55 protein-coding genes (1 of these 55 only partly in view) are annotated in these 54,319 nt (G+C 72.7%); 24 read left to right on the forward strand and 31 right to left on the reverse strand.

Going from position 1 to position 54,319, the window contains the following annotated elements; genetic code table 11:
* Positions 1 to 139: 139 nt before the first annotated feature.
* The 5 genes from ACZ6H8_RS09045 (at position 140) to ACZ6H8_RS09065 (ending at position 4,078) form a co-directional block, all read left to right on the forward strand.
* Positions 140 to 262: a hypothetical protein gene (locus ACZ6H8_RS09045; protein ID WP_464146442.1), complete on the forward strand. Its 123-nt coding sequence runs from the start codon at positions 140 to 142 to the stop codon at positions 260 to 262.
* Positions 255 to 707, forward strand: a complete 453-nt coding sequence (locus ACZ6H8_RS09050) for a phage holin family protein (protein WP_464146443.1) — start codon at positions 255 to 257, stop codon at positions 705 to 707. The genes ACZ6H8_RS09045 and ACZ6H8_RS09050 overlap by 8 nt, the downstream gene beginning before the upstream one ends.
* 78 nt (positions 708 to 785) lie before the next feature.
* Complete coding sequence (locus ACZ6H8_RS09055) at positions 786 to 2,186, forward strand: MFS transporter (RefSeq protein ID WP_464146651.1); 1,401 nt, start codon at positions 786 to 788, stop codon at positions 2,184 to 2,186.
* Positions 2,187 to 2,248: 62 nt separating this feature from the next.
* A complete protein-coding gene (locus ACZ6H8_RS09060) occupies positions 2,249 to 3,544 on the forward strand; it encodes an SLC13 family permease (protein WP_464146444.1) in 1,296 nt (431 codons plus the stop codon).
* An 84-nt stretch (positions 3,545 to 3,628) separates the two neighbouring features.
* Positions 3,629 to 4,078: a YbhB/YbcL family Raf kinase inhibitor-like protein gene (locus ACZ6H8_RS09065; protein WP_464146445.1), complete on the forward strand. Its 450-nt coding sequence runs from the start codon at positions 3,629 to 3,631 to the stop codon at positions 4,076 to 4,078.
* A gap of 42 nt (positions 4,079 to 4,120) precedes the next feature.
* On the opposite strand, the gene ACZ6H8_RS09070 is transcribed toward ACZ6H8_RS09065, so the two are convergent.
* The 4 genes from ACZ6H8_RS09070 to ACZ6H8_RS09085 all read right to left on the reverse strand — a co-directional run bounded on the left by ACZ6H8_RS09070 (position 4,121) and on the right by ACZ6H8_RS09085 (position 10,492).
* Complete coding sequence (locus ACZ6H8_RS09070; RefSeq protein WP_464146446.1) at positions 4,121 to 6,244, reverse strand: DUF11 domain-containing protein; 2,124 nt, start codon at positions 6,242 to 6,244, stop codon at positions 4,121 to 4,123.
* 161 nt (positions 6,245 to 6,405) lie between these two features.
* On the reverse strand, positions 6,406 to 7,380 hold the full coding sequence (locus tag ACZ6H8_RS09075; RefSeq protein WP_464146447.1) for a carbohydrate ABC transporter permease: 975 nt from the start codon (positions 7,378 to 7,380) through the stop codon (positions 6,406 to 6,408).
* Entirely contained in the window at positions 7,377 to 8,282 is a 906-nt protein-coding gene (locus ACZ6H8_RS09080; protein ID WP_464146652.1) for a carbohydrate ABC transporter permease, read from the reverse strand. Before ACZ6H8_RS09080 ends, ACZ6H8_RS09075 begins: the two co-directional genes overlap by 4 nt.
* 839 nt (positions 8,283 to 9,121) lie before the next feature.
* The gene (locus tag ACZ6H8_RS09085) at positions 9,122 to 10,492 is read right to left on the reverse strand and encodes an ABC transporter substrate-binding protein (protein WP_464146448.1); all 1,371 of its coding nucleotides are present in this window, start codon (positions 10,490 to 10,492) and stop codon (positions 9,122 to 9,124) included.
* 242 nt (positions 10,493 to 10,734) lie between these two features.
* On the opposite strand from ACZ6H8_RS09085, the gene ACZ6H8_RS09090 reads away from it, so the two are divergent.
* Positions 10,735 to 11,733, forward strand: coding sequence for a LacI family DNA-binding transcriptional regulator (locus ACZ6H8_RS09090; RefSeq protein ID WP_464146449.1), 999 nt, complete (start codon positions 10,735 to 10,737; stop codon positions 11,731 to 11,733).
* A gap of 112 nt (positions 11,734 to 11,845) precedes the next feature.
* Here ACZ6H8_RS09090 and ACZ6H8_RS09095 read toward each other — a convergent pair whose 3' ends face one another.
* Positions 11,846 to 12,619, reverse strand: a complete 774-nt coding sequence (locus ACZ6H8_RS09095) for a DeoR/GlpR family DNA-binding transcription regulator (protein ID WP_464146450.1) — start codon at positions 12,617 to 12,619, stop codon at positions 11,846 to 11,848.
* A gap of 29 nt (positions 12,620 to 12,648) precedes the next feature.
* Here ACZ6H8_RS09095 and ACZ6H8_RS09100 point away from each other — a divergent pair, with 29 nt between their 5' ends.
* Positions 12,649 to 13,833, forward strand: a complete 1,185-nt coding sequence (locus ACZ6H8_RS09100; protein ID WP_464146451.1) for an MFS transporter — start codon at positions 12,649 to 12,651, stop codon at positions 13,831 to 13,833.
* Between the two features lie 204 nt (positions 13,834 to 14,037).
* Positions 14,038 to 15,762: a maltose alpha-D-glucosyltransferase gene (gene treS / locus ACZ6H8_RS09105; protein WP_464146452.1), complete on the forward strand. Its 1,725-nt coding sequence runs from the start codon at positions 14,038 to 14,040 to the stop codon at positions 15,760 to 15,762.
* Between the two features lie 40 nt (positions 15,763 to 15,802).
* Here the strand turns inward: treS and ACZ6H8_RS09110 are convergent, their stop codons facing one another.
* From ACZ6H8_RS09110 to ACZ6H8_RS09120, 3 genes are read right to left on the reverse strand one after another with little or no spacing between them, the layout of a single operon-like run.
* Positions 15,803 to 16,534 (reverse strand): TSUP family transporter, encoded by a 732-nt coding sequence (locus tag ACZ6H8_RS09110; protein ID WP_464146453.1) that lies wholly within the window; start codon positions 16,532 to 16,534, stop codon positions 15,803 to 15,805.
* Positions 16,535 to 16,540: 6 nt separating this feature from the next.
* Positions 16,541 to 17,344, reverse strand: coding sequence for an RDD family protein (locus ACZ6H8_RS09115; protein WP_464146454.1), 804 nt, complete (start codon positions 17,342 to 17,344; stop codon positions 16,541 to 16,543).
* A gap of 19 nt (positions 17,345 to 17,363) precedes the next feature.
* Entirely contained in the window at positions 17,364 to 18,002 is a 639-nt protein-coding gene (locus tag ACZ6H8_RS09120) for an RDD family protein (protein WP_464146455.1), read from the reverse strand.
* Between the two features lie 79 nt (positions 18,003 to 18,081).
* Here ACZ6H8_RS09120 and ACZ6H8_RS09125 point away from each other — a divergent pair, with 79 nt between their 5' ends.
* A complete protein-coding gene (locus ACZ6H8_RS09125; RefSeq protein WP_464146456.1) occupies positions 18,082 to 19,074 on the forward strand; it encodes a pirin family protein in 993 nt (330 codons plus the stop codon).
* A gap of 1 nt (position 19,075) precedes the next feature.
* Here ACZ6H8_RS09125 and ACZ6H8_RS09130 read toward each other — a convergent pair whose 3' ends face one another.
* Positions 19,076 to 19,945 carry a hypothetical protein gene (locus ACZ6H8_RS09130; RefSeq protein WP_464146457.1) on the reverse strand — a complete coding sequence of 290 codons (870 nt, stop codon included), beginning with the start codon at positions 19,943 to 19,945 and terminating at the stop codon, positions 19,076 to 19,078.
* 294 nt (positions 19,946 to 20,239) lie between these two features.
* On the reverse strand, positions 20,240 to 21,019 hold the full coding sequence (locus tag ACZ6H8_RS09135) for an alpha/beta fold hydrolase (protein ID WP_464146458.1): 780 nt from the start codon (positions 21,017 to 21,019) through the stop codon (positions 20,240 to 20,242).
* Between the two features lie 127 nt (positions 21,020 to 21,146).
* Between ACZ6H8_RS09135 and ACZ6H8_RS09140 the strand changes: the two genes are divergently transcribed.
* The gene (locus tag ACZ6H8_RS09140) at positions 21,147 to 21,761 is read left to right on the forward strand and encodes a TetR/AcrR family transcriptional regulator (RefSeq protein WP_464146459.1); all 615 of its coding nucleotides are present in this window, start codon (positions 21,147 to 21,149) and stop codon (positions 21,759 to 21,761) included.
* Positions 21,762 to 21,917: 156 nt separating this feature from the next.
* On the opposite strand, the gene ACZ6H8_RS09145 is transcribed toward ACZ6H8_RS09140, so the two are convergent.
* Positions 21,918 to 22,637 (reverse strand): DUF3159 domain-containing protein, encoded by a 720-nt coding sequence (locus tag ACZ6H8_RS09145; RefSeq protein WP_464146460.1) that lies wholly within the window; start codon positions 22,635 to 22,637, stop codon positions 21,918 to 21,920.
* A gap of 230 nt (positions 22,638 to 22,867) precedes the next feature.
* Between ACZ6H8_RS09145 and ACZ6H8_RS09150 the strand changes: the two genes are divergently transcribed.
* Positions 22,868 to 23,455 carry a hypothetical protein gene (locus ACZ6H8_RS09150; RefSeq protein ID WP_464146461.1) on the forward strand — a complete coding sequence of 196 codons (588 nt, stop codon included), beginning with the start codon at positions 22,868 to 22,870 and terminating at the stop codon, positions 23,453 to 23,455.
* A 55-nt stretch (positions 23,456 to 23,510) separates the two neighbouring features.
* Here the strand turns inward: ACZ6H8_RS09150 and ACZ6H8_RS09155 are convergent, their stop codons facing one another.
* Complete coding sequence (locus ACZ6H8_RS09155; protein WP_464146462.1) at positions 23,511 to 24,902, reverse strand: glucose-6-phosphate dehydrogenase; 1,392 nt, start codon at positions 24,900 to 24,902, stop codon at positions 23,511 to 23,513.
* A 155-nt stretch (positions 24,903 to 25,057) separates the two neighbouring features.
* Here ACZ6H8_RS09155 and ACZ6H8_RS09160 point away from each other — a divergent pair, with 155 nt between their 5' ends.
* The 3 genes from ACZ6H8_RS09160 to ACZ6H8_RS09170 all read left to right on the forward strand — a co-directional run bounded on the left by ACZ6H8_RS09160 (position 25,058) and on the right by ACZ6H8_RS09170 (position 28,534).
* Entirely contained in the window at positions 25,058 to 25,888 is an 831-nt protein-coding gene (locus tag ACZ6H8_RS09160) for a lysostaphin resistance A-like protein (protein ID WP_464146463.1), read from the forward strand.
* A gap of 115 nt (positions 25,889 to 26,003) precedes the next feature.
* Positions 26,004 to 27,836, forward strand: coding sequence for a PTS transporter subunit IIC (locus tag ACZ6H8_RS09165; RefSeq protein WP_464146464.1), 1,833 nt, complete (start codon positions 26,004 to 26,006; stop codon positions 27,834 to 27,836).
* Positions 27,833 to 28,534 carry a sugar isomerase domain-containing protein gene (locus tag ACZ6H8_RS09170; RefSeq protein ID WP_464146465.1) on the forward strand — a complete coding sequence of 234 codons (702 nt, stop codon included), beginning with the start codon at positions 27,833 to 27,835 and terminating at the stop codon, positions 28,532 to 28,534. The genes ACZ6H8_RS09165 and ACZ6H8_RS09170 overlap by 4 nt, the downstream gene beginning before the upstream one ends.
* Before the next feature lie 70 nt (positions 28,535 to 28,604).
* Here ACZ6H8_RS09170 and ACZ6H8_RS09175 read toward each other — a convergent pair whose 3' ends face one another.
* Entirely contained in the window at positions 28,605 to 29,351 is a 747-nt protein-coding gene (locus tag ACZ6H8_RS09175) for a GntR family transcriptional regulator (protein ID WP_464146466.1), read from the reverse strand.
* A 257-nt stretch (positions 29,352 to 29,608) separates the two neighbouring features.
* Between ACZ6H8_RS09175 and ACZ6H8_RS09180 the strand changes: the two genes are divergently transcribed.
* Positions 29,609 to 30,094: an FBP domain-containing protein gene (locus ACZ6H8_RS09180; protein ID WP_464146467.1), complete on the forward strand. Its 486-nt coding sequence runs from the start codon at positions 29,609 to 29,611 to the stop codon at positions 30,092 to 30,094.
* 124 nt (positions 30,095 to 30,218) lie between these two features.
* Here ACZ6H8_RS09180 and ACZ6H8_RS09185 read toward each other — a convergent pair whose 3' ends face one another.
* On the reverse strand, positions 30,219 to 31,895 hold the full coding sequence (locus ACZ6H8_RS09185; protein ID WP_464146468.1) for an ABC-F family ATP-binding cassette domain-containing protein: 1,677 nt from the start codon (positions 31,893 to 31,895) through the stop codon (positions 30,219 to 30,221).
* Positions 31,892 to 32,320, reverse strand: coding sequence for a hypothetical protein (locus ACZ6H8_RS09190; protein ID WP_464146469.1), 429 nt, complete (start codon positions 32,318 to 32,320; stop codon positions 31,892 to 31,894). Before ACZ6H8_RS09190 ends, ACZ6H8_RS09185 begins: the two co-directional genes overlap by 4 nt.
* A 133-nt stretch (positions 32,321 to 32,453) precedes the next feature.
* Here ACZ6H8_RS09190 and ACZ6H8_RS09195 point away from each other — a divergent pair, with 133 nt between their 5' ends.
* The gene (locus tag ACZ6H8_RS09195; RefSeq protein WP_092505597.1) at positions 32,454 to 32,702 is read left to right on the forward strand and encodes a WhiB family transcriptional regulator; all 249 of its coding nucleotides are present in this window, start codon (positions 32,454 to 32,456) and stop codon (positions 32,700 to 32,702) included.
* Between the two features lie 102 nt (positions 32,703 to 32,804).
* Here the strand turns inward: ACZ6H8_RS09195 and ACZ6H8_RS09200 are convergent, their stop codons facing one another.
* From ACZ6H8_RS09200 to ACZ6H8_RS09210, 3 genes are read right to left on the reverse strand one after another with little or no spacing between them, the layout of a single operon-like run.
* On the reverse strand, positions 32,805 to 34,286 hold the full coding sequence (locus ACZ6H8_RS09200; protein WP_464146470.1) for a sensor histidine kinase: 1,482 nt from the start codon (positions 34,284 to 34,286) through the stop codon (positions 32,805 to 32,807).
* A 5-nt stretch (positions 34,287 to 34,291) separates the two neighbouring features.
* A complete protein-coding gene (locus tag ACZ6H8_RS09205) occupies positions 34,292 to 35,521 on the reverse strand; it encodes an AAA family ATPase (protein ID WP_464146471.1) in 1,230 nt (409 codons plus the stop codon).
* Entirely contained in the window at positions 35,518 to 36,120 is a 603-nt protein-coding gene (locus ACZ6H8_RS09210) for a hypothetical protein (protein WP_464146472.1), read from the reverse strand. Before ACZ6H8_RS09210 ends, ACZ6H8_RS09205 begins: the two co-directional genes overlap by 4 nt.
* Before the next feature lie 189 nt (positions 36,121 to 36,309).
* Between ACZ6H8_RS09210 and ACZ6H8_RS09215 the strand changes: the two genes are divergently transcribed.
* Positions 36,310 to 36,561 carry a helix-turn-helix domain-containing protein gene (locus tag ACZ6H8_RS09215; RefSeq protein ID WP_464146473.1) on the forward strand — a complete coding sequence of 84 codons (252 nt, stop codon included), beginning with the start codon at positions 36,310 to 36,312 and terminating at the stop codon, positions 36,559 to 36,561.
* Positions 36,562 to 36,567: 6 nt separating this feature from the next.
* On the opposite strand, the gene ACZ6H8_RS09220 is transcribed toward ACZ6H8_RS09215, so the two are convergent.
* Positions 36,568 to 37,146, reverse strand: a complete 579-nt coding sequence (locus tag ACZ6H8_RS09220; RefSeq protein WP_464146474.1) for a hypothetical protein — start codon at positions 37,144 to 37,146, stop codon at positions 36,568 to 36,570.
* Positions 37,147 to 37,287: 141 nt separating this feature from the next.
* Here ACZ6H8_RS09220 and ACZ6H8_RS09225 point away from each other — a divergent pair, with 141 nt between their 5' ends.
* Complete coding sequence (locus ACZ6H8_RS09225; protein ID WP_464146475.1) at positions 37,288 to 37,698, forward strand: Rv3235 family protein; 411 nt, start codon at positions 37,288 to 37,290, stop codon at positions 37,696 to 37,698.
* A gap of 16 nt (positions 37,699 to 37,714) precedes the next feature.
* On the opposite strand, the gene ACZ6H8_RS09230 is transcribed toward ACZ6H8_RS09225, so the two are convergent.
* Entirely contained in the window at positions 37,715 to 38,014 is a 300-nt protein-coding gene (locus ACZ6H8_RS09230) for a hypothetical protein (RefSeq protein WP_464146476.1), read from the reverse strand.
* Between the two features lie 2 nt (positions 38,015 to 38,016).
* Positions 38,017 to 38,874 (reverse strand): mycothiol conjugate amidase Mca, encoded by an 858-nt coding sequence (gene mca, locus ACZ6H8_RS09235; protein ID WP_464146477.1) that lies wholly within the window; start codon positions 38,872 to 38,874, stop codon positions 38,017 to 38,019.
* Positions 38,875 to 38,938: 64 nt separating this feature from the next.
* Between mca and ACZ6H8_RS09240 the strand changes: the two genes are divergently transcribed.
* Positions 38,939 to 39,331: a DUF4307 domain-containing protein gene (locus ACZ6H8_RS09240; protein WP_464146478.1), complete on the forward strand. Its 393-nt coding sequence runs from the start codon at positions 38,939 to 38,941 to the stop codon at positions 39,329 to 39,331.
* Positions 39,332 to 39,386: 55 nt separating this feature from the next.
* A complete protein-coding gene (greA, locus tag ACZ6H8_RS09245) occupies positions 39,387 to 39,878 on the forward strand; it encodes a transcription elongation factor GreA (protein WP_464146479.1) in 492 nt (163 codons plus the stop codon).
* A gap of 81 nt (positions 39,879 to 39,959) precedes the next feature.
* Here greA and ilvA read toward each other — a convergent pair whose 3' ends face one another.
* On the reverse strand, positions 39,960 to 41,207 hold the full coding sequence (gene ilvA, locus ACZ6H8_RS09250; RefSeq protein ID WP_464146480.1) for a threonine ammonia-lyase: 1,248 nt from the start codon (positions 41,205 to 41,207) through the stop codon (positions 39,960 to 39,962).
* A complete protein-coding gene (locus ACZ6H8_RS09255) occupies positions 41,204 to 42,343 on the reverse strand; it encodes an AI-2E family transporter (protein WP_464146481.1) in 1,140 nt (379 codons plus the stop codon). Before ACZ6H8_RS09255 ends, ilvA begins: the two co-directional genes overlap by 4 nt.
* A 152-nt stretch (positions 42,344 to 42,495) precedes the next feature.
* On the opposite strand from ACZ6H8_RS09255, the gene ACZ6H8_RS09260 reads away from it, so the two are divergent.
* Complete coding sequence (locus tag ACZ6H8_RS09260; RefSeq protein ID WP_464146482.1) at positions 42,496 to 43,704, forward strand: winged helix-turn-helix domain-containing protein; 1,209 nt, start codon at positions 42,496 to 42,498, stop codon at positions 43,702 to 43,704.
* Positions 43,705 to 43,714: 10 nt separating this feature from the next.
* Here ACZ6H8_RS09260 and ACZ6H8_RS09265 read toward each other — a convergent pair whose 3' ends face one another.
* Genes ACZ6H8_RS09265 through ACZ6H8_RS09275 form a run of 3 tightly spaced genes read right to left on the reverse strand, consistent with a single transcriptional unit; the run spans position 43,715 to position 46,585 of the window.
* Entirely contained in the window at positions 43,715 to 44,095 is a 381-nt protein-coding gene (locus ACZ6H8_RS09265; RefSeq protein WP_464146483.1) for a LemA family protein, read from the reverse strand.
* A gap of 23 nt (positions 44,096 to 44,118) precedes the next feature.
* A complete protein-coding gene (locus tag ACZ6H8_RS09270; RefSeq protein WP_464146484.1) occupies positions 44,119 to 45,414 on the reverse strand; it encodes a D-arabinono-1,4-lactone oxidase in 1,296 nt (431 codons plus the stop codon).
* Between the two features lie 25 nt (positions 45,415 to 45,439).
* Entirely contained in the window at positions 45,440 to 46,585 is a 1,146-nt protein-coding gene (locus ACZ6H8_RS09275) for an alanine racemase (protein ID WP_464146653.1), read from the reverse strand.
* 158 nt (positions 46,586 to 46,743) lie between these two features.
* Here ACZ6H8_RS09275 and ACZ6H8_RS09280 point away from each other — a divergent pair, with 158 nt between their 5' ends.
* Together ACZ6H8_RS09280 and ACZ6H8_RS09285 are read left to right on the forward strand one after the other, a co-directional pair.
* Positions 46,744 to 47,622 (forward strand): alpha/beta fold hydrolase, encoded by an 879-nt coding sequence (locus ACZ6H8_RS09280; protein ID WP_464146485.1) that lies wholly within the window; start codon positions 46,744 to 46,746, stop codon positions 47,620 to 47,622.
* Positions 47,622 to 48,233 carry a TetR/AcrR family transcriptional regulator gene (locus ACZ6H8_RS09285; protein ID WP_464146486.1) on the forward strand — a complete coding sequence of 204 codons (612 nt, stop codon included), beginning with the start codon at positions 47,622 to 47,624 and terminating at the stop codon, positions 48,231 to 48,233. The genes ACZ6H8_RS09280 and ACZ6H8_RS09285 overlap by 1 nt, the downstream gene beginning before the upstream one ends.
* Before the next feature lie 163 nt (positions 48,234 to 48,396).
* Here the strand turns inward: ACZ6H8_RS09285 and ACZ6H8_RS09290 are convergent, their stop codons facing one another.
* The 5 genes from ACZ6H8_RS09290 to ACZ6H8_RS09310 all read right to left on the reverse strand — a co-directional run bounded on the left by ACZ6H8_RS09290 (position 48,397) and on the right by ACZ6H8_RS09310 (position 53,610).
* Entirely contained in the window at positions 48,397 to 49,842 is a 1,446-nt protein-coding gene (locus tag ACZ6H8_RS09290) for an NAD(P)/FAD-dependent oxidoreductase (protein WP_464146487.1), read from the reverse strand.
* A 49-nt stretch (positions 49,843 to 49,891) separates the two neighbouring features.
* A complete protein-coding gene (locus tag ACZ6H8_RS09295) occupies positions 49,892 to 50,404 on the reverse strand; it encodes a DUF501 domain-containing protein (protein ID WP_464146654.1) in 513 nt (170 codons plus the stop codon).
* Positions 50,405 to 50,465: 61 nt separating this feature from the next.
* Complete coding sequence (locus ACZ6H8_RS09300) at positions 50,466 to 50,888, reverse strand: FtsB family cell division protein (protein ID WP_464146488.1); 423 nt, start codon at positions 50,886 to 50,888, stop codon at positions 50,466 to 50,468.
* A 77-nt stretch (positions 50,889 to 50,965) separates the two neighbouring features.
* A complete protein-coding gene (gene eno / locus ACZ6H8_RS09305) occupies positions 50,966 to 52,246 on the reverse strand; it encodes a phosphopyruvate hydratase (RefSeq protein ID WP_464146489.1) in 1,281 nt (426 codons plus the stop codon).
* A 122-nt stretch (positions 52,247 to 52,368) separates the two neighbouring features.
* Positions 52,369 to 53,610: a histidine--tRNA ligase gene (locus ACZ6H8_RS09310; protein ID WP_464146490.1), complete on the reverse strand. Its 1,242-nt coding sequence runs from the start codon at positions 53,608 to 53,610 to the stop codon at positions 52,369 to 52,371.
* A gap of 75 nt (positions 53,611 to 53,685) precedes the next feature.
* Between ACZ6H8_RS09310 and ACZ6H8_RS09315 the strand changes: the two genes are divergently transcribed.
* Positions 53,686 to 54,319: the 5' portion of a Pr6Pr family membrane protein gene (locus tag ACZ6H8_RS09315; RefSeq protein WP_464146491.1), read on the forward strand. 179 nt of this gene lie beyond the right edge of the window; 634 of the gene's 813 nt are visible here — the first part of the coding sequence; it begins with the start codon at positions 53,686 to 53,688; its stop codon lies beyond the right edge, outside the window.

Genomic DNA, 54,319 nt, shown 5'->3' on the forward strand with positions numbered 1-54,319 from the left:
ATCCGGTCTCGGGTGCGGGGCCGCCGCGCGTCCGGCATCCTTCGGACGCCTCCGTGACGAACGCCCCGGTCGTGACGTCTCCATCGTGCGCGGCGACGCCTCGCCGCATCCGCATCCACCCCGGTCCAGGAAGGACCCCATGCTCCCTCGCATCCTCACGCTCGTCGTCACCTTCGTCGTCAAGCGCGTGCTCGGCCGACGCGGTCGTGGCGGCGACGCGACCGACGGTCGCCGCGGCCCCCGTGGAGGCCGTCGTGGCTGAGCGCACCGTCGCCGCCGAGGGCGTGGACGCGCAGGGCCCGGTCTCGGAGGGCGCGAGGCAGCGCCGTCGCCGCTCGCCCCTCGACGTCGTGCGCCGCGTGCCGCGCGAGCTCGCGTCGGCCGTGCGGGAGGGCATCGGCGACGCTCGCGAGGAGGTCGCGACGAGGACGCGGGACGCCCGCACGGGTCTCGTGCTGCTCGGCGTCGGTGCCGCGCTCGCGCTCGTCGCGCTCACGACGCTCGCCGTGACGACGACCATCGCGCTGGCCGTCGTGCTGCCGTGGTGGGCGGCGATCGCGAGCATCGTCGGCCCGTTCGCCGTCGCAGCCGCCGTCGTCGCGGCGCTCGGAGCACGTCGGCTGCGCGCGGGCGCGCCGCCCGTGCCCGCCGATGCGATCGGCGACACGCGCCGACGCGTGCGCCGCACGCTCGGTCGCGACGCGTAGGCACGACACCGGCGTCCCCGTCGGCGCCGGCAGCGGCGTCGGCCGCAGGCGAGGTGCGCCTAGGCTCGTCCGGTGACCATGGAGCCCGGCGACCCCACCACCGGGCGCGTGCCGATCGTCGCGGGGCCGGACGCCGCGGCACCGCCGCCCGAGCCGGCGCCGCGTCGCAAGCGATTCGTCGACCTCGAGCCGCTGCGCGCCTCCCCGGCGTTCGCGCGCCTCTGGATCGCGAACGCGATCTCGGGCATCGGCTCGATGGTGACGGTCGTCGCCGTCGGCCTGCAGATCTACGACATCACCCAGTCGACGCTCGCCGTCTCGCTCGTGGGCCCCATCGGCCTCATCCCCATGATCGTCGCGGGCCTGTGGGGCGGCATGCTCGCCGACGCCTTCGATCGCAAGCGCGTGCTGCTCGTGTCGGCCACGGTCGGCTGGGCGTCGGTGCTGGGCATCGTCGCGATGTCGGCGTACGACGCATGGGCGCTCGGCGAGGGGCAGCGCGTCGAGGTGTGGCCGTTCTACGTGCTCGCCACCGTCAACGCGGTCGCCGCGACCGTCTCGGGTGCGACGCGCAGCGCCATCACGCCCCGCATCGTGCCCGCGCATCTCCTCTCGCGGGCGGCGGCGCTCAACGGCATCGCCATCGGCAGCATGGTGACGATCGGCCCGGCGCTCGCGGGCGTGCTCGCCGCGACGGTCGGGCTGCCGTTCACGTTCGCGGTCGACGCCGTGCTGTTCTCCGTCGCCTTCGTCGGCATCCTCGGCCTGCCCGCGATGCCGCCGATCGGGCAGGTCGCGAAGCCCGGCCTGCAGTCGCTGCGCGACGGGATGCGGTTCCTGCGGCACGCGCCGAACCTGCGCATGTCGTTCGTCGTCGACATCATCGCCATGCTCTTCGGGCGCGCGAACGTGCTGTTCCCCGCCGTCGGCGCGCTCGTGATCGGCGGAGGCCCCATCACCGTGGGGGTGCTCACGGCCGCGGGCGCCGTCGGCACCCTGGTCGCGAGCGTCCTCTCCGGACCCGTCGCGCACATCCACAGGCACGGCCTCGCCGTGCAGCGGGCGATCATGCTCTACGGCACGGCCGCGGCGCTGCTGGGCGTCGTGCTGCTCGCGACGACGCTCGCAGGCGTCCCCGTCACCGACCAGCTGGACGGCGTGGCGTGGCCGGCGCTCGCGCTCGCGTGCGTCGCGATGGCGGGCATGGGCGCGAGCGACGAGATCAGCGCGATCTTCCGCTCCACGATGCTGCTGCAGGCGGCGCCCGACGAGATGCGCGGACGCCTGCAGGGCGTCTTCACGGTCGTCGTCGCAGGCGGTCCGCGCCTCGGCGACCTGTACGCGGGCCTCACGGCGTCGCTCGTGGCGCTGTGGTTCCCGCCGCTGCTCGGCGGCCTGCTCATCGTCGCGCTCGTCGTGCTCGTCACGAGGATGCAGGGCACCTTCCTCGCGTACGACGCGCGCACGCCGACGCCGTAGCGCTCCGCGACCGATCCTCGCGGCGAGGCCGCCGTGCTCGCACGGGTCGGTAGGTTCGACGGATGGACCTGCTTCCCGAGATCGTGTCGATCGCGGTGCTCGTGGTCATGTTCGTCGTCGCGACGGTGCGCGGCGTCAACATGGGCGTGCTCGGCTTCATCGCTGCAGCCGGCGTCGGCGGGCTCGTGCTCGGCATGACGGTCGACGAGTACCTCGCCGGCTTCCCGATCGACCTGTTCGTCACGCTGCTGGGGCTCACGTTCCTGTTCGGCTTCGCGCAGCACAACGGAGCGATCGAGGTCGTCGTGCACGCGTCGATGCGACTGCTGGGTGGTCGCACGCAGCTCGCACCGTGGCTGTTCTTCGCGCTCACGGCGGTGCTCATCGCGATCGGCGCGCTCTTCGCGGTCGCGATCATCGCGCCGCTCGCGATGGCGTTCGCCAGGCGTGCGCGCCTCAACCTGCTCATGACGGGCGTCATGGTCGTGCACGGCGCCCTCGCAGGAGCCTTCTCGCCCGTGAGCGTGTACGGCGTCTTCATCGCCGACTTCCTCTGGTCGAACGGGTTCGAGTCGCAGCCGCTCACGCTGTTCCTCGCCCCGTTCCTCGCGAACACGGCGTTCGCGCTCGTCGTCTTCCTCGTGCTGCGCAGGCGGCCGGGCATCGTCGACGTCGACGGGAGCGACGCCGAGACGGATGCTGCGGGATCGGTCGGCTCCGGCGCGATCGCGACGGCCACCGACGTCCGCATCCGCCCAGACGGCATCCAGACGCTCACGCTCGTCGGCCTCGTGGTCATGGTGCTCGGCGTCGTCGTGCTGCAGCTCGACATCGGCATCCTCTCGCTGACGATCGGCGCCGTGATCGGCATCGTGCGACCCGCGCACGCCCCGGTCGCGCTGTCGAAGGTCAGCTGGTCGGTGCTCGTGCTCATCACGGGCGTGCTCACCTACATCGCCGTGCTCGAGGCGGCGGGCACCGTCGACTGGGTCGGCGACGGCATCGCGGCGATCGGCGTGCCGCTGGCTGCGACGGCGCTGCTCTTCCTGCTCGCGGGCGTCGTCTCGGCCCTCGCGTCGTCGCTCGGCATCATCGGCGTCGTCCTCGCGCTGTCGCTGCCGTTCCTGCAGCAGGGCGAGGTCGCGCTCGGCGGCTTCATCGCCGGGCTCGCCTTCGCGGCGACGATCGTCGACATCTCCCCGTTCTCGACGAACGGCGCCATGCTGCTGGCGAGCACCGAGGGTGCCGTGCGCGAACGCCTGTACCGGCAGATGCTCGTCTACGCAGGGCTCATGGTCGCCGTCGGGCCCGCGGTGGGCTGGCTCATGGTCGCGGTGCCGACCGCGCTGGGTCTCTGACGCTCGAGAGCGCAAGCGGGTGCGCGCCGATCGTCGTCGCGCGAGCATGGATGGGACCGCACGACCACTCTCGAGAGGACGACCATGGGACCGCACGTCGCCGACCTGACCATCACGAGCGAGGACTACGAGCCGGATGCCGCGATGCCCGACCGGCTCAGCAAGGACGGCGGCAACGAGGCACCTCGGTTCGTCGTGTCCGGCGTGCCCGCCGACGCCGTCGAGCTGGCGCTCGTCGTGCACGACCCGGACGCCCCGATGGCGCGCGGCTTCACCCACTGGGTGGTCTACGGGCTGCCCGCCCAGGACGGCCCGCTCGATGCATCGGTGGGCCGAGCGGCGCCGACGAGCGCGGGGGAGCCCGGCTGGTACGGGCCGCAGCCGCCTGCCGGGCACGGCACGCACCGGTACTACGCGTGGGTCTACGCGCTGTCGGCCCCCATCGTCGGCGAGCCGACGCGCGAGGCGTTCCTCGATCGTCACGCCGACGCGATCCTCGAGCAGAACCGCGTCGTCGGCACCTACGCCCGCTGAGCACGGTGGCGGCCCGGGCGCTCGCCCGGGCCGCCTCGAGCATCAGCTGCGGCGTCGAGCCCGACGACGCGCCACCAGCAGCGCGGCCACGCCCGCGGCGAGCACGCCGGTCGCGACAATGGCGACGACGGGATCGGGCGATGCGCCCGTGCGCGGCAGCGGCTCGGTCATCCGGTCGCCGGGAGGGGCCGACGCAGGCGTCGGAGCAGGCGTGGGCGTGGGCGTCGCGCTCGGCGGCGCGATGGGCGTGAGCGGCGTGTCGACGACGTCGCATCGGTCGGCGTCGGCCTCGAGGCCGTCGTTGGGCTGGCACGCACCCGGCACGGAGGGCATCTCGGTGCTCGTGACCGTCGCGACGTTCACGACGGTCGCGGCCGTGCTCGGCGTGGTCGCGACCGTGCCGCGCAGCGTCAGCGCAGCCCGTGCGCCCGGCTCGAGGTCGCCGACGCTCCACACGCCCGTCGCAGGCTCGAACGCGCCGCGCGTCGGCGCCGCATCGACCGCGATCGACGCGACGTCGAGTTCGGCCGGGTAGACGTCGGCCACGACGACGTCGGACGCGGCGGCCGGGCCGAGGTTCGCGACCTCGATCGTCCACCGCACCGATGCCGAGCTGCCGTCGTCTGCGAGCAGGATCTCGTCGTCGACGCGCTTGTCGATGCGCAGGTCGGCGAGCGGTGCCAGCTGCACCGTCGCCTCGGCCGAGTCCTCGATGGACGCCCAGTCGTCGATCGACCGGAGGTCGCCCCACGATCCACCGATGCCGTCGTTCTGGTTGGGATGCTCGCCGCCCGCCTCCCATCCGTGCACGCCACCGGCCGACGTCGTCGACGGGTCGCTGCCGACGAGCTGCGGCGTGCGCGACCATCGCGCAGCGCTCGTGGCATCGAGCGCCGTGTCGTCCCAGTGCAGCGTCGCAGGCCCCGGGTTCGGACCCGTGAGCGCCTCGACCTCGATGCCGCCCGTGCTCGTCTCTGCGTCGATGCGCAGGAAGTGCAGCGGCGACACCTGCGCCATGGATGCGCGGAACGTCACCCCCGTCGTCGTGACGGGCACGGCGGCGCCTGTCGCATCCGCACCGTCCCACGCCCACGAGAACGCGCCGGGCTCGAGCACCGCCACCTCGTCGGCGACGTCGGCGCCGCCGTCGAACGCGCCGTCGCCGTCTGCGTCGACCTCGATGCGCACGACGCCCGGCTGGCCGCCGAGCTCGCCGGTCAGCGTGCCGGCGTTCGCGTCGGCGCCGGAGCGGGCGAACGCGAGCGCGCCGATCGTGGGCGAGGCGTAGTCGGCCGACAGCCACGTGTCGTCGACGCGCCCGTCTGCCCACGCCGTCGTCGAGGCGGGCAGGTCGTCGGCAGGCGCATCGAGGAACAGCCGGTACGCCGACAGGCCGGGGCAGTCGATGGCCGATGGCTGCCAGAAGCCTGCGCCGATGCCGCCTCCCTCCGGCGAATGCGACATGGGCACCGAGCGGCCGGCGGGCTCGCACGTGCCGGCGACGGCGTTGCCGACGTCGTTCATGCGCAGCGTCGAGTCGACGCCGTCGTAGCCGGCGAGCGTCACGCGGTAGTCGGCGCCGTCGGGGGCGGAGGCCACGACCTCGATCGTCGTGGTCTCGGGCGTGTGGATGGCGAGCGACTCCGTCCACACCCGCCCCGGGATCGAGGCGCCGTCGCGGACGACGCCGACGTCCCAGGCGAGCGACGCCTCGCCGCCCGACCCCGGCGAGGCGTCCCGCACCGCGATCGACCACACGCCGTCGGTCGCGCTCGTCCACGTGCCGCCCAGATGCGTGCCGGCGATGGCGGCGGGCGCCGCGTCGTCGTGCACGACGACGCCCGTCGGATCCGTCACGACGACGCGTGCACCCGCAGGCGTCCTGGCGGTGGTCGCCAGATGCGCCACGACCTCGTCGCCTGCGGCGGCGTAGGCCAGCAGGGTCGTCGAGCCCGCGTCGGTGTAGCCGCCCTCGAGCAGCGTGCCAGGCAGCGTCGTCGTGGCAGGGCCCGGCACGAGGTGGGGCTCGTCGACCCCCCAGGCCGATGCGCCCCCGACCGCGAGCATGCCGATGCCCAGCATCGTGGCGAGCGGCGCGGCCCGCCGTCGCCGCGCCGCGGATGCGTCGGGATCGTGATGGATGGTGCCTGGTCGTCGCTGTCGCATGGGGCCTCCTTGGTGCCGCCGCGACGGTATGCAGCGGCGACGTCGCCCAGGAGGCTCGATCGGGCGGGTGTGGATGGACGCGCTCTCCACAGGTCGCCGGCGCACGCACCACGCAGAGGAGGGGGCCGCCAGCCGGCGACCCCCTCCTGCGACGTGCGGTGCTAGCCCTTCGCAGACCCTGCGAGCAGACCGCGCACGAAGAAGCGCTGCAGCCCGAAGAACACCAGCAGCGGCACGACGAGCGAGATGAACGCACCCGCCGTGAGTCGCTCCCACGCCTCGCCGCGCGCGCCGGCGAGCTCTGCCAGGCGTTGCGTGAGCGGTGCCGTGTCCGGCTGCCCCGTCGAGAACACGAGCGCGACGAGCAGGTCGTTCCACACCCACAGGAACTGGAAGATGCCGAACGATGCGATGGCGGGCATCGCCAGCGGCAGCACGATGCGCAGGAAGATCTGCCCGTGGCCGGCCCCGTCGACGCGCGCGGCCTCGATGACCTCGCCCGGGATCTCCGAGATGAAGTTGTGCAGCAGGAAGATCGCCAGCGGCAGCGCGAAGATCGAGTGCGCGATCCACACCGACACGAACTGCCTGTCGGGGATGACGGGGAAGACGTCCGACACCCACTCCATCCCCGGCTGCACGAACGTCACGAACAGCTGCAGCAGCGGGATGAGCGCCATCTGCAGCGGCACGATCTGCAGCGCGAAGATGACGACGAACAGCGTCGACGAGCCCTTGAACTTGATCCACGCGAACGCGTACGCCGCGAGCGCCGCGAGCACGAGCGGGATGAGCGTGCCCGGGATCGCGATCGCGAGGGAGTTCACGAAGTACTCGCCCAGCTGCGGCGACTGGCTCGAGCCCGAGAACAGCACCTCCGCGTAGTTGTCGAACGTGAACCCGGGGTTCTCGAAGATCGTCCACCAGCCGGTGGTCGAGATGAGCTCGGCCGGGCGGAACGACGACACGAAGAGCCCGAACGTGGGGATGGTCCACAGCACGGCGATGACGAGCGCGATGATCGTCGCGATCGGCGACGTCAGACGCCGCTTCACCCGGGCGGCGCGGCCGCCCGTGCCGAGGAAGTCGTCCGGGTCCTTGATGTCGGGGTCCGGGGTGGTGGCGGCCGTGGTCATCGGATCTCCCTCTGCCGGCGCAGCACGCGCACGTTGTAGATGACGATCGGCAGCACGAGCACGAACAGGATGAGCGCGAGCGCCGCTCCGCGTCCTGGCTCGCCAGCGCGGAACGCCTGCGTGTACATCTCGTTCGCGACGACGGACGTGTCGAAGTTGCCCGCCGTCATCGTGCGCACGATGTCGAACACCTTGAGCGTCGCGATCGAGATCGTCGTGACGACGACCACGAGCGACGAGCGGATGCCGGGCACCGTGACGTTCCAGAAGCGCTGCCACGGGCTCGCGCCGTCGAGCTCCGCGGCCTCGAGCTGCTCGATCGCGATGCCCTTGATCGCTGCCGACAGCACCGTCATGGCGAAGCCGGTCTGGATCCAGATCATCACGATGATGAGCGCGAGGGTGTTGCCCGGCGCGGTCTGCAGCAGCTGCTGCGGCTCGCCGCCGAACGACACGATGAGCTGGTTGATGAGGCCGAACTGCTCGCGGTCGCCGCCGCGGTAGGCGTACATGAAGCGCCAGATGATGCCTGCGCCGACGAACGAGATCGCCATCGGCAGGAAGACGAGCATCTTGTAGATCTTCTCGCCGAGGCTCTTGTCGATGAACACGGCGTAGGCGAGACCGACGATGGTCGACAGCAGCGGCACGAGGATGACCCAGGCGACCGTGTTGCCGAGGGTGATGAGCGCGTTGCGCTGCGTGAACATCCACACGAAGTTCTCGAGCCCGTTGAAGGCGCCCGTGTTGTCGGTGAACGCGAGCATCGTCGTGCGCACGGCCGGGTAGAGCAGGCCGACGGCGAGCAGGGCAGCCGCCGGCACGAGGAAGACGACCATGGGGCGCGACTCGTCGTCGGCCGAGGCCAGGTAGAGCAGCAGCCCGACGACGGCGGAGAGCATCGCCGCCGCGTACGGCCAGGCGCCGAGCTCGGGGACGACGAGCGACAGCGCGACGAGCAGCGCGGCGAGCGCGAGCATCGCCAGCAGTCGCACGTGCCGCGCGATGCGGCCGGGTGCGGCGAGCTCGGCGAGCGCCGAGACGACGCCGACGGCGATCGTGGCGGCGCCGATGACGGTCGCGGCGCCGGGGGTGAGCCAGCGGGCGACGTCGTCGCCGTACAGGGTCGGGAACAGCAGCATCGCGACGCCGACGAGCACGAGCGGCACGCCGCCGGTGAGCGCGCGCCTGACGCGGCCGCCGAGCAGCTGCGCGGCGCCGAGCACGATCGCGAGCACGAGCAGCAGCGCACCGAACGTCGCTGCGACCTGCGCGGACAGCCAGGTGCCGAGGCCGCTGGAGACGTATGCGGGCAGCGCGAATGCCGCGACCGCGAGGACGAGCACCGGTCCGCCCGAGCGGATCGCCGCGCCCGTGCGCTCCGACGGCACGACGTCGGCGACGAAGAGCACCGCTGCGATGGCCAGGATCGCCCCGCCGAGCAGCACGGGGATGCGCGCGCTCGAGACGAGGCTCGGGATCAGCATCGGTGCCACGAGCACGAGGCAGCCGATGACGGCGAGCACGAGCGTGCGAATGAGCATGCTGCGTCGCTCGGCCTGCCGGGTGTCGAGCGACACCAGGAGCAGGCCGATGAGGGCGGCGAAGCCGGCGAGCCCTGCGACGACCTGCAGGATCTTGCCGATGAGGTCGAGCGTCGACATGGACGTCCCTTCGTATGACCGGCGTCAGATGCGCGTGACGCCGGGGATGGGTCGCCCCATCCCCGGCGTCGATGCGATCAGGACGGCCAGCTCTGCTCGACGGTGGCCAGCATGGTCTGCGAGTCGGTGCCGCTGACCCAGTCGACCATCCCGGTCCACAGGCTGCCGGTGCCGACGGAGCCGGGCATGATGTCCGAGCCGTCGAAGCGGAACGTGGTGTCCGGGTCCTGCAGGATGTCCACGGCCTGCTGCAGCAGCGGGCTCTGCGCGTTCGCCGGGTCGAGGCCGGTGTTGGCGCTCGTGACGCCGCCGATCGACACGCGGATGTTCGCCCAGGTGTCGGTCGACAGGAACGTCTGCAGAGCGACGACCTCGTCGGAGTCGTTGAAGGCGCCCACGAACTCGCCGCCACCGGTGACGACGTTCGAGTCCGCACCGTCACCGGGGGTCAGGAACGCCCAGACGTCGCCGTCCTCCGCGACCTCGGTGCCCTCTGGCCACTGGGCCGAGTAGAACGAGGCCTGGTGGTGCATGGCGCACTCGCCGTCGAGGATGGGCAGGCCCGCCTCGCCGAAGTCGGTCGACGAGATGGTCGAGACGTCGCCGAAGCCGCCGTTGACGTACTCGGGGTTCTTGATGATGTCGCCGACGCGGTCGAGCGCCTCGACGATCTGCGGGTCGTCGAACGGGATCTCGTGGTTGACCCACTGGTCGTAGACCTCGGGGCCGTGCAGGCGCAGGACGTAGTCCTCGAGCCAGTCCGTGCCCGGCCAGCCCGTGGCCTCGCCGGAGCCGAAGCCGACGCACCAGGGCGTCGTCGTGCCGGACTCGGCGACCTGGGCGGTCAGCTCGTCGAGCTCGTCGAGCGTGGTCGGGATCTCCCAGCCGTTCTCCTCGAACATGCTGGGCGAGTACCAGACGAAGCCCTTGACGCTCGCCATGAGCGGCGCTGCGTAGAAGGTGCCGTCGACGGTGCCGTAGTCCTGCCAGTCCTGGTTCCAGAACTCCTGCGCGTTCTCGGCCACGGCGTCGGGTGCGGGGAGCAGCGGCGAGCCGACGCCCTGCTGCGATGCGATCGAGGCGAGCAGGCCGGGCTGCGGGAAGATCGCGAGGTCGGGCGGGCTACCACCCTGCACACGCACGTTGATCTGGGCCTCGAACTCGCCCGAGCCCTCGTAGACGACGTCGATGCCGGTGCAGTCCTCGAAGTCCACCCAGGACTCCTCGAGCTGCTCCTGCTCGGTCTCGAGGATCGTGCCGTACACGGTCACCTCGGCCCCGTCGAACGTGCCGTATGCCTCGTAGTCGCTGCAGTCACCGCTGCCGCCGCCGGCGTCGCCGCCGGAGCCTCCGCCGGTCGGCTCGTCGCCGACGCAGCCGGTGAGTGCGAGCGCAGTGATGCCTGCGATGCCGATCGGCATCAGCAGGCGGCGCTGGGAGCGCTTCATCGGAACTCCTGTCTCCATGGGTGCAAGTGCTGCGGCGACCCGGAGACAGGCGTGGGCGTCTGCTGCGGCGCCCTCGCCAGAACCGGAACCGGTTCCACAGCATTGGTCACTGTACGGTCCGACCCTGGACGCCGCAACGATCCTGGCGCTTCGGTATCGCTTCGTCACCGAACCGTGATAGTGATTGGAACCGGTTGCATCGCCGATCCGGCGGTGCGCATCCGGATGCGCGAGGGAGCGCCATGGCCGTGATCGACGACGTCGCGAGGCTCGCGGGCGTCTCGAAGGCCACGGCGTCGCGTGCCCTCTCGGGCCGCGGATCCGTCGCGGATGCCACGCGTCAGCGGGTGCTGCAGGCTGCGGCGGCGCTCGACTTCCGCGCCTCGCCCGCCGCGGTGTCGCTCGCGACGGGCCGCACGAACGCGATCGGCGTGCTCGCTCCCGCCATCGACACCTGGTACGTCTCGACGCTGCTGCGCGGCATCGCGGAGGCGGCGCTCGCGCACGACCGCGACGTCGTGCTGTACGACCTCGGTCGGGGTGCGCAGATGCGCGAGCGCGTCTTCGAGCGGTTCCTGCAGCGGCACCACATCGACGCGCTCATCTCGACGACGTTCTCGCTCACGCACCGCGAGGTGTCGCGGCTCGCATCCATCGGCATCCCCGCGGTCGCGCTCGGCGACGGTGCGGCGGGCGTGCGCTCGTGGTGCCTCGACGACGAGCGCGTCGGCACGCTCGCGACCGAGCATCTGCTCTCGCTCGGGCACCGGCGCATCGTGCACGTCGGGGGGTCGACGGTGCTCGACGAGTCGCTGTTCGCGGCGGAGCGGCTGCGCGAGCGCGGGTATCAGCGCGCGATGCGCGCTGCGGGCCTCGATCCCGAGCCGACGCGGCTGCACGACCCGACGGTCGCGGCGGCGCACGAGCACGGGATCGCGATGCTGCGGGACTCGACCCGGCCCCGCGCCGTGTTCGCGGCGACCGACGAGATCGCGATGGGCATCCTGCTCGCCGCCCGCTCCCTCGGGCTGCGGGTGCCGCTGGACCTGTCGGTCGTGGGCGTCGATGACCACTCGTACGCGGCGTCCTTCGATCTGACGACGGTGCGGCAGGATCCGCGCGAGCATGGCGAGCGCATCGTCGACTGGGTGGTGGGCGACCTCGCGTCGCCATCGGGCGACACCTCGCACACCCTCATCGAGCCGCAGCTCGTCGTGCGGGGCTCGACGGCGCCCGGCTGATCCGCCCCGACTGGTCGCCGTTGCACCTCGACTGGTCACCGTTGCACCCGAATCGCCCTGGTCGCGGTGCAACCGTGACCAGTCGGAGTGCAACGGTGACCAGTCCGGGACGTCAGGGACCGGGGGAGGGGGCGACCAGCACCACCTCGACGCCCGCGGCGCGGATGGCGTGCACGACGTCGGCGGATGCGGCGGCGGTCGTGACGACGACGTCGACGTCGTCGAAGGACGCGAACCGATGCGCCGAGGTGCGCGCGAGCTTGTCGGGCGTCACGACGAGCACGACCAGCCGCGACGCGTGGATGGCCTCGCGCTTGACCTGCGCGTCGTCCCAGCCCGCGACCGTGAGGCCCGACTCCGGCGACGCGGCGCACGCGCCGAGGATCGCCACGTCGAACCGCGTCTCCCGCACGGCCTGCAACGCCCCGACGCCCGCGAACGACAGGTCGTCGTGCACGATCGTGCCGCCTGGCACGCGCACCTCGGCGCCAGGACGCGCACCCAGTGCCGCCGCGGCGTGCAGGGACAGCGCGAGGGCGCGGATGCGGCGGCCGGCGAGCGCGCGGGCGACGGCGACGGCGGTCGTGCCGTTGTCGATGAGCACCGACGCGTCGTCGGGCACGAGCGCGGCGACGGCGGCTGCGAGCGCGGCCTTGTCGTCGCCGTGCTCGCCCGAGCGCAGCGCGAACGGGAACCCCGAGCCGCGATGCGCGACAGGCTCGGCCCCACCGCGCACGCGCACCAGCGCGCCGACGTCGGCGAGCTCGGCGAGGTCGCGACGCACGGTGATCGCCGAGGCCCCGGTGAGGGCGCGCAGCTCGTCGACCGTCCGGCGGCCCGACTCGATGGCACGGATGATCGAACGCTGCCGTTCCGATCGTTGCACCTGATCAGTCTGGCCCATAGCGTGCACGAGTGCCCATCCGCTCCTCGCTGCGTGCCATCGCCGGATCCGGCCTCATGTTCGCCACGAACGGGGCGATCTTCGCGGCGCTGCTGCCCTGGTACCCGCAGCTCGCCGACCGCCTCGGGCTCGGAGGCCTGCAGTTCGGGCTCGTCGTGGCGTGCTTCGCGCTCGGCGCGATCCTGTCGTCGGCGCTGCCGGCGCCGCTCATCCGCCGCTTCGGCGCCGTGCGCGTCGCCGTCGTCGGCACCGGCGTGCTCGCGATCGGGGTCGCCACGGCCGGCTGGTCGTCGACGGGCGTCATGCTCGCGGCGTGCATCCTCGCCGTCGGCCTCTCGGATGCGGTCGTCGACGTCGCGCAGAACGTCGCGGGGCTGCGCGTGCAGCAGCGCGCAGGCAGGCCGATCCTCGGCTCGATGCACGCGCTGTGGAGCCTGGGCGCCGCAGGCTCCGGGGCCATCGCGACGGCTGTCGCCGCGACGGGAGGCGACCTGCGCATCCACCTCGCGGTCACGGGGGTCGCATGCGTCGTGCTCGTGGCGGTCGCCGGCTGGCTCGTCGGGCCCGTGCAGGAGGCGCCTGCCGACGACGCACCCGGCGTGCGCGGGCTCGCGAGGTGGCGGGCTGCGGCGATCGTCGCGCTGCCGATCGTCGTCATCGCCATCGCGGGCACGGTGGTGGAGGACGTCGCGAACAACTGGGCCGCGCTGTCGGCCGTGCGCCTGGCAGGCCTCGACGCGTCGGTCGCGGGCATCGCGTTCACCGTCGTGATCGCGAGCCAGTGCGTGGGCCGCTTCACGGGCGACCTCCTCATCCATCGACTCGGCCGCGGCACGGTCGCGCGCATCGGGGGCTGCCTCGTGGCGCTCGGTGGCATCGCGATCGTCGCCGCATCGGAGCCGGTGCTGCTCGTCGTCGGCCTCGTGCTCGCCGGCTACGGCTGCGCGACGCTCGTGCCGAGCGCGTTCTCGGCCGCGGGGTCGATCCCGGGGCTCAGCGAGGGCGCGGGGGTGACGGTGGTGAGCTGGCTCATGCGGCTGGGCTTCCTCGGCACGAGCCCGCTCATCGGCGGCCTGTCCGATGCGGTCGACCTGCGCGCGGGGCTCGCGGTGCTCGTCGTGGCGGGCGTCGTCGCGGCGGTGCTCGCCGGCCGCCTCGAGCCGGGTGCGCAGCGCGCGACCGCGCCCGCCGACTGACGCACCCCGAGGAGACGGCGTCGCGGCGCCGCACGAGATGACGCTGAGCGGGGTGCCACCTGCAGGGTGCACGTGCTCGCCCGCTCAGCGTCACCTCGCGCGGGTGCGGGTCGCCGAGCGCAAGCCCACCCGGCTGCGCTGTCCGAGCAGCCGCATCCATGCTTGGCTTGGGCGTCGTCCGCCGTGAGGCCCGGAAGGATCGCAATGTCGTTCACGTCCCCCATCCCGATCATCGGCGCCAGCCACGTGCCCGGTCTGCAGCTCGACCGCGACTGGCACCGCAAGAGCGTCTTCTACGAGGTGATGGTGCGCTCGTTCGTCGACTCGAACGGCGACGGCTTCGGCGACTTCCAGGGGCTGACGTCGAAGCTCGACTACCTGCAGTGGCTCGGCATCGACGGCATCTGGGTGCCGCCGTTCTTCCAGTCCCCGCTGAAGGACGGCGGCTACGACGTCTCCGACTATCAGGCGGTGCTGCCCGAGTACGGCACGATCGACGACTTCCGGCACTTCGTGTCGGAGGCGCACGCCCGCAACATGCGCATCATGATCGACCTGCCGATCAACCACACCTCCGACCAGCACCCCTGGTTCCTCGCATCCAGGGAGGACCCCGAGGGGCCGTACGGCGACTTCTACGTGTGGCGCGACACCGACGAGGGCTACCCGAACGTGCGCATCATCTTCGTCGACACGGAGACGTCGAACTGGGCGTTCGACAGCGCGCGCAGGCAGTTCTACTGGCACCGGTTCTTCTCGCACCAGCCAGACCTGAACTTCGAGAACCCCGCGGTGCACGAGGCCGTGCACGACATCCTGCGCTTCTGGCTCGACATCGGCGTCGACGGCATCCGCCTCGACGCCATCCCGTACCTGTACGAGTCGGAGGAGGGCAACGGCGAGTCGGAGCCCGCGACGCATCAGTTCGTGCGCGACCTGCGGCGCATGGTCGACGACGAGTACCCGGGGCGCGTGCTCATCGCGGAGGCGAACCAGTGGCCGGCGGAGACGGCGGAGTACTTCGGCACCGCCGAGGAGCCCGAGTGCCACATGGCGTTCGACTTCCCGACGATGCCGCGCATCTTCTACAGCCTGCGCGCGCAGAACGCGTCGGAGCTGCAGCGGGTGCTGTCGGAGCAGGTGGAGGTGCCGCCGGGCGCCGCATGGGGCGTGTTCCTGCGCAACCACGACGAGCTGACGCTCGAGATGGTGAGCGAGGAGTACCGGCAGGCGATGTACGGCTGGTACGCCTACGACCCGCGGATGCGCTCGAACGTCGGCATCCGTCGCAGGCTCGCGTCGCTCCTCGACAACTCGCGCGCCGAGCTCGAGCTCGCGAACGCGCTGCTGCTGTCGCTGCCGGGGTCGCCGTTCCTGTACTACGGCGACGAGATCGGCATGGGCGACAACATCTGGCTCGACGACCGCGACGCGTCGCGCACGCCGATGCAGTGGACGCCGGACCGCAACGCCGGCTTCTCGACCGCCGACCCCGGCAAGCTGTTCCTGCCGCCGGTGCAGTCGCTCGTCTACCACTACACGTCGGTGAACGTGGAGGCGCAGATGGCGCAGGCGTCGAGCCTGCTCAACTGGATGCGCTCGGTGCTGCACACGCGCAGGCAGCATCCCGTGTTCGGCCTGGGCACGATCAAGGTGCTCGACACCGACAACGAGGGCGTGCTCGCGTTCGTGCGCTCGTACGAGGGCGACGGCACCTACCACGGGCCGAAGCGCGAGGACGTCCTGTGCGTGTTCTCGTTCAGCCACAACCCGGTGCACGTCACGATCGACGCGCCCGACTTCGCGGGCTCGGCGCTGCACGACCTGTTCGGTGGCGGCCAGTTCCCGACGATCGCCGAGGACGGTCGCTTCTCGCTCACGTTCGGCACGCAGTCGTTCTACTGGCTGCACGTGGCGCCGAACCGGTAGTCGCGCTCGACCTCGACGCCGCGCGTGCGACCTGGCGCGGTCAGGCGCTCGCGATCTGCACGAGCCCCGTCACGATCACGGCGACGCCCCCGAGCGACGCGACGGCGATGCACGCGATGCGGCCCGCGCGAGGGTCGATGCGCTTCGCGGCCGCGCTGCCGACGACCGCGCCGACCGCGAGCGCCGCGAAGGCGACGATCCACTCGATGGGCGAGAGCGCCGGCCATTCGCCGCGCATGAGGAGCGACACGGTGCAGACGATCACGAGGTAGGCCTGCATGCTCGTGACGAAGGCCTTGTGCTCCCACCGCGCGGCGATCGCGTATGCCGTGATCGCGGGCCCGCCGACGCCGGCGAGCACGTTCATGACGCCGCCGAGCGCGCCCGCGCCGATGAGGCCGGGCCACCGGTCGAGCCCGCGGATGCGGCGCGCGGCGACGCTGATCGACAGGGCGAGCAGCACGAGCACGCCCGCGACGATCGACAGCACCGGGCCCGAGAGCGCGCGCGCGAGGAGCGCGCCCGGCACGATGGCGACGGCTGCGGCGAGCGCGAGCGGCAGGATGCGTCGGTAGTCCACCTGCCGCACGACGCCGAGGTAGGCGACGAGCGCCGTGGCGAGGCCGAAGACGTTCGCGACCACGACGCCCTGCAGCGGGCCGAGCAGCAGCATGAGCATGGGTGCTGCCACGAGGCCGAAGCCGATGCCCGCGACCCGCTGGGTCGTCGAGCCCAGCAGGACGATGCCGCCGATGGCGGCCGCGACGACCACGCCGGGTCAGCCGCGCACGACGGCGGTCTTCGCGACCTTGTCGTGGATCGCCTGGCGACGCGCGTCCCAGATGGGCCACAGGCCGTCGACGATCGGGAAGATGCCTGCGAGGAACGACAGGCCCGGCACGCCCGAGACGAGGTTCGGCAGCGCGAAGTGCATGAGCCAGCGCAGCGTGGCAGCCCGCCAGATGGGCAGGCCCTCGCGCTCGCGCAGCCGCACGCGGATGCCGACGAGGCGCTTGCCGATCGTGCGGCCCCGCGTCGCGACGAGACCCACGTGGTAGATGCCGCTCGCGGCGAGCTGCAGCAGCGAGAACGCCAGCAGCATGCCCGAGTTCGCGGCGACGAACGCCTCGAACGCGTTCAGCACCTCCGCGTCCGACGCGCCCGCCGCGCGCTCGACGAGGGCGCCGATCTCGTTCCAGACCCCGAGGACCGCACCGAGCAGCAGCGTCACGATGCCCAGCACGATCCCGTCGAGCAGGTAGGCGACGAGGCGGCGGCCGAACGTGGCGAGCTCGACGCCGTCGGGCGTGCGGATGCGGTCGTCCGGCGACGCGGGCTGCTGCCAGCGGCCTGCGCCCCATCCGGGTGGCTGCTCCGGCTGCGCGTCGTACGGCTGGCCGCCGTAGGGCTGCCCTTGGAAGGCCTCGGGCTGCTGCTGCACGGGCGCGCCGGGCGCCTCGAGGTGCGCGGGCGCCGTCTGCTGCACGGCGAGCCACGTCTCGCCGTCCCAGTAGCGCCGGTCCTCGGGGCCCGTGCCGAACGGATCCTGGTACCAGCCGGGCTCCCGGGACTGCTCGCTCATGCCCTCGATCGTACGGCGGTCACCTGTGGTCCGTGCGCCGAGCCGGCTCTGCCAGCACGACGCTCGTGCCGGCGGCGGAGTCGTGGAACGCCTGCCTGCGGTCGTGCCACAGCGGCCGGAGCCCGTCGATCGTCGTCCACAGGCTCGCGGCGCCGCCCGCCCACGGCAGCGGCCCGATGGCGACAGGTGCGAGCTGCACCGCCCAGCGCGCCGTCGCCTCGGCGGCCGTCGGCAGGCGCTCGTGGTCGCGGTGTCGCACGCGGAGGCCGAGGAGGCGCTTGCCGAGCGTCCATCCGACTCGCGTGAGCATGAGGATCGAGTAGGCGGCGCCGACGAGGAGCGTCGCGCCGACCATCGCGACCGCGTACCACCAGGGGCCCGAGAAGGGCTGCTCCCATGCCTCGCGCACGACGTCGTCGGGCATCGCGCCGAACCATCGCACGGGCGGCAGCAGCTGCAACGGCAGCAGCACGGCCTGCACGGCGAGGGCCACGAGGATGCCGTCGACCCAGTACGCCACGAGCCTGCGCCACCAGCCGGCGAGCGGCACGCCGTCGGGTGTCACGACGCGGTCGCGCTGCGATGGCGTCATCATCTCGAGCGGGGTCGGCGCCTCGCGTGGCACGCCGTCGTGTCCGGGGATCCAGTGGTCGCTCATGGCGGGCACGGTACCGAAGCGCGCGGCGCGTGCGAACCCCCTGGCCTGCACGGGCGGCGGTGCGGCGTAGCCTCGACGCATGAGCAACGACGAGGCCGCACCGGTGGTCGAGGCGGAGCGTTCGTGCATCGACGAGGCGGCCTCCGCGGGGGTCGAGCTGCTGCTGCCGCGCGAGGTGCCGCTCGGCGGCCCGCGGGCGATGCCCGTGCTGCGGGTGCTGCCGAACAAGCACCGGCACATGGTGGGCGCGTGGTGCTTCGCCGACGCGTTCGGCCCGGAGGACGTGACGACCCACGGCGGCATGGACGTGCCGCCGCATCCGCATACGGGGCTGCAGACGGTGTCGTGGCTCGTCGCAGGCAGCGTCGAGCATCGCGACTCGCTCGGCTCGGTCCACACCGTCGCGCCCGGTGGGGTCAACGTGATGACGGCGGGCCGCGGCATCGCCCACTCCGAGCACTCGACGCCCGAGACGACCTCGCTGCACGGCGTGCAGCTGTGGGTGGCGCTGCCGCGGGCGCAGCGCGGCATCGCACCGCACTTCGCGGGCCTCGACGCCGTGCCGACGCTCGCGGTGGGGGATGCGACGGTGCAGGTGTTCGCAGGGTCGCTGGGCGTGCTGCACGCCGAGGTGCCCGTGCACACGCCCATCGTCGGCGCCGAGGTGCGGCTGCCTGCTGGCGGCGTCGCCGAGGTGCCTGCGGATCCGTCGTTCGAGCACGGCGTGCTCGCCCTCACCGGCGGGCTCGTCGTCGGCGGGGTGCCGGTGCCGGTCGGCGGCATGGTGGTGCTCGCCCCGGGCGACGACCTCGTGCGCATCGAGGCGGATGCGGGTGCCGAGGCGATCGCGATCCTGCTGGGCGGCGAGCCGTTCGCCGAGGAGATCGTGATGTTCTGGAACTTCGTCGGCACGTCGCACGACGACGTCGCGGCGGCGCGGGAGACGTGGATGCGCGAGCGCGACGAGCACGGCGAGCGCTTCGGCACGGTGCCGGGCGGGGAGGGCACGCTGCCGTCGCCGCGGCTGCCCGACGTCGAGCTGCTGCCGCGCGGGCGGGCCAGGCGGCGCTGACCTAGGCCGACGCAGGCTGGGTGGCGCGGGCATGCGACGCCGTCGTCGCAGCCGCGGCAGGCAGCGCGAGCCGGGTCGCGACGCCCGCGAGCACGGCGGCGAGGGCGCCCACCCACGGCATCGCGTCGGACATGCCGCCGCCACCGCCGGGAGGCAGGGCGTCCGACAGGCTCATGCCCATCGAGAACTCCCACCACGGCAGCAGCAGCAGCGCCGCGACGGCGGGTGCCATGGCCATCGCCGCAGCCCGTCCGGGCGCCGCGCGGCGTCGCAGCGCAGCGAGGCCCGCGACGAGCACGGCGAGAGCCGAGGCGGCAGCCCACGTCACGAGCATCGGGATGCCGTGCGTCTCGCCACGGCGCGCGAGCTCCGCGTAGATCGCGTCGAGCTCGAAGCCGGGGGCGAGCGCGAGCGGCAGCCACACGAGCCCGTCGAGGAGTCCGACGCCGACGGCGGCGAGCCCGGTGACGACGCCGGCGACGACCGGCACGACGGCTGCGGGTCCGTCGGCGCCGCCGCGGAGCGCCAGCGCGACGGCGGCGAGGGCGAGCACGCCGAACGGCACGACGAGCACGAGGGGCCCGAGGAGGATCGCGAACATCGACACGGCGGCCGCGATCGGCAGCGCGACGAGCGTGCCGAGCGCGAGCCAGGCGCCGCGGGCGGCGAGGGTGCGGTCGCGCACGACGGCGAGCACGATCGTGCCGACGCCGGCGAGCATCCCGGCGACGAGCAGTGCCGCGAGCGGCAGCGTGCGCCACCATTCGCCGGTGGTGGGGACGGCGGCGGGCGTCATGCCCGCGGCGGCGAGCGCCATCGCGAGCCAGGGCAGCGCCGTGCGCACCCGCGCGTCCTGGAGCGTCGATCGCATGCTGCGACGCTACCGAGCGGCGCCTGGTGACGGCGTCGTCCGAGCGGAGGATCGTGCCGACGGTCGCCACCGAAGATGCAGGAATCCAGATTCTTGCCACCTGCGCAAGGTCGGGGCAGATCCGACCTCTCCTGCGTCGGTCGATGCCCCGGCGTCCGGTTAGCGTCGAAGCGTGCTCTCTCGCACACGATCGACGGTCGCGTCGTGCTCCGCTTCGCGGGGGCCAGCCAACCGCGACGCGACCGTCGATCAAGATCCGGGCTTCCTCCGACGCCCGCGCAGCCCCTTCGGGCCTCAGGCGTTCGCGCGTGCGAGGTCGGCGATCACGTCGGCCATGGCGGCGGGCTCCCACGAGTGCCACGCGCCTTCGACGGCGATGGAGCGGCCGCCGGTCGCGGCGGCGATCGCATCCGCGGCCTCGGTCATGCCCGGGAAGGTCTCGGTGCCCACGGTCGCGACGACGGGCACGCGCACGTCGGCCAGCAGATCGTCGAGCGGTGCCGAGGTGGCCCACACGAGCGACTCCCCGTCGGGGCCGTAGGAGACGACCTCGGCCACCATCGCCGGGAAGTCGGGCGCGCGCCTGGCACCGTCGAGCCACTCGGGCGGCATGTCCTCCATGTACGTCTCGAGGGCCCGCTCGAGCTCGCCCTCGCCGATGAGGGCGGCGCAGCGACCCCACCAGTCGGCGGTCGACTCGGGCGTCTCGGTCAGCGGCGCCTCGTGCAGCGCCAGCGCGCTGGCGGGGATGCCGCGGGCTGCGGCGGCGAGCGCGATCGAGCAGCCCGACGAGTGGCCGACCAGCACGGCGCGGCCGCCGACGCGGTCGACGAGCGCGCGGACGGCGTCGAGCTCGCGGCCCAGGTCGATGGGGCCGTCGACGACGCTCTCGCCCCGCCCCAGGCGGTCGTGCACCGTGGACTGGATGCCGGCATCCGCGAGCAGCCTGGCGGTCTCGGTCGTGACGGGGTCGGTGGCGCGGTGCGGACCGGCGCCGGCGATGAAGACGACTGCGGGTGCGTCGTCGGGGCCGCGGTGGTCGAAGGCGACGACGTCGCCCCTGGTGGTGGTCACGTGCTCGGACATCGTCCGCTCCCTCGGTCGTTCGATCGGGCGCTGCGTCCGGCCAGAATCTGGACTGGCTGGTCTTATGAGTTCGAATCTAGACCGATGGGTATGATCTGTGCAAGGGAGGCCAACGATGGATCTGCGTCCGAGCTCGATCGCGAAGCGCGAGCGCATCCTCGCCGCAGCCGAGGCCCGGTTCCTCGAGGTCGGCTTCGACGCCGTCACCATGGCCGACATCGCAGAGCGCGCAGGCGTCGCCAAGCAGACCCTCTACGCGCACTTCGGCTCGAAGGAGACGCTCTTCGTCGACCTCGTCACCGCGATCACGACGGGCACGAGCGACCTCGTCGCGCCACCGGAGGTGCCGGACGGCGTCGATGCGACCGCCGTGCTCGAGCAGCACCTCGCGAGGCAGCTCGATGCCGTGCTGCAGCCGCGCGTGCTCGCCGTCCGCAGGCTCGTGATCGGCGAGGTCGTGCGCTTCCCGTCGCTCGCCGAGGCGCTGTGGCACCACGGGCCGCGGGTCGGCATCGAGCGCATCGGCACGCTGCTGGCGATCCTCGTCGACCGCGGCGACCTGCGCATCGACGACGTCGAGGTGGCGGCGACGCAGCTCAACTGGCTCGTCATGGGCGAGCCGGTGAACGCCGCGATGCTGCGCGGCGACGCCGCCCTGCCGCGAGCCGCCGAGCGGGCGAGGCTCGTGCGGTCGGCCGTGGCGACGTTCGTCGCCGCCTACCGGGCGTGAGCGGCGGCGCATCCCCGCGTCGTCTCGGGCACGAAGAAGCGGTGCGGACTGGCGCTCGGAGCTCGCTATCGCGAGGTGAGTGAAGGCTCCTGGTCGGTCCGCACCGCTTGGCTTGGGAGCGAGAGTAGTCCTGTCGGGCCCGCCTGACAAGAGGCGTCAGGAGGCGCCCTGACCCACCGATCCGTCGGGCGACGCGTCGGGCACGCGAGGGTGACGGATGCCGGGATGCCAGCTCGGGATCGAGCGGAAGAGCACGACGCCCGACACCACGAGGCACGCGGCGACGAGCGGATACGTCAGGGCCGCCTGGAAGAAGGCGAGCGCTGCCGGCAGGTCGAGCACCCACAGCGGCACGAAGACCGCGAGGCGCACGACGTACTGCAGCACCCAGATCCACGACGCGCGCCGATAGGCGCGCAGCAGCACCGGGTCGCGCCGCCACCGGGTGCGGGTGCCGACGCCGGCACCCACGATGAGGCCGAGCAGCGGCCACCGCACGACGATCGACGCCGCCCACGCGAGCGCGCTCGCGCCGTTCGTGAGCAGGCGGATGAGGAAGAAGTCGCGCGCCTCGCCCGTGTACGCCGCGATGAGCGCGGCCACGACGACGGCGAGCAGGCCGACGACGACCGCGCGCGGCCTGCGCCCCTGCGCGAGCCCGACGACCGCGATCGCGACGGACGCGGCGATCGCCGCGCCGCATCCGAGCCACAGCGCCATCGAGCCCGGCAGCGCGCCACCCGCGATCCAGCCGACGAGGAACGCCGCGGGCGGCACGCTCGCCTCGATCGCGGCGCGGCGGCCGCCGAGCAGGTCGGCGAGCGACTCCTGCTGCACGGTGGGGGGCGCCGCGTCGTCTGCGGGTCGCTGCGCCATGAGGCAAGCCTAACCTCGCTCTCTGTGGTGCCTGACTGGTCGCTGTTGCACCCGACAGGCAGGTGACTGGTCGCTGTTGCACCCGACTGGTCGCAGTCTCGGTGCAACTGCGACCAGTCAGGAGTGCGATCGTGACCAGTCGAGCCCTCCGTCGTCCGGCGGAGGCCGCACGCGCCGGGTGCGTCGAAGGGATGACGCGGTCCTGTCGGCGCGTCCGTAGCGTCGCAGCCATGGGACGCACGAAGGCAGGAGACGGCAGGGCGCTGCGGCCGATGCGGCACGTGCAGTTCCTCTGGCGCACGCAGCTCGGCATCGACCACGCGGGTTCGCGGTGGGTCGTCGAGCAGGACTCGGCGGACGGCGAGGAGCGCATCGAGCTGTACCGGGATGGCGTGCAGGTGGCGAAGGCGACGAGCCCTGCGCGCTTCGACGTGCCGGACGGCCGCATCGAGGCGAAGATCGTCTCGGGCCAGGTGCGCAGGGCGCAGCTCGTCACGGCCGCCGGGAAGCGTCGCATGACGCCCGAGCGCGGCACCGCCGAGCACGGACGCGCGCGGTTCGCAGAGCGCTACCCGACCGCGAGCGGCGTCATCGCGGCGATCTCCTTCACGATCGTCATCGGTGCCGCCATCCTCGAGCTGCCGCAGCTGCTGCAGGTCGTCACGCACGTCGAGGTCGTCGAGCAGTGGCTCGGCTGGTCGTTCGTCTCGCCCATCCGGCTGCCGGCCGAGTGGAACGTCGCCATCACGGTGGCGGGCGTCGTCGCGTCGATCGAGCGCGGCTGGCGCTTCAAGCACATCCCCGGGATCGACGAATGATGGCGCGACGCGCGCCCGTCGTCATGCGACCCGCTGGTCGGCGGTCGGCGGCTCGCTAGCCGTTCGTGCGCCACCCCTTCGGGCCCTTCGACCCTGCTGCGTACTCGGCCAGCGGCGTCTCGTCGGCAGCCCACGCGTCCAGCACGGGCTCGACGATGCGCCAGCACTCCTCCGCCGCGTCGGCGCGCACCGCGAGTCGCGGATCGCCGTCGAGGATCGAGGCGAGCACCTCGCCGTACGGCTCGAGCTGACCGCCTCCGAGCTCGCCGCGCAGCACCGACTGCTCGAGCGTGAACGGGTCGCCCTTGCCGTTGGTCGTGAGGTGGATCGCGAACGAGTCCGGCCGGAAGTCGAGCACGAGCCGGTCGGCCGAGTTGCGGCCGCCGAAGCCGCGAGGCACGTGCGCGGGCTCGCGGAAGTGCACGATCGCCTGCTTGCGGATGTCGCCGAGCGCCTTGCCGCTGCGCAGCACGAACGGCACGCCCGCCCACCGCTGGTTCTCGACGTGCACGGTCACCTCGGCGAGCGTCTCGGTGCCGCGTGCGGCATCCACGCCGTCCTCGCCTGCGTAGTCGGGCACCTCGCGCTCGCCGATCGCCCCCGCGGCGTACCGGGCGCGGCGGGCGTCCTTCGCGGGGTCGACGACGCGGGCGGCACGCAGCACCTGCCCGATCGCGTCGCGCAGGTCGCGGGCGTCGATGGATGCGGGCGGCTCGATCGCGACGAGCGCGAGCACCTGCAGCAGGTGGCTCTGGATCATGTCGCGCAGCGCGCCCGCCGTGTCGTAGTAGCCGGCGCGGCCCTCGAGGGCGACGGTCTCGTCGTAGAGGATCTCGACCTTCGCGATCGAGTCGCGATCCCACAGCGGCGCGAGGATGCGGTTCGCGAAGCGCATGCCCAGCAGGTTGAGCACCGTGTAGAGGCCGAGGAAGTGGTCGATGCGGAAGATCTGCTCCTCGGGCACGATGCGCTGCACGAGCGCGTTGAGGTCGCGGGCGTCGTCGAGGCTCGATCCGAACGGCTTCTCGATCGCGAGGATCGTGCCGTCAGGGACGCCGACCTCGGCGAGCGCCTCGCACACCATGCGACTCACGTGCGGCGGGAGCGCGAAGTAGAGCACGAGGCGGTCGCAGTCGACGTCGTCGAGCAGCGCGCGCAGGGCCTTGGGGTCGGTCGCGTCGGATGCGACGTACCGCGTGGTGTCGACGACGTGCTGCGCCGTCGCGCCCAGCTCGCCAGCGTCCCCGTCGCCGTGCGCTGCGGCCATCGCGGTCTGCACGCGGGCGCGCCACTCGTCCTGCCCGAGGTCGCGCAGGTCGGCGCCGACGATCTCGAGGCTGCGCCTGGGCTGCGCGCGCAGCAGCGTCGCGATGCCGGGCAGCAGCAGCCGCGACGTGAGGTCGCCGGATGCGCCGAGGATGAGCAGGGTCGTGCGATCTGCCGCCATGCGGCCACTCTTCCACGCGAGGGCGCGTGCGCCGGCAGGAGCCCCTCCTCCGCCGCGTCGCGGAGCCGTTCGGCGATGGCGTGGGGACGCCTCGTGCGCTCGACTGTGCCAGTACGGTCGGGGTGGTGGGGTACACGCGAGCGGGGAGCACCGTGATGAGCGAGCAGCAGTCGGCCTGGGCGAGGTTCTGGGACAGCGGTCGATGGTGGAAGGCGCTCATCCTCGCGGTGGGGTACCTCGCGCTCTACGAGCTGGCGTCGCTGCTCATGGCGCCGTTGGTGCCCTTCATCGGCGATGCGGGATCCGCGAGCTACGTCGTCGTGCTCCTCGTCATCCCGATCCTCATCGGCTGCCTCATCCTCGTCGGATTCGGCGCGAGCGTCGGCTGGCTGCGCGGGCTGTTCGCGAGGCACTCGATCCCCGGACGTGGATGGATGTGGATCGCCGTCGCCGTCGTCCTCGCGTTCAACCTGCTGCGCTTCGCGAGCGTCGACTACGCGGCTGCAGGGTTGGACTGGGTCGCATCGTGGCTGCTCGCCGGGCTGCTCATCGGCTTCGCCGAGGAGGTGCTGACCCGCGGGTACGTCGTGCGGATCATGCGCTCGGCCGGTCGGTCGGAGATCGCGGTGGGTCTCGTCTCGGCGGCGCTGTTCGCGCTGCTCCACGCATCGAACCTCTTCACCGGTCAGGCGCTCCTGCCGACGCTGCTGCAGATGGTCTACACGTTCTTCTTCGGCTTCTGCATGTACCTCGCGCTGCGGGTGACCCGCACGATCGTCGCGCCGATCCTGCTCCACGCGAGCACGGATCCCAGCATCTTCATGCAGGCCACCTACCCCGTCGCTGGGCCCCTCGCGTCGTTCGCGCAGCTCGGCAACATCGTCGTGGTCCTCGTCGGGGTCGTGCTGCTCGTGGTGTTCGTCGTCAGCGAGCGACGCGCTGGACGTCGCGACGGGGCTGACCTGGGGTCCGCCACGGTCGCCTGAGCCGGAGGGCGCGCGCGTCGAGGTCGCGCCCGAGCGTGTGACGATCGTGTGACGACGCTGGCGCCCCGACTCAGTGGGCTATACCATTTCGGGACCAGCACCGAGAGGGGACCCCATGGGCGTCTTCGAGGACATCGTCCGCACCATCACCGACAACCTGTTCAGCCAGGTCGCGATCCTCATCGGCCTCATCGCGCTCGTCGGGCTCGCGCTGCAGCGCAAGCCCGTCGACGAGGTCGTCGGCGGCGCGATGCGCGCCACGATCGGCGTCGTCATCCTGAACATCGGCATCGATCTCTTCGTCGGCGGCCTCGTCGCCTTCCAGGCGATCGTGTCGAGCGCCATGGGGCTCGAGCCGCCCGCAGCCGAGTCGACGCTCGCCGAGTTCAACGCCGGCCCCGGCTCCGTCGTGCCGCTCATCATCGCCGGCGGCTTCCTCGTGCACCTCGTCATCGTGCGCATCTTCCCGGCCGCGCGCTTCGTCTACCTCACCGGCCACCTCATGTACTGGATGGCCGTGGTGCTGGCCGCGACGATCGTCGAGGCGTTCGGCGAGGTCGACCGCTGGGTCGTCGCCGGCGCCGGCGCCGTCATCATCGGGTGCTACTGGGTGCTCCAGCCGCTGTGGACCCAGCCGCTCATGCGCAAGGTCATGGGCGACGACACCGTCGGCCTCGCCCACACGACGTCGACGCTGGCCCTCGCCGCCGGCTATGGCGCGCGAGCGCTGCGCCTCGGCGATCCCGTACGGCACGACTCCGAGCGGCTGCGCCTGCCGAAGGCGCTGTCGTTCTTCAAGGACATCACCGTCTCGACGGCCTTCGTCACCGGCGTCATCATGCTCGTCGCCATCGCGTTCGCCGACGCGGCGATCGTCGAGGAGCAGATGGCGGGCTCGGCCGTGCTGCCCTGGGTCTGGGGTCTGCTGCAGGCGCTGCGCTTCGCCGCCGGCATCGCCATCCTGCTCTTCGGCGTGCGCATGTTCCTCGCCGAGATCGTGCCCGCGTTCCGCGGCCTGTCGGAGAAGGTGCTGCCAGGCACGAAGCCCGCGCTCGACATCCCCGTCACGTTCACGAAGGCGCCGACGGCGGTCATGGTCGGCTTCATCACCTCGACGGTCGTCTTCCTGATCCTCATGGGCGTGTTCGCGCTCGCCGGCTGGTTCGTGCTCGTGCCGCCCATGATCATGCTGTTCTTCGGCGGCGGCGCAGGCGGCGTGTTCGGCAACGCCGTCGCCGGCTGGCGCGGCGCCGTCTTCGGCGGGCTGCTCAACGGCGTCGTGCTCGCATTCGGCCAGTGGATCGGCTGGGGCCTGTACGGCTCGACGGCTCCCGAGCTCGCGACCCTCGCCGACCCCGACTGGTACGCCGTGGGCTGGATCCTGCTCGGCCTCGGCTCGCTGCTCGCCCCGCTGGGCGCGGGCGGGGTGTGGCTCATCGCGGGCGTCGTCGTCGCCATCACGGTCGTCGTCCTCGTCGTGCTCGGTCGTCGTGGCGGCGGGCGGGAGACGCTCGAGGCGACGCCGGAGGGCGAGCCCGCCCTCGTCGACGCCCGATCGAGCGCTGCGGACGCGCAGGTCGAGGGGTCTCCGGGAGGCCAGGCGCTCGCCGACGCAGCGCAGCCGTCGCCGCGCTCCGCCGCCGGCGACGCGGCCCGGCCGGCCGAGCTGCGCGTGCTCGCCGTCTGCGGCGCGGGCATGGGATCGAGCCTCATCCTGCGCACGACCGCGGAGGCCGCGCTCGCCGACCTCGGCGTCACCGCCCGCATGGACCACACCGACGTCTCGTCGGCGCGCAGCGCCACGGCCGACGTCGTCGTCGCGCAGGCGACGTACCTCGACGAGCTCGGCGACCTCGCACCCGTCATGGTCGCGATCGACTCGTTCGTCGACCGGAAGCACGTGCAGCAGCGTCTCGCCGACGCGCTGCGAACGAAGGGCTGGCTGTGATCCACGACATCCTCGACCACCTCGCGTCCGTCGTCGACGACGCACGCGACGACATCCACGCTGCCGCGGACGCGATCGTCGCGACCGGGCAGGCGGGCGGGCTCGTGCGGCCGGCCGGTGCCGGGCACTCGCTCGCCGCCGTGCTCGAGACGTTCTTCCGCGCCGGCGGCATCGCGTACGTGCGCCCGCTGTGGCACGAGCGGGTGCTGCCCCTCATGGGCGCGTCGTCGTCGACGACGTCGGAGCGCGAGCCCGGCCTCGGTCGCGGCGTCGCGGAGGCCGCGGGCGTCGAGGCGAGGGACACGATCGTCGTCTTCTCGAACTCGGGGGCGAACCCCTACCCGATCGAGATCGCGCAGGTCGCTGCCGACGCCGGGGCGACGGTCGTCGCGCTGACCTCGCGCGCCTCGAATGCCGCCGCTCCGACCGATCGTGCGCCCGTGCGCCTGGTCGACGTCGCGTCGATCGTCCTCGACACGCAGGTGCGCGCCGGCGATGCGTCGTGGCCGCTCGACGCACCCGTGACCGCGCCGACGTCGAGCCTCGTCACGACGGCGCTGTGGACGGCGATCCTGCGGCAGGTGCACGAGCGGTGGCCGGATGCGCCACGGTGGCGCTCCGCGAACGTCGCCGGCTCCGACGGCGCGAACCAGGCGCTCTTCGACGCCCTCGCCCCGCGCATCCCCGAGCTGCGCTGACCCCGTCCGCCAGGACGACGCGGGGTGCGTGGCCGCGCGCGGCGGGCAGCGTGCGACGCGGGCCGCTCGGTCAGCGCGCGCGCAGGGCGCTGCGTGCGGAGCCGTCTGCCGTGACGGGAGCGATGCTCGCCGACAGCTCGAAGCGATCGCCAGGGTACGTCGACACCGTGTGCTCGATGACGAGGCCACCGGCGATCGAGGTGCGCACGAGCTCGAGCACCGCCTCGCCAGGCCCCAGCGCCAGCACGGCGGCGTCGCCGGGGCGTGCCAGCGCTGCACGGATGCTCTGGTGCCCCGCGTCGAAGCGGATGCCGTGCTCCCGATCCAGCACCTCGTAGAGCGAGCCCTCCGCGAGATCCGCGTCGAGGATGCCGGGCACGGCACGTGCCAGCAGCGTCGTGCGCTCGATGGCGAACGGCGAGCCGTCGGCGAGACGCAGGCGGTCGATGCGCACGAGCGGCTCGCCGACGCGCACCTCGAACACGGCGGCGAGCTCCGCATCCGCTGCGAGCGGCGCCGAGTCGAGCAGCTGCGACGACGGCGCGAGGCCACGAGCCCGCATGTCCTCCGTGAAGCTCGTCAGCATGAGCGGCAGGCTCACCGCCGGTCGCGCCACGAACGTGCCACGCCCCACCTCGCGGCGCAGCAGCCCCTCGCGCTCGAGCGCATCGAGCGCCTTGCGCGCCGTCATGCGCGAGACGCCGGAGTCGTCGGCCAGCGCGCGCTCGCTCGGCACCGGAGCGCCGACGGGCAGGTCGGCGATGAGGCTGCGGAGGTGGTCGACGAGACGCTGGTACTTCGGACGCGCATCGGCCATGCGACGATCCTCGCACTCTCCGCGGGGGGATCGTCCGATCGGCGGATGGGCGGCGAGGCGCGCGGGAGTACCCTCGATACCATGCACGGAACGCTCGCGACGCCCATCGGGTGGATGGAGGTCGTCGGCGGAGCACCCGCCGACCTCGGGTAGGCGCGCTCGTCGACGTTCGTCGGCGACCGCGACTCGAGCCGAACGGCTCGCACACCCACCATCCACGGTCCGCGACCGCGGGCCTGCAGCGAACAGGACCATCCATGCATCCCATCGACGACGCGCGTCTGCGCGCGTCCTTCGTCAACGTGTCGAAGAAGGAGCGGGCGAGCATCCCGACCCCCGACCTCGACCGCGACTGGCCTCGCCTCGAGTACCTCGGCTGGCGTGACGCGAAGCGCCCCCGCGCGGGCTTCGTCGTCGCGGAGGTCGACGGCGAGCTCGTGGGCGTCGCCATGCAGCAGACCGAGGCGTCGGCGCGCACGAGGCCGCAGTGCGCGTGGTGCGCCGACGTCCGCCTGCCGAACGACGTCGTGTCGTTCAACGCTCGCCGATCGGGGCCGGCTGGACGCAGCGGAGACACGGTGTCGACGCTGGCGTGCGCCGGGTTCGAGTGCTCGACGAACGTGCGCACGCCGCCGACCGCGACGTACGTCGGGTTCGACGTGGAGGCGGCGATGCAGCGCCGCATCGCCGCGCTCGCCGAGCACGTCACTGACTTCGTGCGCAACGTGCGCGACGGCGGCTGACCGCGCGCCCTCTCACGCGAGGGGTTGCGTTTCGCAGGCGATCAGGGGTGGTCGAGGGGTATCTTCCCTCGGACCCCCGCGATCGCCTGCGAAACGCGAATGGGATGGAGGGGCGAGCGGCGCGTCAGAGCTCGGTGACGGCCCCGCCGTCGACGAGCCAGCGCCGCTCGACGCGCACCGTGTCGAGCATGCGGCGATCGTGCGTGACGAGCAGCAGCGTGCCCTCGTACGACTCCAGCGCCTCCTCGAGCTGCTCGATCGCAGGCAGGTCGAGGTGGTTCGTCGGCTCGTCGAGCACGAGCACGTTCACGCCACGCGCCTGCAGCAGCGCGAGCCCGGCGCGCGTGCGCTCGCCGGGTGAGAGCTCGTCGACGGGCCTGCCGACATGGTCGGCGCGCAGACCGAACTTCGCCAGCAGCGTGCGCACGTCGGCCTGCGCCCACTCGGGCACCTCACGCTCGAACGCGTCGGCGAGCGGCGTCGAGCCCGCGAGCACGGCACGCGCCTGGTCGATCTCGCCGATCGCGACGGATGCGCCGAGGCTCGCGGAGCCCGCATCCGGCGCCTGGCGGCCGAGCAGCAGCCGCAGCAGCGTCGACTTGCCCGCGCCGTTGGGGCCCGTGATGCCGATGCGATCGCCGGCGCGCACCTCGAGCGACAGCGGACCCAGGGCGAACGCATCCGCTCCCTCCCCGTGACGCACGGTCGCACCGGACAGCGTCGAGACGACGCTCGACGACCGCGGCGCCGCGGCGATCGTCAGCTCGAGCCGCCACTCCTTGCGCGGCTCCTCGACCTCGTCGAGCCGCGCGATGCGCGACTCCATCTGCCGCACCTTCTGCGCCTGCTTCTCGCTCGACTCGGAGGCGGCCTTGCGGCGGATCTTGTCGTTGTCGGGCGCCTTCTTCATGGCGTTGCGCACGCCCTGGCTCGACCACTCGCGCTGCGTGCGGGCACGCGAGACGAGGTCGGCCTTCTTGTCGGCGAACTCGTCGTACGCCTCGCGCGCATGCCTGCGCGCCGTCGCCCGCTCCTCGAGGAACGCGTCGTAGCCGCCGCCGTAGACGCGGTTCGACGACTGCACGAGGTCGAGCTCGAGCACCTTCGTGACGCAGCGGGCGAGGAATTCCCGGTCGTGGCTCACGAGCACGATGCCGCCGCGCTGCTCCTGCACGAACCGCTCCAGCCGATCGAGGCCGTCGAGGTCGAGGTCGTTCGTCGGCTCGTCGAGCAGCGCGACGTCGAAGCGCGACAGCAGCAGCGCCGCGAGCCCCACGCGCGCCTCCTGGCCGCCGCTGAGCGACGTCATGAGCGACTGCGGCCCCACGCCCGATCCGGACGCGATGCCGAGGTCGGCGAGCACCTCCGGCAGCCGCTCGTCGAGATCGGCCGCGCCGCTCGCGAGCCACCGCTCGAGCGCGACGGCGTACACGTCGGATGCGTCGCGGCCGTCGGCGCGCGGTGCGGCGTCGGCGAGGCCGGCAGCGGCGGCGTCCATCTCCGCCGTCGCCTGCGCGCATCCCGTGCGCCTCGCGACATGGTCTGCGACCGTCTCCCCCGGCACGCGCTCGTGCTCCTGCGGCAGCCAGCCGACGAAGGCGTCGCGCGGGTCGAGCGAGACCGTGCCGGCCTGCGGCGCGTCGACGCCCGCGAGGATGCGCAGCAGCGTCGACTTGCCCGCGCCGTTCGCGCCGACGACGCCGACGACGTCGCCGGGCGCGACCGTGAGGTCGAGCCCCTCCCACAGCGTGCGGTGCCCGTGGCCCCCGGCGAGCCCCTTCGCGACGAGCGTGGCCGTCATCGCCCCTCGTCGCCGTCGAGCTTCTCCATGCGCTCGCGGGCGAGCCAGTCGCGCACGGGAGCGCGGAACACGAGGATCAGCGCGATGAGCGCCGGCACGAACATCGCGAGCGCCAACGGCACGGGGCCCTCCGCGCCGTTGAACGTGCCGAACGAGATGCCGATCTGCAGCACCTGCCACACGACGACGGCCGCGCGCGTCCACGACCTGCCGTCGAGCACGCCCCTGCCCGCCTGCAGCAGGAAGAACGCGAGCCCGACGAGGCACGCCCCCCAGAACAGCCCCGCCGTGACCTCGCGCGACTCGCCGCCGATGACCGAGATCACCGACCACACCGCGACGCCGAGGATCGCGACCGCCTCGACGAAGACGATGATCGCCAGGAACCCAGCCGACCGCGGCCGCTCGCTCTTCGCTGCTTCCATCAGAACCCTTGCCCTCATCTCGACCCCTGTGGGAGCATTGCTCCTTGGGTCGCTGGCGAGGACGCCGCCCCATCTGAGTCTTGTCTTGCCGCGGAGACGCGGACACCACACCCACATTACAAGGAGTGCCTCTATGGATTGGCGCGATGACGCCGCATGCCTGACGGTCGACCCGGAGCTGTTCTTCCCGATCGGCAACACCGGCCCCGCGATCGATCAGATCGAGAAGGCCAAGACCGTCTGCGCACGCTGTCCCGTGACGGAGCAGTGCCTCCAGTACGCACTCGAGACGAACCAGGACTCTGGTGTCTGGGGCGGATTGAGCGAGGATGAGCGCCGCGCCCTCAAGCGCCGCGCCGCCCGCGCGCGCCGCGCCAGCTGACACGACGGCAGCACCATCGACGGGCCACCCCTTCGCGGGGGTCGGCCCGTCGAGGCATGTCGGGGCGACCCGCTCGCGCACGCGCCGCCCGCGGCATGCGGCTCAGCTGCGGTCGAGGAACCGCAGCGGCAGCGAGATCGTGACCTCGGTGCCCTGGCCGTCGCGCTGACCCCAGTCGATCGCGCCCGACAGCTCGCCGGTGATGAGCGTCTTCACGATCTGGGTGCCCAGGCCCGAGCCGACGCGACCGGTGGGCAGCCCAGCCCCGTTGTCGCACACGCGCACCGTGAGCGTGTCGTCGTCGCGGTCGGCATTGATGCGCACGAGCCCGTCGCTGCGGCCCTCGAGGCCGTGCTCGACCGCGTTCGTCACGAGCTCCGTCAGCGCGAGCGCGAGCGGCGTCGCGTACGCAGACGGCAGCACGCCGAACGAGCCTCGCCGCTCGGTGCGCACCTGCGCGTTGTGGATCGACGCCACCTCGCTCGTGAGCTTCAGGGTGCGATCGAAGACGGCGTCGAAGTCGACCGACTGGCTCAGCCCCTCCGACAGGGTGTCGTGCACGACCGCGATCGACGCCACCCGCCGCTCGGCGTTCACGAGCGCCTGCCGCGCGTCCTCGCTGTGCGTGCGGCGCGCCTGGATGCGCAGCAGCGCCGCGACGGTCTGCAGGTTGTTCTTCACGCGATGGTGGATCTCGCGGATCGTCGCGTCCTTCGTGATGAGCGACTGCTCCTGGTGTCGCAGCTCGGTGACGTCGCGCGCGAGCACGATCGCGCCGATGCGCTCGCCGCCCCTGCGCAACGGCAGCGCGCGCAGCGAGATCGTCACCGAGTGCGTCTCGATGTCGGTGCGCCACGGCGCGCGGCCGGTGACGACGAGCGGCAGCGTCTCGTCGACGTCGTGGGAGTCGTCGATGAGCTCGGTCGTGACCTCGGCGAGCGAGCGCCCCTCGAGCTCCTCTCGGAACCCGAGGCGCACGAACGCCGACAGCGCATTCGGGCTCGCGAACGTGACGGTTCCCGCCGCATCGAGGCGGATGAGGCCGTCCGAGGCACGTGGAGCACCGCGGCGCGGTCCCGTGGGCGCCGACTCGTCTGGGTAGTCGCCGACGGTCATCATGCGCAGCAGGTCGTCTGCGCACTGCTTGAAGGTGAGCTCCTGCCTGCTCGGCGTGCGCTCGGCGACGTTCGAGTGCACCGTGATGACGGCGACGGTCACGAGATCGTCGCCGACGCGCCTGGCCACGGGCACGGCGCGCACGCGCGTGTCGCCGTCGGTGCCGGGCTCGGGATGCGTCGTGTCGACGATGCGGTGCGACGAGAAGGCGTCCTCGACCTGCCCGCGCCATGCGTTCCGCACGGGCTGGCCGATGAAGTCGCGGTAGAAGAGGGTGCCGGAGGAGGACGGCCGCGCGTGCGACAGCGCCACGAACCCGTCGACGGCCTCGGTCGGCAGCCACAGCACCACGTCGGCGAAGGCGAGGTCGGCGATGAGCTGCCAGTCGCCCACGAGGCGGTGGAACCAGGGCACGTCGGGCGCGTCGTGCCTGGCGTGCTGCTCGACGAGGGTCGCGAGGGTGGTCACCCCCGTCAGCGTAGTGCGAAGCGCAGCCCTCGCCTGCGCGTCGCCCGAGCGGCGGCGCGTGCTGCGGCGCGCGTGGGCTCGGCCGGCAGCAGGCCTGCCGCCGTGGACTGCATGGCGCGTCGCAGCCTCGACCGGGCCGCGACGTCGACGATGGGGCGGCCCGACAGCAGCGCCGCGTCGGCGGCCGCGACGTCGAGCGGCCACTGCGCCGCCGGCGCGATGCCGCCGAAGCGCTGCAGCGTCTGCTCGACGCTCGCCGTCGGCGCGATCCCCGACCCGCCGGTGCGCACCTTGTTGACGACGACCATCACGCGGTCGACCGGCACGACCTCGAGGAGGTCGGGATGCGCCCGCAGCAGGCGCATCATGCCGATCGGGTCGCCGCCCGCGACCGCGACGACGCGATCGGCGGCCTGCAGCGCCGCGACGGTCGCCGCGTTGCGACGCGGGCCGAAGACGTCGCTCGAGATCTCCTCGTCGCGCTCGAGGCTCGAGGCGACGTCGACGACCGTCCAGTCCGCCCAGTCGCGGCACGCCTCGAGCACGCCGGCGACGCGATCGGCAGCGAGCTCCGGCCACCTGCCCGCCCTGGTGATGCCCGTGAGCACGCGCACGGCTCCCACGGTCGTCTCGATGGTCTGAGCGACGCGGTCGAGCTCGTCGACCGTCAGGCTGCTCGTGCGCACGAGCCTGGCCGCCGCGGCGAATCCCGGTGCCTCGTCGAGCAGCCCCAACGCGGGCGCGACCGATGCGGCGTGGCTGTCGGCGTCGACGATCGCGACGCGCTGCCCACGGCCTGCGAGCTCGGTGCCGAGCCCGATCGCCGCCGTCGTCCGCCCAGGCGCGCCCGCGGGTCCCCACACCGCGAGCACGCGCCCTCGCGGACGCTCCTGCCGCTCGGCGTGCGGCGAGACGATCGCCCACTCGATGGCTGCGAACCCGTCTGCGAACCGCACCGACTCGACGCCGAGCGCCCTGGCCCTGCCTGCCTCGGCCGCGTCGTCGACGACGGCGAGCATGCGCACGCCCGCCGCGTCGCACGCGCGCACGAGCTCGGCGTCGAGGTGCGGAGCGTCGGCTGCGACGAGCACGGCCTCGACCTGCACGTTCGGGAGGCGGCGCACGAGCTCGCTCGCGCGCGCCGCACGCACGGCGACGCGGTGGCCGTGCCGCTGCGCGAGCGCCGCGAGCGCATCCTCGCGCTCGAGCGGTGCCGAGATCGCGAAGACCGTCACGGCGCCACCGCCGTCGACACCGGGACGATGCTCACGGCGTGCGCGTTCGCGACGGCGTCGAGCACGCTCGCCACGTCGCTGCGAGGCACGAGCACCTCGATCCGCACGGCGTCGTCGGCGATGAGGCCTTCGCCCTCGACGAGCCCGACGACGATCGCTCCGCCCACGAGCACGGTGGCCGCCTCGAACGCGCCCTGCTCGGCCGGGGGCGCCGCCCACACGTCGACGACGCTGCCCTCGACGATCGACGAGGCCAGGCCCGAGTCGGTCGCGAGCACGACCGTCGCCACGTCGACCGATGCCGCATCGCCGAGCGCGGTGCGCGGCAGCGCCTCCCCGGCTCCGATCGTCGACACCACCACGAGCCCCTCCGGCGCCGCGTCGGCCACGAGGTACAGGTCGGTGGCTCCATCCATGCGCAGCTCGGCCGCCTCGACGTCACCAGCGCCCACGACGTCACCCGGCAGCAGCGTCTCGGTCGCGACCCACACGGTCGTCGACCTGCTCGACGCATCGACGACGAGCCACACGCCCGCGATCGACGCGACGACGAGCACCGCGCCGATCGCGAGCCTGGGGTCGAGCCATGGTCGTCGCATGCGGAGCCTCCTCGTCCACGCCCCGGCGGGCGTACGAGGGGCAACCGTGGCAGAGGTCGCAGCCGTGCGACGCGGGCTGTCCACAGCCGCCCGCGTCCTCCCATCCGCGCTCACGCGGGCAGGCTCCGCACAGACCGACCATCCACAGGCCCGCCCCGCGCCGAGGGCGATCGGAGGATCATGGGATCCATGAACGATCGACGCTTCCTCAGCGCGGCAGACGCCGCCGAGGTGCTGGGCGTCGCGGCGCGCGACGTCGTCGAGCTCGTCGACTCCGGATCGCTGCCCGGCATCCACGTGGCAGGGGGATGGCGCATCGAGCTCGACGTGCTGCAGTCGTGGATCGACGAGCAGTACGAGGCGCAGCGGCGCCAGGCGCTGTGGCACGAGTCGCAGTCGGCGTCGATCGCCGACCTCTTCGGCGGCAGCCGCCGCCGCTGAGGCGGGCTACGGCGGCCGCACCCAGTCGATCGCGGCGAACGGCACGAGCTCGACGCCCACGACGCTGCGCGGATGCCGCGACGTCCCCGGCTCGTGCATCGCGAGGTCGAGGTGGTCGCGCGCGACGCGGTCGATCGTGCCGTGCAGCGGCGACGGGCAGCGCAGCTCGACGCGCGCTCGGCGACGTGCGAGGTCGCGCAGCGCGTACCCGAGGCTCAGCCGCTCGGCGAGCGGGCGCGACGCGGGCGGCGTCGGCGGCACGGAGAGCGAGCGCAGGACGGCGTCGTCGTCGAGTCGCACGCCCACGATCGAGCGCAGCGGCACGATGCAGCCCGCGTCGGCCTCGCCACCGTCGCGGATCGTGCCGCTCAGCCAGTCCTTGCCGAGCGCGAGCCGCTCGATCCGCAGCCGCTCGCCGGTGCGCAGCCGAAGGTCGAGGGTGCGCGGCGCCAGGGCGAGCCGATCGCGCACCTCGAGCCTGCCGACGCGGAAGCGCTCCTCCTCGGCGAGCGCGTCGCGCTCGTGCGCGCCGAGCTCGGCCTCGAGCTGGCTCTCGAGGTCGTCGAACAGGTCGTCGAACCGCACCCACCGACGCTAGATCCCGCCGCGCGAACGGGCGTGCGGCTCTCCACAGCGCACGTTCTCCACAGGTGGGCAGTTCTGCCCATTCCCAGGATGGCGGTCGCGATCTACCCTGCCGACACACGTCGGACGGAGGAGCACGCGATGGCACACGCGAGGATGTCGGCGGCCGAGGTCGACGAGTACTTCGACTACCAGCCGTGCTCGACCGCGGGCCTCCCCGATCCCGCGCCGCTCGTGGAGAACCTCACGCGCTGCGTCATCGAGGTGCTGCTGGGAGTACGCGAGGTCGAGCAGATCGCCCGCTGGGTCACCGAGGCCACCTACCTGCACCTCGCGCGACGGTCGATCGCCGCACGCCGCACGCGAGCGCTGCGCAGGCAGCAGTCCACGCGCACGCTGACCGAGATCGGTCCGGTCGTCGTCACGCATCCCGCCGACGGCGTCGTCGAGGCCGTGGCCATCGTGCGCTCCCCCGGCCGCACCCGCTCCGTCGCCATGCGACTCGAGGGGCTCGACGACCGATGGCGCGCGACCGCCGTGCACGTGCTCTGACGCCGCGGGAGACGGCTCAGCGCTGCTGGTCGCGCCCGTCCGTGGGCGCCGAGGTCGCGCCGGGTGCGACGTCGCCGACGTCCGTCGCCAGCGCGTCGGTCGTCTGCGCCGTGCCGTCGGCTGCTGCTGCCTGCTCGGCGGCGATGTCGGCGCGCACCTCCTCGCGGAACTTCACGCGACGCACGCGACGATTCATGTCGAACAGCAGCAGGCACACGGCGATGGCGATGACCGCCGTCGCTGCGAAGCCGATGACGCCGGGCGTCACCGAGTCGGGATCGAAGGCGGGCGCGGTCTGCACGATCGTGGCAAGCATCGTCACTCCTCGTCGATCCCGGCGAACAGGTCGGTCTCGGGCAGCTGCTCGCCGACGGTCGACCGCACGAGCTCGAAGTCCTCGGTGGGCCATGCGCGCCGGATGACGTCGTGCGGCCAGAAGAAGAAGGGCGTGTCGGGTGCGACCTGGCTCGCGTGCGCGCGCAGCGCCGCGTCGCGCTGGTCGAGGTGGCCCGTCACGTCGATGCGCGTCGTCACGGTCGGCGTGCGGCCCTGCATCCACTCGGCCATCTCGCGGATGCGGGGCAGCCGGTCGGACTCGGGGTCGTGCATCTCGAAGTCGGCGAGGAACGCCTGCACCTTGTCGGACGACGACATGCGGTCGTAGTACACCTTCGACACCGACCACGGCTCGCCGAGCTCGGGGCTCTCGTCGAGCGCAGCGTGCTCGACGGCCCACATCGTGACCTCGTGGCAGCGGATGTGGTCGGGATGCGGGTAGCCGCCGCGCTCGTCGTAGGTGAGCACGACCTGCGGGCGCAGGCGGCGGATGATGCGCACGAGCGGCCTGCCGGACACCTCGAGCGGGATCGTCGCGAACGACAGCGCACGCACGGGCTCGCCCTCCTCGGGCAGCCCCGAGTCGACGTAGCCGAGCCAGATGTGGTCGATGCCGAGCGCCTTCTGCGCCAGACGCATCTCATCGCGTCGCAACCCCGCCATGTCGCGCTCGGCGCGCACGGTCTCGAGGAACGCGTCGTTCAGCACGTCGCCCGACTCGCCGCCCGTGCAGCTCACGACCGTCACCTGGGCGCCCTCTGCGACGTAGCGAGCCGCGGTGCCTGCACCCTTGCTCGACTCGTCGTCGGGATGCGCGTGCACGCTCAGCAGTCGACGCATGGCACCTCAGCTCGGAAGTAGGCTGGTCTTCGGGACCCATCGATCCTCCCACGGAACCACCGACATGACCGACCTCGCCGCCCGCTACGGACGCACGCCCGAGCGTCGCCGCAGGGACCGCATCGTGGGCATCTCGGTCGCCGTCGGCATCGTGCTCGTCATGCTCGCGTGGGTCGTCTGGGGCGGACTCGCCGACACCCGCGGCACGATCGACACGCAGGACACGGGGTCGACGCGCATCGACGAGCACAGCATCCGCCTCGACTTCACGGTCACGGTCGAGCCCGGCACGCCCGTGCGCTGCGCGCTGAACGCCTTCGACCGCACCCACACGACCGTCGGCTGGGTCGAGCTCGACGTGGAGTCGTCTGAGCGCTGGACGACGCAGCAGAGCGTCGAGGTGCTGACCTCCGACGAGGCCATCGGCGGATTGGTCTACCGCTGCTGGCTGAGGTAGGCTCGCGGGCACTGCCGGCCCGTCGGGCCGGCTTGACGCATATCAGGAGACCTTCATGCCGGACACCACGGAGACCTGGCTGAGCCAGGAGGCGTTCGACCGCCTCCAGGCTGAGCTCGACAACCTCACGGGGCCCGTGCGCGTCGAGATCGCGAAGCGCATCGAGGAGGCCCGCGACGAGGGCGACCTCAAGGAGAACGGCGGCTACCACGCCGCCAAGGACGACCAGGCCCAGATCGAGGCCCGCATCCTCCAGGTCACCCACCTCCTGCGCACCGCGAAGGTCGGCGAGGCGCCGGCCGCGAACGGCGTCGTCGAGCCCGGGACCGTCGTCAAGGCGACGATCGCAGGCTCCAAGCAGACGTTCCTCGTCGGCAACCGCGAGATCCACGAGGCCGGCGACGACCTCGACGTCTACTCGGAGTCGAGCCCGATCGGCTCGGCCGTGCTGGGCCTGAAGATCGGCGAGTCGACGACGTACGTCGCGCCGAGCGGCAAGGAGATCGCCGTCGAGATCCTCGACGTCGAGACCTACCGCAGCGCCTGAGCGGCTCGCACCGCCCCCGTTCGACGACGGCCGTCCGCATCGCGCGGGCGGCCGTCTCGCGTCGGTGGGCGCTCCGCCGCGTCAGACCTCGTGCGGCTGGTAGCCGGCCCGACGCAGCGCCTCGAGCAGCCGCTGCGCGTGCTCTGGCCCGCGCGTCGTCACCGACAGCTCGATCGCGACGGCGTTGATCTGCGTCCACTCGTTGTGCCGCGTGTGCAGCACCTCGACGACGTTCGCCTGCTCGTCCGAGAGGATCTGCGCGATGATCGCGAGCTGGCCGGGGCGATCGGGCAGGTCCATGCGGATGCGCAGGTAGCGCTGCGAGGCGACGAGACCGCGGCCGATGACGCGCTCGAGCACCATGGGGTCGACGTTGCCGCCCGAGACGATCGCGACGGTCGATCCCGCATCGCGCACGGCACCGGTCATGATCGCGGCCGTCGTGACGGCGCCGGCGGGCTCGGCGACGAGCTTCGCCCGTTCGAGCAGCGCGATGATCGCCCGCGCGATGTCGTCGTCGGAGACGGTGACGACCTCGTCGACGCAGGCGCGGATGATCTCGAACGGCAGGTCGCCTGGCCGCGCCACCGCGATGCCGTCTGCGATGGTCGGATGCGTCTGGATCGTCGTGGGCGAGCCGGCGAGGATCGACGGCGGGTAGGCGGCGGCCTGCTCGGCCTGCACGCCCACGATGCGGATCTCGCGGCCCAGCTGGGCTGCGCGCTGCTTCGCGGCCGAGGCGACGCCTGCTGCGAGCCCGCCGCCGCCGATGGGCACGAGGATGGTGTCGACGTCGGGCTGCTGCTCGAGGATCTCGAGGCCGACCGTGCCCTGGCCGGCGATGATGTCGTGGTGGTCGAAGGGCGGCACGAACGTCGCGCCCGTGTCGGCGACGTGCGCGATGGCGGCCTGCAGCGCCGTCTGGAAGTCGAGGCCGCGCAGCTCGATGCGTGCGCCGTAGTCGCGCGTCGCCTGCACCTTCGGCAGCGCGGCGCCCATGGGCATGAAGATCGTCGAGCGGATGCCGAGCTCCGACGCCGCGAACGCGACCCCCTGCGCATGGTTGCCTGCCGATGCGGCGACGACGCCCCGCTCGCGCTGCTCGGCGGTGAGCTTCGAGAGCATGTTGTACGCGCCGCGCAGCTTGTACGCGCCCGTGCGCTGCAGGTTCTCGCACTTGAGGTGCACGGTCGAGCCGAGCATGCCCGACAGGTGCCGCGACAGCTCCATGGGCGTGTGCTGGATGGCGGGCGCGATCGTGCGGCGCGCCTCCTCGAACTCCTCGAGCGTCGGACCGGGCAGGGTGCCGGTGAGGGGGGAGGTGCTCATGCGTCGGTGACCTCCGAGACGTCCCGCGGCTTCGGATTCGCGCGCCACGAGCCCGTGGCGATCGTGGTGATGGCGACGTTGAGGAAGGCGACGACGGGGACGGCGAACAGCGCACCGGGGATGCCTGCGATGATCGAGCCGCCTGCGACGGCGAGCACGACGCCCAACGGGTGGATCTTCACCGCCGTGCCCATGATGAACGGCTGCAGCACGTGCCCCTCGATCTGCTGCACGAGCAGGACGATGCCGAGCATGATGACGGCGGGGATGGGTCCGAGGGCGATGAGCGCGACGACGACGGCGATCGCGCCCGTGGCGATCGCGCCGACGACGGGGATGAACGAGCCGAGGAACACGAGCACCGCGATGGGCACCACGAGCGGCATGCCGCCGTAGAAGAGGCCGAGGATGAAGGCGCCGAGGCCGATGCCGACGGCGTCGATCGCGGCGACGAGCATCTGCACGCGCACGAAGTTGCCGAGCGTGACCCAGCCGGCGCGGCCGCTGCCGTCGACGGCGGGGCGGGCCCGGCGCGGGAAGATGCCGACGACCCAGCGCCAGATGCGGCCGCCGTCGTAGAGCAGGAAGATCGTCGCGAACACGGTCAGCAGCAGGCCGACGAGCAGGTGCCCGAGCGACGAGCCGACGGACAGGGCGCTGGAGACGATCTGCTGGGTGTCCTGCTGGATCGCCTGCACGAGCGTGTCGGTGTAGCGGGAGATGTCGGCCTCGGTGAGGTGCAGCGGCGACTCGAGCAGGAACTGGCGCAACCCGTCGTACGAGTCGATCGCGCGCCGCTGCAGGTCGGGGTAGCCCTCGCGGATCTGCGCGACCGCGAGCCAGAACAGCGCGGTGACGAACGCCAGCAGCGTCACGATCGACACCGCGACGGCGAGGCCGCGCGGCCACCTCCTGCGCTGCAGCCATCCGACGAGCGGGATCATGAGCGCCGTGAGCAGGGCGGCGACCATGATCGGGATCACGATGATGCGCAGCTGGGCGATGATCCAGAACGTCAGGGCGAGCACGCCGGCGATGGCCAGCAGGCGCCACGACCACGCTCCGGCGATCTGCAGGCCGACCGGCACGACCGGTGGCTCGGCAGGTCGTCGGTCGCGTGCACCGAACAGCCCCATGGGCCACGAGCCTAGCGACGCACGCACCCTCCGATGCACATGCGTCACCCCTGGATGCGCCATGGCTGGCTGCGGCATGGCTGGCTGCGGCCACCCGCCGGTCGCGGCGGGAGTCGGCGAGCGCGTCGGGGGTGGCACGTAGGGTCGGATGCATGGCTCGAGCACGGCTGTCGGCGGTGGAGGCGCGGCGCGTGGCGTTCGCGGCGCAGGGCTTCGGCGCCAGACCGCCCGTCGTCGGCACGCGCCAGCTCTCGGCGACGTTCGCCCGCCTGGGGCTGCTGCAGCTCGACACGGTCAACGTCTTCGAGCGCAGCCACTACCTCCCGTTGCTCGCGCGCCTCGGCGCGTACGACCGCGCGCTGCTCGACCGGCTCGTGACGCACGACCGGCGTCCGCGCGTGCTGGGGCGCACGACCGAGCTGTGGGCGCACGAGGCGGCGATCGTGCCCGTCGACGACGTGCCGCTGCTGCGGTTCCGCGCCGATCGCTTCCGCGCGAAGCACGCGGCGTGGTTCGAGGCGCATGCGACGCTCGTCGCCGAGCTGCGTGCGGCCATCGCCGATCGCGGGCCGTCGACGGTCGGCGAGATCGAGCATCCGTCGAACGTGCGCGGATCCGGCGGATGGTGGGATCGAGGCGACGCGTACCACGCGATCCACGCGATGTTCCGCGCGGGCGAGCTCGTCGTGCTCGGCCGTCGCCGCTTCGAGCGCGTCTACGACCTCGCCGATCGGGCGCTCCCCGAGCACCTGCGCCACGTCGTGCCCGAGCAGGAGGCGACGCTCGAGCTCGTGCGGCGTGCGGCGGTCGCGCTGGGCGTCGGCACGGTCGACGACCTGCGCGACTACCACCGGCTGGCCTACCTCGCCGACGCTCGAGCGGCGGTGGACGCGCTCGTCGAGGCCGGCGAGCTCGTGCCCGTCGCCGTCGACGGCTGGGGCTCCCCCGCCTACCTCCATGCGGCGCAGCGCATCCCTCGCGGCGTCGACGCGACGGCGCTGCTGTCGCCGTTCGATCCGATCGTGTGGCACCGGCCGCGCGCGCTGCGCATGTTCGACTTCCACTACCGCATCTCGATCTACACGCCGCCTGCCGAGCGAGCGCACGGCTACTACGTGCTGCCCGTCGCGGTCGATGGCGAGGTCGTGGGCCGCATCGACCTCAAGAGCGACCGACGCGCTGGGGTGCTGCGCGTGCAGCATGCGCACGTCGAGCCGGCGTTCGCGCTGCGTTCGGGCGCGCTCGCCGAGCGGATCGCGCCACGACTGCACGAGGCGGCCGCGTGGCAGGGCCTCGAGGGCGTCGCCGTCGCAGGGCCGGGCACGTGGGCGCACGACGTCGCCGCGGCGCTGACGCGCTGAGCGCGACCCCCTAGAAGGCGATGCGCGGAGGCTCGGCGGTGCCGCCGGTGGCCTCCTCGTACTGCGGCTGCGGGATGCGGCCGGCGAAGAGCGACGTGGGGAAGCGCTTGCGCAGCGCCTCGCCCTCGCGGGTCGCGGCATTGACGGCACGGCGGGAGGACTGCACCCAGTCGTCGGCCTCCGCGAGCTCCGCCGCGTCGTTCGGGCTCGTCGCGACGACCTCGGCATGCGTGGCGCGAGCGCGCTCGAGCTGCTCGCGCGCGGCGAGGATCGCAGCGGTCGCCCGGCGCACCGAGCGGGCTGCGAGCAGCATCCACACGCCGATCGCGAGCAGGACGACGACGACGGCTGCGACGACGATCGTGATCGTCAGCGTGATGGGGTCGAGCATGCCTCCACGGTACCGGCGCGCGGTCAGCCGATCGTGCGCCGCAGGAAGGGGTTGTCGAACGTGCGGCTCGGATCGAGTCGGTCGCGCACGGCGCGGAAGGCAGCGAGCGTCGGCAGCCGCGGCTCGAGGTCGGCGGCGGTCTGCGTGTGCAGCTTGCCCCAGTGCGGGCGGCCCTCGTGGTCGAGCATGATGCGCTCGACCTCGGCGAAGTGCTCCCGCGGATCCTCCCGCCAGTGCCGATGCACGGCGACGTAGCCGGTCTCGCGGCCGTGCGCCGTCGACAGCAGTGCATCGTCGCCGGCGGCGGCACGCACCTCGACGGGGAACGTGATGCGCCAGCCGCGCCGCTCGACGAGGGCGCGCATGGCACGGAACGCGCTCGGCACGGCGTCGAGCGGCATGCCGTACTCCATCTCGCGGAAGCGAACGCGCCGCGCAGCCACGAACACGCGGTCGGACCGGTCGCGCACGTCGGGACCCGCGAATCGCCTCGCCGCGATCCTGGCGATGCCGGGTGCGAGCGCAGGCATGACGCTCGCGGCGCCGCACAGCGCGCCCCAGGCGCCGTTCGCGACGACCTCGCGGTCGACGAGGCTGCGGAGACGCCCAGGACCCTCGCGGGGCGCGTCGGCGGGGCCGCGGGTGCGCGTCATCGTCACGGCGGTGTCGGTGCCGTGGAACCAGTACCACTCGACGTGGTCGCCGCCCGCGACCCGCTCGCGCCATGCCTCGAGCACCGCCTCGAGGGGCTCGACGCGCTCGACCGCCGCGAGCGTGAACGCCGGCACGCAGCGCAGCGTCACCTGCACGAGCACGCCGAGCGCGCCCAGCCCGAGCCGCACGGCGGGCAGCAGGTCGGCATGCGACGTCGGCGAGACGCGCAGCACCTCCCCCGTGCCCGTCACGAGCGTCGCAGCGACGATCGTCGACCCCATGGAGCCGAACGCGAGCCCCGTGCCGTGCGTGCCCGTCGACACCGCTCCTGCGATCGTCTGCCTGTCGATGTCGCCCATCGACTCGAGGGCGAGCCCGTGCGGTGCGAGCAGGTCGCCGACGGCGTGCAGCGGCGTGCCGGCGGCGAACGTCGCGGTGCACGCATCGCGGTCGACGTCGATGAGCCCCGCGAGCGCGCTCGTGTCGAGCTGGATGCCGGGCGCGACGGCGACGGCCGAGAACGAGTGACCAGCACCGATCGGCTTCACCCGCTCGCCGCGCTCGGAGGCGGTGCGCACGATGGCCGCGACCTCGTCCGCGTCCTCCGGTCGCAGCACCGCCGTCGGCTCGGCCCGCTGCGAGCGCGACCAGTTGCGCCACGTCACGACGCGCGCCCGCCGCCGGCGACGCTCATCGGAACGTCCGACCCTCGCCGCGGTACGTCGCCACGGCGTAGACGACGCGACCGTCGTCGACGACGTGCAGCGCATCCACGTGCTCGCAGACCTCGCCAGCCTTCGCGTGTCGCAGCCACACGCGGTCGCCGAGCGCGAGGTCGCGGGCAGCAGCGCCCTGCACGGGCGTCTGCACCTCGCCGAAGCCCTCCCGAGCCAGGGGGCGCAGGTTCGGCGGCCACGCGATGGTCGGCTGCCGGTCGGCGCCCACGGGGCCCGACGCGATCCAGCCGCCCGACTGCAGCGTCGCGACGTCGGCGCTCGGACGGCGCACGACGGGCAGCGCGAACCCCAGCGCGGGCGCGGGCGTGAAGCCGCGGTAGCCGTCGAAGAGCCCCGGGCCGAAGAGCCCCGAGCCTGCGGCGACCTCCGTCACCGCCTCCTCCGCAGCCGTGCGCTCGAGCGAGCCCGTGCCGCCTCCGTTGACGAACGCGAGGTCGGCGATGCGGCGCACGCGGGCGACGGCGTCGGCGCGGCGCTCGGCGAGCTCGGCCGACGACACGCGCTGCATCGCGCGCACGACGGCGCTCGCACGGTCGCCGACGCCGGCGATCTGCCCCTCGTACGCCATGATGCCCACGAGGTCGAAGCCCGGCCGCTCCGCGACGACGCGCGCGAGCGCCTCGAGGTCGGCGGGAGCGTGCACGGGCGAGCGCCGTGGACCGACGTGACCGATGGGACCGCGCCACGACGCGTCGAGCTCGATCGCGACGCGGATGCGCGCGCGCGAGCCCGCCGCGGCGACGTCGTCGACGAGGTCGAGCTGCGCGGGGTCGTCGACCATGATCGTCACGCGCGCCGCGAGCGCCTCGGATGCCGCGAGCGTGGCGAGCGCACCCCGGTCGACGCTCGGGTAGCCCACGACGACGTCGTCGCACGTCTCCGCGAGCCACAGCGCCTCCGGCAGCGTGTACGCCAGGATCCCCCGCCACCCGGGCAGCGACAGCACGGCATCGAGCACGGCACGGCATCGCACCGACTTGGAGGCGACGCGGATGGGGGTGCCGCTCGCTCGCCGCGTGAGATCGGCGGCGTTCGCAGCGAGCGCCGACAGCGACAGCGCGGCCAGCGGCGCGTCGAGGTGCCGCGTCGTGGCATCCATCGACGGCCAGTGCGACGCGGCGTCGAACGCGGCGGCATCGGCGAACGCGGGCGCGGCAGCGATCTCGAGCACGCTGCGACCCTACGCCTGCACGCGAGGCGGGTGACTGCTACCGTAGTGACTGCTCTGCACCATTTGGTCACTACGAGACGAGTCCCATGGCACGCCGCCGCATCCTGGATCTCGCCCAGGGGCCCATCTCCATCCTCGAGTGGACCCCGAGCGCGGCGCCGCGCGGCACGGTCGTGCTGCTGCACGGCGCAGGCTACGACAGCGCGTGGCTCTCCTGGGGCGAGACCGGCGAGGCGCTCGTCGCGGCCGGCTGGCACGTCGTCGCGCCCGACCTGCCGGGATTCGGCGAGAGTCCCGCCTCCGACATGGACGGCACGCTCGTGCGCCTCGTGCGCCACGTCGGCGACGTCGTGCGCGCGCTGGGCGTCGACGACCACGTGGTTGGCGGTCTGTCGCTCGGCGGCGGCATGGCGCTCGGCTACGCGCTCCAAGCCCCCAGCGGCCTGCGCGGCGTCATGGTGCTCGGCAGCTACGGGCTCATGCCCAGGCTGCGCACGGGGCCGCTGTCGCTACCGACGCAGCTGCTCACCTGGGCGCTCACGCGCGTCGGCGGCACCGCCTCGCTCTTCCGCTGGTACGCACGCGACGCGGGACGCATGCGGCGCAGCCTCGCGCGAATCGTGCGCACGCCCGCCAACCTCACGCCCGAGCTCGTCGCGGCCGCATCCGCGGAGGGCGAGCGCTCGACGAGCATGCGCATCACGAACGCCTTCCAACGCTCGGAGGTGCTGCCGACGCGGCAGCGCACCGACCACAGCCCGCACCTGCACGCGCTGAGCGTGCCTGCGCTCGTCGTGCACGGCACGCACGACGCGGGCGTGGCCGTGGCCCACGCACGTCAGGCTGCGGCCCGCATCCCAGACGCGACGCTGCTCGTCGTCGACGGGGGCGGGCATTGGATCCAACGCGACCGTCCCGATCTCGTGCATCCCGCGATGCTCGCCTTCCTCGACCGCGTCGCCTGATGCCGCGGCCCCGCATCGCCGATCGCCGCGATCGCATCCTCGACGTCGCGGAGGCCGGCATCCTCGACCGCGGCTTCGACGCCGTCTCGGTCGCGTGGATCGCCGAGCACGCCGGCATCGCGAAGGGCGCGATCTACCGCGAGGTCGCGAGCAAGGAGGCGCTGCTCGACGCGCTGCTCGAGCGCGGCATGACGCGGATGCACGAGGCGGCGGCCGCCAGGCTGGGCACGACGCCACCGCGTCTGTCGACCGCGTACCGCGTGGGCGCGGAGGTGCTGCTCGACGACCCGCTCATGACGGCTGCGTTCCTCGACGACGCCGGCGTGCTCGGCGCTCGCGTCGCCCGCGTCGGCGACGACCGCTACCGCGCGCGCCTGCGCGAGGTCTCGGCATGGATCGGCGCGCTGCAGGCGTCGGGCGAGCTCGGCGACGACATCGAGCCGGACGATCTGGCGCTCGCGCTGTCGAGCACGACGATCGGCCTGCTCTCCGCCGCCCGACTGCTGGGGCCGCTCTCCCCCGAGCGCCTCCGCGGAGCCCTCGCCGCCGTGGAGGCGATGGTCGCGAGCCTCGAGCGCTCGCCGGAGCCCGCGCGCACCGCACGCACCTGACCCGCACGACACCGGGCTCGCGTTTCGCAGGCGATCACGGGGGTCGGAGGGGTATCGTCCCTCGAACCCCCGCGATCGCCTGCGAAACGCAATCGGTACGACGACGTCGACGACGAAGGGGCCGACGCCCGAAGGCATCGACCCCTGTCGCGGATCCGAGCGATCAGGCCTTCGTGGGAGCCTTCTCGTCGTCGAGCTCATCGGACGCCTCGACGGCGGCCTTCTGCTCGTCGGCCTTCGCCGGCTCGACGACGGGCGCAGCCTTCGGCCCGGCGTCGTCGCCAGCGGGCTTCGGACGCGACGCGAACTCCTCGAACACGTCGCGCGGCGTCTCGCGCATCGCGAGCTCGACGTCGTCGCGACCGAGGAAGAAGCCGCCCATCCAGTCGCCCACGACGCGCAGCTTGCGCTCGACCATCGGGATGGCCATGCCGTGGTAGCCGCGGTGCGCCATCCAGGCGAGCGGACCGGTGAAGCCGATCTTGCCCTTCTGGAACGCACCGTAGCCGAGGCCGAGGCCCGCCACGGCGCCGAGGTTGGCGTGGATGTACTCCTGCGGGGCCTCGCCGCGCAGCGACGCGACGATGTTCTTCGGCAGCAGCTTGCCCTGGCGCACGGCGTGCTGCGCGTTCGGCACGCAGAAGCCGCCGGGGCCGGGGGTCTTCGACACGTCGGGCACGGCCGCGACGTCGCCAGCGGTCCACGCGTGGGGCACGACCTCGTCGCCGTCGACGACCTGCAGCGTCGTCTTCGCCGTGAGGCGGCCGCGCTCGTCGAGCGGCAGGCCCGTCTTGCGCACCATCGGGTTCGCCATGACGCCCGCGGTCCAGATGATGAGGTCGGACTCGAACGACTCGCCCGTCGACAGCTCGACGACGCCGTCGACGGCCGACTTCAGCTGCGTGTCGAGGTGCACGTGCGCCTCGCGGTCCTCGAGCTGCTGGATGACCTTCTTCGACGTCTCGAGGCTGACCTCGGGCATGATGCGCCCCATGGCCTCGATGAGGTGGAAGTGGATGTCCTCCATGACGACGTTCGGGTACAGCTCGACGAGGCTCGTCGCGAGCCCGCGCAGCTCGCCGAAGACCTCGATGCCCGCGAAGCCGCCGCCGACGACCGTGACGGTCAGCAGGCGGGTGCGCTCGGGCCCCTCGGGCAGCACGGAGGCCCTGGCGAAGTTCGAGATGAGCCGGTCGCGCACGGCGGCGGCCTCCTCGATGGTCTTCATGCCGATCGCGACGTCGGCGACGCCCGGGATCGGGAAGGTGCGCGAGACGGAGCCCGCGGTGAGCACGAGCTCGTCGTACTCGACCTCGAACGCCTCGCCGTCGTCGGGCGTGATCGTCGCGACCTTCGCCGTGTGGTCGATCGCGGTGACGCGGGCGGTGATGACGGCGGTGCGCTTGAGGTGCTTGCGCAGCGAGACGACCGAGTGGCGCGCCTCGATGTTGCCTGCGGCGACCTCGGGGAGGAACGGCTGGTACGTCATGTACGGCAGCGGGTCGACGAGGGTCACCTCGGCCTCGCCGCGGCCGAGGATCTTCTCGAGGCCGCGTGCGGTGTAGAAGCCGGCGTAGCCACCGCCGACGATGAGGATGCGAGTGGTCACAGTGAAATGGCTCTCTGCTCTGTGGGGGTGTGCGACAGCATCCTCGATGCTACTCCTGCTCGGAGTCGGCCCCGACCGCGCCCTCCGCGGCACCGAGCCCGTCGCCCGACGGTCGACTGCACGTGCACGTCTCCGGCTGCCAGTCGCCGAGCGCGAGCGCGGCATCGCCGATCGGGTTGACGCCGGGGCCGGCTGCGAGGCTGTGGGCGACGAGCGCATGCAGGCACTTCACGCGCGTGGGCATGCCGCCTGCGCTGATGCCGTCGATCTCGGGCACGTCGCCGTGCACGGCGCGCTCTGCGAGGTACGCCTCGTGCGCGGCGAGGTAGGCGGCTGCGACCTCGGGGTCGTCGAGCCGTGCCTGCAGCTCGACCATCGCGCCCGAGGCCTCCAGCCGCGACGCGGCGACGGTGGCGCCGGGATGCGTGAGGTAGTGGAACGTGGGGAAGGGGGTGCCGTTCGCGAGCCGCGGCCTCGTGGCGACCACGGCGGGCGCGCCGCAGCCGCATCGCGCGGAGATGCCCACGACGTCGCGCACGGGCCTGCCGAGCTGGGCGGTCATCGCGGCGACGTCGGCCTCGGTGGCGTGCTCGATCACGTCGATCCTTCCGTGGGGTGCGCGGTCAGCGCGCGTCGAGCGGCGTGCCCGATGCGAGGTCGTCGGCCCCTGCATCGGTGAGCCCGGCGATGACGACGGATGCGATGCTCGCCTGCACCCAGTCGCCCTCGCTCTCGACGAGGTCGGTGGTGAACGCCTGCGACTGCTCGGCGGACTCCGCGGGGCCGCGGTCGTCGAGCACGACGAACGCCGCGTCGCCCGGGTAGACGTAGAAGAGACGGTCACGAGCCTGCGCCTCGATGTACGCGGGGTCGTCCCACTGGGCGACCTCGTCGCCCAGGTCGTCGACGTTCTCCTGCTGCTGGGCGACCTGATCCTGCAGGTCGGCGACCGTCTGCCGCTGCTCGAGCAGCAGGCCGATCGACGGGGCGAGCGTGAACGCGCCCACGACCACGAGCCCGCCGACGACGAGCAGCGTCCACGACACCCGCAGGCGGCCGACCTGCGCGTCCGAGGCCGCGGATGCCGCCGGGCCGTTCGTCCATGGGGGTCAGGCTACGACCCTCAGCCCTGGAAGCGCGGGAACGCCGCAGCGCCCGCGTACACGGCGGCCTCGGCGAGGTCCTCCTCGATGCGCAGCAGCTGGTTGTACTTCGCGACGCGGTCGCTGCGCGCGGGGGCGCCCGTCTTGATCTGGCCGACGTTGAGGGCGACCGCGATGTCGGCGATCGTCGTGTCCTCGGTCTCGCCGGAGCGGTGCGACAGCACCGACGCGTAGCGGGCGCCTGCGGCGATGCGCACGGCGTCGAACGTCTCCGAGAGCGTGCCGATCTGGTTGACCTTCACGAGCAGCGCGTTCGCGGCGCCCTTCTGGATGCCCTCGGAGAGGCGCTCGGGGTTCGTGACGAACAGGTCGTCGCCGACGAGCTGCACCTTCTGGCCGAGCTGCTCGGTGATGGCGGTCCACCCCGACCAGTCGGCCTCGTCGAGCGGGTCCTCGATCGTGATGAGCGGGAAGGCGTCGACGAGGTCGGCGTAGTAGTCGGCCATCTCGGCGCTCGTGCGCGACTTGCCCTCGAACCGGTACGCGCCGTCCTCGAAGAACTCGCTCGCGGCGACGTCGAGGCCGAGCGCGATGTCGCTGCCGGGGGTGAAGCCGGCCTTCTCGATCGCCTGCACGAGCAGGTCGAGCGCTGCGCGGTTGCTGGCGAGGTCGGGGGCGAAGCCGCCCTCGTCGCCGAGGCCCGTCGACAGGCCCTGCTCCCCGAGCACCTTCTTGAGCGTGTGGTAGACCTCGGTGCCCCAGCGCAGGCCCTCGCGGTACGAGGGGGCGCCGATCGGCAGGATCATGAACTCCTGGATGTCGACGCCGGTGTCTGCGTGCGCGCCACCGTTGATGACGTTCATCATCGGCACGGGCAGCACGTGGCCGTTGGGGCCGCCGAGGTAGCGGAACAGCGGCAGCGCGGCCGAGTCGGCTGCGGCCTTCGCGACGGCGAGCGAGACGCCGAGGATGGCGTTGGCTCCCAGGCGCGACTTGTTGTCGGTGCCGTCGAGCTCGATGAGCGTCTGGTCGACGATGCGCTGGTCGTCGGCTGCGAAGCCCTCGATCGCGTCGGCGATCTCGTCGTTCACGAACGACACGGCCTGCTCGACGCCCTTGCCGAGGTAGCGGCCGGCGTCGCCGTCGCGCAGCTCGTACGCCTCGAACGCGCCGGTGGATGCACCGGAGGGCACGGCGGCGCGGCCGACGGCGCCGTCGGAGAGCAGCACCTCGACCTCGACGGTCGGGTTGCCGCGCGAATCGAGGATCTCGCGGGCGAGCAGTGCGTCGATGGATGCCACGTGGACTCCTTGCGTCTTGGTGTGGTGGTCTCTCGCGGGCACCGCGCCAGCCAGCGCTCGCCCGCGTCCGAGCCTAGCCGTCGGGCTGGGACGGCGCAGGGCTCGCAGCGCCTCGCCGAGGCTCAGTCGGTCGCGCGCAACGGCTGCACGTCGAGGTCGCCAGCGGGGTCGGCGTCGGCACGCAGCGTCAGCACGTGCGTGGCGCCGGAGGCGGCGAGACCATCGAGCACGCGGCCGACGTTCTTCGTGCGGCGGGCGACGCGCACGGCTCTGCCCGTCTCGACGATGCGACGCTTCACGGCGACGAGCGTCGCGGGCGGCACGTCGCGGTCGTGGAGGATGCCGACGATCTCGCCGCCCGCGTCCGCTGCGACCTCGACCAGGTCGATGAGGCGCTCGAAGCCGAACGAGATGCCCGCCGCGGGCACGTCGGTGCCGAGGAAGCGCCCCACCATGCCGTCGTAGCGCCCACCGCCACCGATGGAGTACGGCACCGCGGGGTGCGCGATCTCCATGATGACGCCCGTGTAGTAGCCCATCCCGCGCACGAGCGACGGGTCGAGCTCGAGGCGCACGCCGAGCCCCCCTGCGCCCGCTGCGTCGAGCAGCGTGCGCACGGACTCGGTGGCATCGTCGGGCAGCGCAGACCAGTCGCCGGCGGCGACGGCAGCGATCTGCGCGAGCACGGCCGCGCCGTCGAGGCCTGCGGCATCGAGCTCGGCGTCGACGCCCGACTCGCCGACCTTGTCGAGCTTGTCGATCGTGATGAGCGCGCCCTCGCGCGCCGCCTCCGGCACGCCTGCCGCCTCGAGCATCGCGTGCAGGATGCGGCGGTCGTTGACGCGCAGGAACGCGTCTGCCAGCCCGAGGCGGGCGAGGGCGTCGGCGGTCGCGGCGACGAGCTCGAGCTCCGCCTGGATGCCCGGCTCGCCGACGATGTCGATGTCGCACTGCACGAACTGCCGGTAGCGCCCGGCCTGGGGACGCTCCGCACGCCACACCGGCGCGATCTGGATGGCGCGGAACACCGTGGGCAGCTCGGCGCGGTTCGTGGCGTAGTAGCGCGCGAGCGGCACCGTGAGGTCGAAGCGCAGGCCCAGGTCGTTCAGCTCGGCCGGGCTCTGGGCGGCACGCAGGTCGTCGACGGTGAGGCCGCGGCGCTGGATGCCGAACGCGAGCTTCTCGTTGTCGCCCCCGAGGCCGGCGTGCAGGCGCTCGGCGAGCTCGACGACGGGCGTCTCGATCTCCTCGAAGCCGTGATCGGCGAAGGCGCCGCGGATGACGCCGGCGACGTGCGCGCGTCGACGCTGCTCGGCGGGGAGCATGTCGCGCATGCCACGGGGAGGGTTCACCTGGGATGCCACGTGCTCCATCCTCCCGCATCCCGCATCCTCGCCGGTGCGTCCACGAGCGGCGTGGGAGTTCGGCAGGATGGAGCGATGGGCCTCCGCCTCCGCAGACCGCTGCTTCGCGACCACGGCGTCGCGTCGCAGCTGCTGCGACTCACGATCGTGGGGATGGTCGTCGCGGCCGAGGCGCGACGCGTCGGCGTGCTGCTCGACCTCGGCGCCTCGCTCGTCGTGCACTTCTCGTACTTCACGACGCAGGCAGCCGTGCTCTCGGGGATCGTGGCGATCTGGATGGTCGCGCAGCCGGCGACGCACCGCCCGGCGTGGTTCGACTGGCTGCGGGCCGCGACGACGACGTGGGTGCTGCTCGCGGGCGTCACGTACGTGACGGTGCTGGAGCCGGGCTCGCTGCTGAACCCGGCCGAGCCGTTCCAGAGCATCGTGCAGCATCAGCTCGTGCCGTTCGTCATGGTGCTCGACTGGGCGCTCACGCCCGGCCGCACGCGCGCCCGGCGCCGCTTCGCGTGGACGTGGCTGCTCTACCCGGCCGCCTACGGGATCGTCGCGGTGATCATCGCGCAGCAGATCGGCGCGTGGCTGTACCCGTTCCTCAACCCCGTGGCCGCCGACGGCTGGCTGGGCGTCGCCGTGCAGACGACGGGCGTGCTCGGCATCCTCGTGGCGCTCGTCGTGCTCGTGGCGCTGCTGGGGCCGCGGGGGTCGG

It is taken from the genome of Agrococcus sp. AC640b, assembly GCF_979255995.1.

Coding starts and splice junctions, on each gene's coding strand:
- ACZ6H8_RS09045 (WP_464146442.1), top strand. CDS start 140: ATGCTCCCTCGCATCCTCACGCTCGTCGTCACCTTCGTCGTCAAGCGC.
- ACZ6H8_RS09055 (WP_464146651.1), top strand. CDS start 786: ATGGAGCCCGGCGACCCCACCACCGGGCGCGTGCCGATCGTCGCGGGG.
- ACZ6H8_RS09060 (WP_464146444.1), top strand. CDS start 2,249: ATGGACCTGCTTCCCGAGATCGTGTCGATCGCGGTGCTCGTGGTCATG.
- ACZ6H8_RS09065 (WP_464146445.1), top strand. CDS start 3,629: ATGGGACCGCACGTCGCCGACCTGACCATCACGAGCGAGGACTACGAG.
- ACZ6H8_RS09070 (WP_464146446.1), bottom strand. CDS start 6,244: ATGCGACAGCGACGACCAGGCACCATCCATCACGATCCCGACGCATCC.
- ACZ6H8_RS09075 (WP_464146447.1), bottom strand. CDS start 7,380: ATGACCACGGCCGCCACCACCCCGGACCCCGACATCAAGGACCCGGAC.
- ACZ6H8_RS09080 (WP_464146652.1), bottom strand. CDS start 8,282: ATGCTCTCCGCCGTCGTCGGGCTGCTGCTCTACCTGGCCTCGGCCGAC.
- ACZ6H8_RS09085 (WP_464146448.1), bottom strand. CDS start 10,492: ATGAAGCGCTCCCAGCGCCGCCTGCTGATGCCGATCGGCATCGCAGGC.
- ACZ6H8_RS09090 (WP_464146449.1), top strand. CDS start 10,735: ATGGCCGTGATCGACGACGTCGCGAGGCTCGCGGGCGTCTCGAAGGCC.
- treS (WP_464146452.1), top strand. CDS start 14,038: ATGTCGTTCACGTCCCCCATCCCGATCATCGGCGCCAGCCACGTGCCC.
- ACZ6H8_RS09115 (WP_464146454.1), bottom strand. CDS start 17,344: ATGAGCGAGCAGTCCCGGGAGCCCGGCTGGTACCAGGATCCGTTCGGC.
- ACZ6H8_RS09120 (WP_464146455.1), bottom strand. CDS start 18,002: ATGAGCGACCACTGGATCCCCGGACACGACGGCGTGCCACGCGAGGCG.
- ACZ6H8_RS09125 (WP_464146456.1), top strand. CDS start 18,082: ATGAGCAACGACGAGGCCGCACCGGTGGTCGAGGCGGAGCGTTCGTGC.
- ACZ6H8_RS09130 (WP_464146457.1), bottom strand. CDS start 19,945: ATGCGATCGACGCTCCAGGACGCGCGGGTGCGCACGGCGCTGCCCTGG.
- ACZ6H8_RS09140 (WP_464146459.1), top strand. CDS start 21,147: ATGGATCTGCGTCCGAGCTCGATCGCGAAGCGCGAGCGCATCCTCGCC.
- ACZ6H8_RS09145 (WP_464146460.1), bottom strand. CDS start 22,637: ATGGCGCAGCGACCCGCAGACGACGCGGCGCCCCCCACCGTGCAGCAG.
- ACZ6H8_RS09150 (WP_464146461.1), top strand. CDS start 22,868: ATGGGACGCACGAAGGCAGGAGACGGCAGGGCGCTGCGGCCGATGCGG.
- ACZ6H8_RS09155 (WP_464146462.1), bottom strand. CDS start 24,902: ATGGCGGCAGATCGCACGACCCTGCTCATCCTCGGCGCATCCGGCGAC.
- ACZ6H8_RS09160 (WP_464146463.1), top strand. CDS start 25,058: ATGAGCGAGCAGCAGTCGGCCTGGGCGAGGTTCTGGGACAGCGGTCGA.
- ACZ6H8_RS09165 (WP_464146464.1), top strand. CDS start 26,004: ATGGGCGTCTTCGAGGACATCGTCCGCACCATCACCGACAACCTGTTC.
- ACZ6H8_RS09175 (WP_464146466.1), bottom strand. CDS start 29,351: ATGGCCGATGCGCGTCCGAAGTACCAGCGTCTCGTCGACCACCTCCGC.
- ACZ6H8_RS09180 (WP_464146467.1), top strand. CDS start 29,609: ATGCATCCCATCGACGACGCGCGTCTGCGCGCGTCCTTCGTCAACGTG.
- ACZ6H8_RS09185 (WP_464146468.1), bottom strand. CDS start 31,895: ATGACGGCCACGCTCGTCGCGAAGGGGCTCGCCGGGGGCCACGGGCAC.
- ACZ6H8_RS09190 (WP_464146469.1), bottom strand. CDS start 32,320: ATGGAAGCAGCGAAGAGCGAGCGGCCGCGGTCGGCTGGGTTCCTGGCG.
- ACZ6H8_RS09195 (WP_092505597.1), top strand. CDS start 32,454: ATGGATTGGCGCGATGACGCCGCATGCCTGACGGTCGACCCGGAGCTG.
- ACZ6H8_RS09210 (WP_464146472.1), bottom strand. CDS start 36,120: ATGCGACGACCATGGCTCGACCCCAGGCTCGCGATCGGCGCGGTGCTC.
- ACZ6H8_RS09215 (WP_464146473.1), top strand. CDS start 36,310: ATGAACGATCGACGCTTCCTCAGCGCGGCAGACGCCGCCGAGGTGCTG.
- ACZ6H8_RS09225 (WP_464146475.1), top strand. CDS start 37,288: ATGGCACACGCGAGGATGTCGGCGGCCGAGGTCGACGAGTACTTCGAC.
- ACZ6H8_RS09230 (WP_464146476.1), bottom strand. CDS start 38,014: ATGCTTGCCACGATCGTGCAGACCGCGCCCGCCTTCGATCCCGACTCG.
- mca (WP_464146477.1), bottom strand. CDS start 38,874: ATGCGTCGACTGCTGAGCGTGCACGCGCATCCCGACGACGAGTCGAGC.
- ACZ6H8_RS09240 (WP_464146478.1), top strand. CDS start 38,939: ATGACCGACCTCGCCGCCCGCTACGGACGCACGCCCGAGCGTCGCCGC.
- greA (WP_464146479.1), top strand. CDS start 39,387: ATGCCGGACACCACGGAGACCTGGCTGAGCCAGGAGGCGTTCGACCGC.
- ilvA (WP_464146480.1), bottom strand. CDS start 41,207: ATGAGCACCTCCCCCCTCACCGGCACCCTGCCCGGTCCGACGCTCGAG.
- ACZ6H8_RS09255 (WP_464146481.1), bottom strand. CDS start 42,343: ATGGGGCTGTTCGGTGCACGCGACCGACGACCTGCCGAGCCACCGGTC.
- ACZ6H8_RS09260 (WP_464146482.1), top strand. CDS start 42,496: ATGGCTCGAGCACGGCTGTCGGCGGTGGAGGCGCGGCGCGTGGCGTTC.
- ACZ6H8_RS09265 (WP_464146483.1), bottom strand. CDS start 44,095: ATGCTCGACCCCATCACGCTGACGATCACGATCGTCGTCGCAGCCGTC.
- ACZ6H8_RS09275 (WP_464146653.1), bottom strand. CDS start 46,585: ATGGATGCCACGACGCGGCACCTCGACGCGCCGCTGGCCGCGCTGTCG.
- ACZ6H8_RS09280 (WP_464146485.1), top strand. CDS start 46,744: ATGGCACGCCGCCGCATCCTGGATCTCGCCCAGGGGCCCATCTCCATC.
- ACZ6H8_RS09285 (WP_464146486.1), top strand. CDS start 47,622: ATGCCGCGGCCCCGCATCGCCGATCGCCGCGATCGCATCCTCGACGTC.
- ACZ6H8_RS09295 (WP_464146654.1), bottom strand. CDS start 50,404: ATGACCGCCCAGCTCGGCAGGCCCGTGCGCGACGTCGTGGGCATCTCC.